The following is a 57,671-nucleotide window of genomic DNA, read 5'->3' as shown; positions in this document are numbered from 1 at the left end:
GGCTGTCTCTGCTTGCCCAAGAAATTGTGCGGAATCTGGTATCAAAGATGTTGGTATCGTTGGTGGAGAAGGTTCGTGGGAGCTATTCGTCGGTGGTAACGGTGGTACACACTTACGTGCAGGTGAATTACTATGTAAAGTCAGCACAGACGAAGAAGTCATGGAAACAATTGCTGCCTACCTTCAGTATTACAGAGAAGATGCGAAATACCTGGAAAGAACTTCTCATTGGTTAGACAGAGTTGGTTTAGCACATGTTCAGTCAGTAATATTAGAAGATACTGCAAAAAGAAAAGAACTTGTTGATCGCATGGAAGTTGCCTTAACTAATCTGAAAGATCCTTGGGCTGAAATCATCAATGATAGTAAAAAGAAGAACGAGCTTTTTGAAAATAAAAAACTAACTGTATCTCAACAGTAATAGGGGGAGCTTTCATTATGAATAAGACACTAAAAACGGATCTAGTTAAGGTTTCTCACATCGATGACCTATCTTCTCAAATAGGAAAAGAAGTAAAAATTGGAGATAATGAAATTGCACTTTTCAAGCTAAGCAGTGGTAAGATTAAAGCAATTGAAAACAGATGTCCGCACAAACAAGGTCCTTTATCTCAAGGAATCATCAGCGGCGAGTATATCTTTTGCCCACTGCATGATTGGAAGATAGATTTAGATAACGGTGAAGTTCAAAAACCAGATGATGGTTGTGTAAAAACCTATCCAGTAGAAGTGATTGACGACTTTATTCACATCCGAGTATGATTACAGAACACCTGTAAATTTCTTAGCGCTATTACTAACAACTCAGACGCAAAACAAAAGGAAAGGGGAACAATAACGTGATAAAAAATGGGAAAGTTTTTCTTGTTGGTGCAGGCCCTGGGGATCCTGATTTAATTACAATGAAAGGATACAAGGCTATTAAAGCAGCGGATGTCATCGTTTTTGATAGGCTGGTGAATAAAGAGTTGCTGGCCTATGCTCCCCCCCTTACCGAATTTGTTTATTGTGGTAAACAACGTGATAATCACTCGATTCCTCAAGAGAGGATCAATGAGATTCTAGTTGAAAAAGCGCTCGAAGGAAAAACCGTAGTCCGATTAAAAGGCGGCGATCCTAGTATTTTCGGTAGGGTCGGCGAGGAAGCTGAGTACTGCAAAGAGAATGGGATTCTTTTTGAAATCGTCCCTGGCATCACTTCGGGTATTGCAGCCACTACTTATGCCGGTATTCCGTTGACCCACCGTGACTTTAGCTCCTCCTGTGCTTTTATCACTGGACATAAGCGTTCAGACAAAGTTAAAAAAGATATTCAGTGGGATAAACTAGCGACATCTGTGGATACTTTGGTGTTTTACATGGGAGTCGGTAATCTGGAAATGATTAAAGATAATCTAGTTCTTCACGGACGCTCTGAAACGACACCTGTTGCCCTCGTTCGTTGGGGAACAACAGATCAACAAGAGACACTTGTCGGAACTTTAGATAACATTGTTGAGAAGGTTGCAGCACGTAACTTTAAATCACCAGCGATTATTGTTGTTGGTGAAGTCGTTAAGTTGCGCGAAAAGCTGGCATGGTTTGAAGAAAAAAAATCTCATGCTTTTGATTTGGTAGAGGCGTAAGGAAAGGTCTTTTGAGACCTCTTCATGAAGAAAAGACCTGTCAGAGTTCACACCAACAGGTCTTTCTTCATGAAAAAACAAGTTTACAAGATTTCTAATTTTACAATTAAAGCTAGTAAAAGTTGAAGTAAGATCTGAATATTAACAGAAACTTGCGTATCTGTAGTTGTTACATCAACGTTCCGGGAGTTTTCAACAACAGTTTTTTGGAATGTTTTTTGCTTTGTCTTGGCAGCCTGAAGTAAGTCCTGTGTTACGCGCTCAGCTGTTTCTCCATCTGCTATCGAGATGTTAATTACTAAAGCAATTGCTGCTTGAAGTGCACCTTGTAAAGACACAGCTGCTTTTGTATCTGTAGTAGAGATCGTAACATCACAAGAATCTTTAATAAATATATACTCCTCAGAAATTTGCAATGTTTTATTTACTTGATTACTTTCCTGCACAACATCATCGTCGTCTGCATCCACATCTGAAGGGTGACACGCATCGGGATCTAATGCAGACCATCTGTTAGTTGGCGCTACTGCGGAATCTTCAATTGTATAATACACTTTATGAGTCATTTAATTTTCCTCCTTTTCGGTTACTACTTTAGCGTATGATTGTCACTTAATCCTGATTGGACAAATACCCCAAGGCAAATTCACTATTTTCTCCACTTTTTTTTACGATAAACAAAGTTTTTAATCGTTTTCACGTCATTATTATTTTGTTTCAATTTCTGATTGTCGACTAATACGGTATCTGCATTTTCGGAAGAGTTATTTACTTGCACATTGTTCTCTGTATGAGCAACTTTTTCATTCTCTACAAACGTATCCACTTCCGATTGCAACTGGTCAACAATTTCTTTCAGCTTTGATTTATCGTCCACTGTCATATCTAATTCTTTTTTCACTCCATGTTTTTTAAAAACCTGATTAACCATTAAATCAATGATTGCTTCTTGGGAGTTAATAATAAACACATCCTTTCCTTCAATTAGTACTAGGATATGTTTCTTCCATTAGACAAGTGTTAAGTCATATGTGGAGATTTGGTTATAATTAATCATTAATTTTCATATGTATTATGGGTGTATGTAATGAAATGGAGGGATACATTTGTTCTATCATATAAAAGATTTGCAATACCATGCGAAACCGAGTAGACCTGATCCAGTTTACGCAAAGAAATTGCAGGAAATTCTTGGAGGACAGTTTGGAGAAATATCTGTAGCCTTGCAATATTTATTTCAAGGGTGGAACAGCAGGGTAAATGCCAAATATCGGGATTTACTAATGGACGTTGGGGCAGAAGAATTAGCTCATGTTGAGATGCTAGCAACGATGATTGCCAGACTACTTAATGGTGCTCCCGTGGCAGACCAGGAAGCTGCAGCCAAAGACCCGGCTGTTGGTGCGATACTTGGCGGGATGAATCCACAACATGCAATCGTGTCTGGACTAGGAGCGCTACCAGCTGATAGTGTAGGTAACCCTTGGACTGCCTCCTATATTAACGCCAGTGGAAATTTACTCGCCGATTTCCGAATGAACTTAACCTATGAATCTCAAGGAAGACTGCAGGCTTGCCGACTATATGAAATGACAACAGACCCCGGGGTTAAAGATATGCTTTCCTTTTTAATAGCCCGGGATACGATGCATCAAAATATGTGGCTTGCAGCAATCGCTGAGCTTGAGTCGCAAGAAAACGTTGTTGTACCAAGTACCTTCCCTAGAGAACTGGAGAAACAAGAAGTTGCCTATGACTTCTATAATCTCTCTGAAGGAGAAGCAAGCAGTAAGGGGCGTTGGGCTCATGGAAAAAGTATGGATGGCCTGAGTGAATTCCGTTATATTTCTCCTGCACCGGCTTTCGGAGATGTACCTAAATTAAAACCTACTCCTCCGGATATTTTTAATACACCACCGAACGTTCGTAATGAAAAAGAAGAATAAACTTCCCCGTAAGACATAAGGGTCTGACAAAGGGTCTTTGACCTGATGGCAGACCTTTTATTTATTCCTTGAAAGATTATTCATGCTTCATGGATTTCCCCTTGTCAGCAAAAACCAGCCACAGCACGAAGAAGAAAAGTATTGCTGTGATTTCCATCCCGATAATATACCACGGGTGGGGTCCTAAAAAATCAAGTAAGCTTCCCCCAGTTGGCTTCCTCATAAGAAACCAATAATTTCCGTCAACTATAACATTTAAAGCATAAATAAAAGGAAATAAGACATTAAGAAAAACTATCGCTTTTACAATACTAACTAGAGTAATATTGAATCCCTTATACCACCTATAATAAAACACAACCCATATCACTAAAATATGACTGTAAAAAAAGTGAAAAAAACGAAAATGAGGAAAATCAAAACTTAATACAGGCGTAAAAACCGCTTGTAAGGCTCCCGCTATTCCTACCAAAAAAACAACCTCAAACACAGAATGACGGCTTGTCAGTAACAAAATAATAACTAACATTACACTAATACTACTTAGATCTAATGGTAATGCAAAACTCACGTCCCACTTGCCCGTTATAATTATCCAAAGTTGAAATGCTATTTCAAAGAAAAGTAACGACAAGGCAAGTCCTATCTCAAACCTTCTATTATCCCTAGTCGATAACTTGTTGCGCAATAAATACATAGCTACTAAAACAAACAAAAAGATACTAATCACGATCCAATGATTTTCCGAAAACATTGTAAAAGGAATTCTCGAGGCATCTCCCCCGAACCACATAGTCTCAACCCTCTTCTTTTTTGAAGTATAAAGTCTTAATTAGATACGCTGAACGCTTAGTTTCTCATTTCTTCCTTTGTTTAAGGTTTACCATATAAAGTGATCATATGACAGCAAATCCCGCCGCAATGAAAAAAACGCCCCATGCTAAAGGGACGCTTTTAGAAATTTATTTCAACTGTTTAAGTGATTCTCGGTTAAACACATCTAAATCATCAGGACTCCTGCTTGTCACTAAATTACCACATACGACAACTTCTTCATCAAAAACATTGGCTCCTGCATGTTCCAAGTCGACTAAGATTGATTTAAATCCAGTCATTTTTCTTCCTTTTAAAACATCTGCCGTAATTAAAAGCTGGGGTCCATGACATATTGCAAAAATTGGTTTGTCATGCAAAATGTAATGTTTCACAAACTCAACAAATCGATCATCAGCACGAAGAATATCCGGCGAGAAACCACCTGGTATAAATAATGCATCATAATCAGCTGGTTTAGCATCCTTAATACCAAGATCTACCTTCACTTTCGCTTCTCCATTTTTTCCCTCTTCTTCTTTACCTGCCTCTTGTCCGATAACAATAACCTCATGTCCTTTATCGCTAAGAGCTTTGAAAGGGGACGTATACTCCACATCCTCAAACATACTCGTCATTACACATGCTACCTTACTCAAAATTATCATCCTTTCTTCTATATTCTTGTATTTTTTATACCCACCTTCATTTTAATCAAAACATATCAATTAACTTCTATTTATCTCCTGGACTTTGATTCTCTATATTACAAATAAAAAAGCTGTTTCATTAGGTTTACATAACCTGACGAAACAGCCTTTTAAATGTTTAAAACTATCTTGTTATAATACCTATCTAAATCTTTCCATAAGATTTCTTAATAAGGATCCCACTTAAGTTTTCTTGCCTGCTCGAATCTTTCATTTACATTCGACCAATTTACAATGCTCCAGAAATTATCAACATATTCTCCTCGGCCATTCTTATACTGAAGATAATAAGCATGCTCCCAGACGTCTAGACCGAGCAAAGGAATCGCATCCCATTGACTTAACAAATGATGAAATTCAGCTTGTAATATTTCTAATCTCCTTGAACGCGGCGACCATATTAAAATAGCCCATCCAACACCTTGAACCTGTTTGGCTGCCTCAGAGAAGTGAGCTTTGAAGGCGTCAAAGCTTCCAAAATCACGATCAATGTAGGATCTTAATTTTCCGGTTGGTTCACCGCCGCCATCCGGACTCATATTACTCCAAAACATCGTGTGCAAGTAGTGACCTGCCCCGTTAAATGCCGCCTCTTTTTCCCAATGTTTCAATAAGTCGAAATCATCCGTCTCTCTAGCTGTTTGCATTTTTTTCTCAGCTTTATTCAAACCGTCTACATAGGATTGGTGGTGTTCCTGATGATGAAGCCTCATTATCTCTTCATTAATAGCTGGCTCCAACGCACCATACTCATATGGCAATGGTGGCAGTTTATGTTCCCCAATCGGAACATAGTCATTACCTGAAAAAAGGTTCGCGTACATTTCTCCTAATCGATCGACTTGCTCCGTGACACTCAACTGCTGACTCTCGTCAGGAAAAGAGTTCTCTGATAAAATCTGTTTCAGTACTTCAATTTCCTTGTAAATACTTTCTTCGGCATCTGGATTTGAACGATTCTGTAAATCAGCTTCTATGCTGGCAACCCACTGTCTGACATCTTGTAAATAGACATCGAAAGTACCCGGTGAAATCATCTATCCCACTCCTTTTTGCAGAGAAAACGAATGCAGGAGGACCTGCTAGGACTTCCCTTTTCACTCCTTTTTACTCCACATTAGTCTATGAAAGGAGATAGGAATAGATGACACTTTCATTTCAGTACTTCTTAATACACCGTTTGTTTTAGTATGGATCTGCGTCATGCCCTTCTCTTTTAGCAGTGTCCACGGCCTGATCAGCATTGGTAGACCCAGTATGGTGACTACCTGCAGCTTTCATTACCTCTGCCAATCTCTCCGAAACCCGTTTCCCGTAATCCGCATCTGCTTCCGTAAAATATTCGATCATCTTTTTTTGAATGTGCTCTTCACATACCATTAAAGCACCGGCAAGATTGATGATTAACTCGTCTTTTTCCCAATCTTCAAAATTACGGTATGTTTCTCCAGCTTGTTGGAAGTCATTCGGTCTGTCTATCTTCTGTCGGACTAACTTATCTTCATAGAACGGCTCATGTATTTCCCCTTCTTGTTTTGCTTCTGTTAATCCACCTAGGCTCGAAGGTTCATAGTTAATATGAGGGTTTAGATCTGGATCTTTATCCACTCGATATTGCATTTGCCCGCCCTCTTGATTGGTAGCCACCCGTTTTTTTGGCGAATTGATAGGAAGCTGTAAGTAATTCGATCCCACACGGTATCTTTGCGTATCAGAATATGAGAAAGTTCGGCCTTGCAAAAGCTTATCATCGGAAAAATCAAGCCCGTCCACTAAAACCCCAGTACCGAAAGCGACTTGCTCAACCTCAGCATAAAAGTTTTCCGGATTTTTATTTAGGACCATCTTGCCAACAGGAAGAAAAGGGAACTGATCAGTCGGCCACAGTTTCGTAGGATCCAATGGGTCAAAGTCTAGTTCAGGATGTTTTTCATCACTCATTATTTGTACACTAAACTCCCACTCAGGATAATCTTTCTTTTCAATCGCTTCATATAAATCCTGTGTAGCATGGTTTGTTGACTGTGATTGAATGTCATCTGCTTCTTTTTGAGTCAAGTTTTTAATTCCTTGATTTATCGGCTCCCAGTGATACTTAACAATCACGGATTCTCCATCCTTATTCACCCATTTATATGTGTTTACACCAGACCCTTGCATTTGTCTGTAATTAGCCGGAATACCCCAGGGTGAGAAAAGAAACGTGGCCATGTGCGTTGTTTCAGGCGACTGAGAAAAAAAGTCAAACATTCTTTCAGGATCTTGAACATTCGTGACAGGATCTGGTTTGAAGGCATGAACCATATCCGGAAATTTTAAAGGATCGCGGATAAAAAATATCTTTAGATTGTTCCCAACTAAATCCCAATTTCCGTCCTCTGTGTAAAATTTAACGGAAAAACCTCTTGGATCCCGGGCAACTTCCGATGACTCCTTGGCTCCGATTACTGTTGAAAAGCGAACAAAAACGGGTGTTTGTTTCCCAACACCCTCAAATACTTTTGCCCGAGTATACTTTGATACATCTTCATTCCCAGCTTTTCCATATGTTTCAAAGTAGCCATGAGCTCCCGCTCCTCTAGCATGAACGACCCGTTCAGGTATGCGCTCTCTATCAAAATGTGAAATCTTCTCAAGAAAATCATAGTTCTCCAGAGTAGTTGGTCCTCGGTTACCAACAGTTCTTACATTTTGGTTATCTGTGACAGGATGCCCTTGTCGATTTGTTAGCGAGTCATCTGATTCTCCTGTCCCGGTTCGTCGATCTGCGGAGCTTCCCATTCCCTCCACAGAGGAATTACTGATTTCTTCTGAATTATTTTCCAATCGAGACCCTCCTCTAAAAATTTGTTCCATTTATTTATGCCCAATACGGAATGGAATAACCACCCTCAACAGGAATATATAGGGCATTTTTTAGAAAGGGTATAATACCATTGGCTGATCTCTTTTATTTCTAATTAATTGTAGAGAAATTAAACAAGGCCTTTACGAGTAAACTCTACGCAAAGGCCTTGTTTTAACGGGTGTTTTCTAAAACTTTATTGTTTTACTTCAAACAGAAACTTAGAATACTAACTTTTTAATACAGTTATTTAATTAGTCCATCCAACGCAAGTTCTTGAAATTACTCTCTCTCATATATTACGTACTCCGAATCATCTGCACTGAGCTGCCTCATTACATATGGGCTAAGCTTTACAGTGATGTCTTGTAAATTATCTTTATACATATCAAATATAATAAGCTCACGATTATAAAATAAGGTCCCAGGATCAACGACGATATTTTCATTTTCATCGGGTAACAGAATTATCTTATTTTCATACGTCCCTTCCCCTAATTCAAATTCAACCATCTCCGTCTGCTTTTCAAAAGGGAAATCAGTTTTATTTAGGTATGTAGTGTCCACTAAGAGTGCTACTTTGCCATCACTACTGCCAAATTCCTCGTTTTCAGATGTATCTACTTCCATCACCTCTACACGATTTACCCGAATCGCTATTCCATTGTCTTCATCAAATAAAAGAGGCTCTGCATGCTGAAAAATTGTTTCACCAAAGTTTAACTCATAGTCTTCTTCTAAAGATCCCAGCATATTGTGATACCCATCTTTAAATTTAGTTGCTAAGTTAGTTTCCATTACTTTATTGTAGTCAACTCTTTCTTGAGAATCTCCGTAGATTGTCACACGTGGCGTCTGACCTACAATGTTTTCCGCACTAAATTCATAACCAAGACCTACATCAATACTTTCAGAATTCTCTAACGGGTAAGCAACCATGATATGATTTCTAATCACTTTTGCCTGTTCTGGTCTGAGTTCGGTGTAAAGAATACTCGGACCAATAATTCCCTCATTCGTAAAAGTATGACCATTAATTTTCACATCTAAATGCGGCAAAAATACTCTTTCACGCTGTTCCTTTTGATTGTATGCAATCACATCATAGCTGATTAGAAAATTCCCAGCAGCGTTTGTAGAATATTCATTTCGCGCTTCCTCAGTAACTTCTATTTCATGTAAAGAGATATTTGCAATATTATAAACAATCCCATCAAAATCAAATGTGCCAAGCTTTTCTTCCTCCGATAAATTAACGTCACTTACGATGACATCCGGTTGGTCAAACTTTTCAGTATACTCTGAGTCATCCACTTCCAGTTCGGGATTCAAAGAGGTGACTACCAACCTTTTAATTTCTTCTACCGAAGCTATGTTTTCATTGTTTTCTGCTTCAGGTTCTTCCACATTTACATTTTTGTTTTCCATAGGAGTTTCTGCCTCATTATCTGTGCATGCAGAGGATATAATCATGACTATAAATAAAAATGATAAGAGCATTTGTTTAAACAATCCGTTCACCCCCACCTCTATAGTAAACAATTTTATTTGAAAAGCGCAAGCACCTTTAACACTGGTTATCACTCATGCTTAGTGTCTAGGTTATATAACTTAATATGCCCTGTGCTTTCTTACTTTTCAAGAAAATCGCATAGCGTAAAGGTAGCTGTCAAGTCAGCATATAAATAGGTCAAAGCTGGCAATCAGCTTTGACCTATTTATCCGTGGATGATTTATTTTTTGAGCTTCTCTTATTACGCTCCTCCTCTTCTTCCCGTTTAATTTCTTCTAATGGAAGTTCATCAACAGGCATGGTTGATTGATCACGTTTCTTTTGATCTTCTTTATCTTTTTTGAAGGTGTTTTCTTTATTATCAGATCTTTTAGTCATTAAAATCCCTCCTGAAAAGTTATTTTCCCTTTTAAAACAACTATTTAAACATTATCCGTTTAGTACTACAAAACCCCAGGACTTTTCATCCTAGGGCATATTATAAAAATTGATCTTATCATTGCATTTTAGAGTAGCGTTAACAAAAAGCTAATTACTACAATTGCTCCAATAACCATTAGAATCGTACGTAACATGTGTGTATCATCCTTTCACTTAATGTATTATTCTTTATCTTCCCGCTCTTTTAGATTTGTAAACCAAAGCCTATTGATCACTTTAAATTATTTATTAAGTGGGTACGAATAGTATTCAAAACCACCCTTATGTATCTTTTCCAAGACTTCGGACATCCTATTCATAAGAGATTCATAACAGAAAGGAACGATATAATTGGAAAACGAAATGTCCTATGGGAAAGATTATAAATATGTTCCCTCAACCTCCGTTGCAAGCGGTAATGGAATAGAATTATTACCAGACATATATACACACACTATTCAAATAGTGAATATTTGTTTGGTCGGGGATCCTAAAACGGAAGATTTCGTGCTCATTGATGCAGGTATGCCTCTTTCTGCTGATAAAATCATCTCTGTTGTAGAAAAGCGTTTTGGCCCTAATAGTCGGCCAAAAGCAATCATTTTAACACACGGACACTTTGATCACGTTGGTGCAATTATTGAATTAATTGAGCATTGGAAAATACCTGTTTACGCTCACGAATTAGAAATTCCTTATCTTACAGGTGAAATGAAATACCCAGAACCGGACCCCAGTGTAGAAGGAGGATTAATAGCAAAAATGTCTGCCCTTTTCCCAAATGAACCAATCAACTTAGGTGGTCAAGTAGAAAAACTACCGGAAAATGGTGAGGTTCCCTTTATGGCAGACTTTAAATGGCTGCACACTCCTGGACATACTCCTGGGCACGTCTCTTTATTCAGGGAATCTGATCGAAGCTTGATCGTTGGTGATGCCTTTGTCACAGTGAAACAAGAATCCCTTTACAGCGTCTTGACGCAAGAGCAGGAGATAAGTGGCCCACCGAGATACCTCACTCCTGACTGGGAAACCTCATGGGAATCGGTGAAACTTCTGGAAGAACTCCACCCTTCTATTGCGGTAACCGGCCACGGACTACCGATGAGTGGAGAAGAATTGTCAAATAATTTAAAAAATCTCGTTGCCAATTTTGATCAAATTGCCATTCCAGATCACGGTAAATATATATCAGAAAAACCAAAACATTAGATAAGAAAAACGCGTGGCGTAAAGATAGATTGACAACTTATACGCTTATCTTTTAGTAAAATGAAAAGGAACCCTTGAATGACTTTTCGAGAGTTCCTTTTTCAATAGTAGCGCAATTCTTCTATCAAGAGGCTCATAATTTCTTAATTCCACTATTCACGCGCATATCCGAACAAGGCTAGCTCATTCCCGCCGTTCGGCTGCACATAACAAAGCAAAAGTACTACCCTAGCCTCTAAACTTGTAAGAAGGGGCTCCTTTAACATCCAGTTTAATGCGGAATAAACCACCTGCATGAGGTTGCTCTTTCAATTCCTCAGAAGTTAAACCGTTTCTAGCTGTCGTTATATATAATTCATCCATGTTTTCTCCTCCAAATGCACAAGAGGTTACTTGACTAGCTGGCACAGGAATTTCAGCAAGCTGCACTCCTGTCTCTGGATTAAACCTTGCAACTCTCGAACCTCTGAAAAAAGCCACCCATAACATTCCTTCTTCATCAATAGTCATTCCATCAGGACTACCAACGTTTTTCGCAAAGGTGACGGCTGTTTGTTCATTTGTTAATTCTCCAGTTTCCGAATGGAAATCAAACGATTGGATTTTCTTAGTCGGTGTATCAATATAATACATTTTTCCTTTTTCTGTATCCCACGCCAGACCGTTAGAGATCGTTACCCCTGATATAATTTTTTCTACTGAAAAATCCGTATCCATTTTGAACAAATTTGCTTGTCCAGAATCCCCTTCTAAAACCATCGTTCCTGCCCAAAACCTTCCTTGCGGATCGCATTTCCCATCATTAAATCGATTACCTGTTTTATTAGGTTCAGGATCATGAACAGCAATTAACTTTTTGCTTTTAATATCATACGTATAAAAACCTTGTCTCATTGCCAGCAACAGGTCGCCACTTTCCCTTACCACCGCTGCTCCCACATGCTGACCAACATCATGACTAACATTCTCTCTCGTAAAAGGATCATAGAAGTTTACACTGTACCCATTAATATTGACCCAGATGAGTTGATTAGTGCGCTCATCCCAAAAAGGACCTTCTCCTAGTTCCGCCTTTGCATCGACTACCAATTCCAATGAATCCATCGTATCCCATCCTTCTCAAAAGTATCGTTAACACAGCTACACACTTTCTAATCGTTTCTACCCACTATCTTACACTGATTAATAAAAAAATGGAGCTTCCATTCATAATAATTTCAAATGCGGTCTTGAAAAACCAACGAATCTTTACATGTTTTAGCTTCGCAGTAACGGGAACGGATTATTATTACTTTGAAAGGGGCTTTACTATGTTATCCGGTATATTAATAGGAATAACAATTATATTTATGATTGTAAATTTATATTATTTTTTCAATAACAAATCCTTTAAAAATAGCTATTTCAGTTCAATTCTTTTCTATAAGCTATTCTTTGTACTTTTAGGATTCACAATAGGTTTTGCTTGTCTTTATTACTTACTGTCTTTAAATGGAGTTGTATTAAAAGTTAACGACCCTACCGGTGATGTTGCGGATGTCACATTTTTAGACTCCCTTTATTTTAGTGGGGTTACTATTTTATCTGTTGGTTACGGGGATTTAGTTCCTGTTGGAAGTGCCAGGTTCTTTTCATTAATTGAAGCAAGTATCGGGCTTCTGCTTCCGACCGCATATTTCATGAAAGCACTAACCAGCTCAGGAGAAAAAGACGAATAACCCTAATAAGAAAACGCGTAGCGTCTTTTATTAAATACAGCGTAAGCTTTCGTCTCCTTGATGCTTGTGGCGTAAAAATAGCTTTCATCTTTATTATAAAAAAAGTGTCTCAACAGGTCTTTTTGACCTATTGAGACACCTAATAATGCTTAGTTTTCCTCTACTGGGAACCAACCTGGACTATTCATAATAGCATTCCATAAATAATCAGGAACAACTAGCTCTTTTTGATCATTTTTCGTTAATGTTTGACGAATTGAAGCTTCCTTCTCTTCCTGAACTTTTTTCACCCAATTAGGTTCCATGATTAACTCACGACCTAGTGCAACAAAAGGGATTCCTGTGTCAAAAGCTTTCATCACTTCGTCTGGCGTATGAAGCGATCCCACTCCAATGACAGGAACTCGAGCACCTACTTTATTTTGAATTAGTACGATTCGTGACTCTTTATCTTCCTTATCTCTCATTGACCCACTCCAGAAATCTTGAACAGATATATGAAGATAGTCTAGATCTGCCTCTGCTAACTGATCCACGAATGCTAATGTATCTTCCATTTTAATTCCCGGGTTCTCCATTTCTTCGGGAGAAATTCGATAGCCGATAACAAATGGATTTTTGGCATGCTGATCAACTGCTTTTTTCACGCTATCAATCACAGCGAAAGGAAATCGCATACGTTTTTCTAATGAACCACCCCACTCATCCCCACGTCTGTTTGAATGAGGAGAGAAAAACTGTTGGATTAAGTACGTATTAGCTCCGTGTATTTCTACACCGTCAAAACCAGCCTCAATTGCACGTCTAGTGGCTTCGCCGAAATCGGAAATAATTCCTTCTATTTCAAGATGATCCAGTTCTCGAGGAGTAACGGCACCCTCTCTTAATGGAGCAACTGCACTTGCGCTAATCGGTTGTCCGTCTAATAACTCCTCTGGAGGACACATTCTTCCTCCGTGAAAAATTTGTAAAATTACTTTTGCTCCTTGATCTTTAATCGTTGACGCAAGCCGTGCCAACCCAGGAATTAGTTGATCGTTATCCGCACCTATTTCATGAGAGAAACCTTTTCCACCTCTAGTAACATAGGCAACTGCGGTAATCACCGTTCCGGGTCCATTGGAACGAACTCGGTAATACTCTAGTTCCTCTTCCGATACTTCCCCATTTTCCTTGGAAGCAAAGTTCGTCATTGGCGCCATCATAATACGGTTCGGCACCGTAACTCCTCGTTTGAATGTAAATGTATCAAACATTGGTTCATATTGTTTCTTCATCCTTAACTCCTCCTGCTGTCTTTATGCTTTAGTGTTACTTTTATACGGTTATCATTCATCTTCGACCGTAACAATAAACTATCTCATAGAGGATAACAAGTCCATTTATTTGCTTATAGCATATGTACAACGCTCAATAAAAAAACACATTTTAGATTTTCACTTTATTTGGTTTAAATTATAATTCCCTCATTATTAAATCATGGATATAAATAGCTTGGGCCCCTAATATTCTCATCAATCACAATATCTCTATAGTATTACGGACTCTGATTTAGCTTATTCTAAGCATACAAGAGGAGGTGTTTTTTGATGGCTGTAGATGTACTTTGCGAAGTAAGTAACTGTGTTCATTGGGCAAACGGAAATCATTGTGCTGCTGACAGAATATATGTAGTCAGCCACACCGGGAAAGAAGCAGAACATCAAGAAGAAACAGATTGTAAAACCTTTGAGAATCAACACTAATAAACAAAAATAACGGTTTTTTACAAAATTGGAGAGAATTCAAAATACTTTCTCTCCTTTTTATGTAAAGAAGAACTTAAAATGAGACCAGAAGCGGCATTATATACTTTCTTCAGTACTTACTCTTTTAATAATATAAGATACTGCATTTTCCACATCTTTCATACATTCAGTCATCCCTTGTTCAATATCTTGGATATGAAAAGCTTTTGTTTCTCTGTCTAAAAATACAGAAACAACTGGTTTCTTATCTTCGTCCTTAGCAAAAGTGTATGTCATTTTACATGAACTGTAAGGCTCAACCGTTAATTCTTTTAACATCTTTTTTAATTGATTTTGATTCATATTCCCTCCAGGTATTTTATATGTTTGTCACTAAAAAGGATCAGTTATAAAAACAATGATACTTTTATCAGACTCGAAATCCCAATGCACAAAAATATCCTGTACCGAAACCCCAAGTATTTTGTTAAACTCTCCTTCATTAAGTAACCTTTTTTCTAATCTTCTTTTCGCAATTTGCAGTGTTTCACCAGAACCTAAACTAATAAGCTCTTTTTCAATACGAATCAAAATTCCTTCTCTGCCTGAAATAATCGTTCTGGGATTTACTTGATAAGTAAACACATGCTCCGGTTGTTTTTCAGCAGTTTCACTTATTTTTCGAATCTCTTGATTCATTGCACCATAAAAGGATTTCTCAATCTCTTGCCTATCTATTTTATCCCAGTGAATTCCAATAATCATTCCTGACTTTTGATCGATATTCCAATCATAAAAGAATTCAAAATCCTTGATATCGAAAGAAGCTGATATTTTGGTTTTTATTTCAGGAAGAACACTTTTCATTAGAATCTCACGTAAAGATTCCACTCCTTTAAGACCCTCTTGTTTCATAAGAACACTTTCTATTGGGGATAAAAAATTTCTGATATGGATCACAACTACACAGGGTGTTAAACTTACAAAAACAGACTCAGGACCCCTTCCAAAATGATCACGTAATTCCTTACTTACAGAACTGGAAACTTCTTTTTGTTTGTTTTTAACCTCTAGTTCTTCATTTTTTTCAACCATTGGAAACCTCCAAAAGATATCATTTAATCCCACGTGCCTGACAATATCCTACAGTACTAAATAGTCTTCAAATTTGCAGCCCATCACTACTGCCTCCTAATAGAAAACTTTTTAAAAAGTAAGTTTTGAATAAAAGCTACTTCCCTCATTCTTCACGAGTTAGATAACAATTTATTCATACCCATTATTCAAGGGAATTTAATCCTACCCTTGTGGAAATAATTGGATTTTACTTCAGGAGAAATATTTCGTTAGCTATGTGAATTAAGAGTAAAAAAAGATTTTATATCCTAATGCTAATTAGGCATGCGCCTCCCTATTAAAGTTAAATAACGTAAAAAAGAGCTGGAAAGGGTAAGCACCCTTCCCAGCTCATCTGTTAGCTCTATTGTCTACATCATTACTGCTGGAACTTTTTATTCTTTTTTAATCATTACATTTGTTAACTTACTTTACGATATTCAACTTTTCTGAAAATATAAATCTCTCATCAAGGTCAGGCTTTAAATACTCGTCCTCATATAGGTGCTTCCCTATATCTATATATATTAAACATGAATTAAGGTTTTTCATAAAAATTTCACTAGCTTCCATTAAATAATCTTTTTCTTACTAAAAACCACACGTTATATCTTATTCTTTTTAATTTTGCATAAATCTCTTGCTTCACCAAATAATACAGAGGAACCTTTGTTACCATAGTATTTAGCAAGGAAAATAAATTCACAGAATACTCACAATAAACAGAAGGTTGTTCATTCTATTGTTTCTCCGTATTGGGTTGTGGTAGAGTAAATAAGCTTTAAATTACTTATAAGAAAAACGGCAGAGCCGTCTTTTATTAAATACAGCATCCGCTTCCGCCGCCCCGAGTAGGGTGGGTTTCCCTTGATACTTGCGGCGTGAAGGTAGCTGCTAATTTTATAAATTCTTATCTTGTTAAAAAACATACATACCTTTAGGAGGCTTTATATTGAAACAACGACAAATTGAATGGCCGGTTTTTCTTATCAGCGGGGGTTCACTCGTTTTATTTGTGATCGCTTCTTTTATTTCAGTCGAGTGGATAGCTAATTTCGTTGAGTCAACATTCGCCTGGTCCGCAACTTATTTTGGTGCTTTTTGGCAAGTATTTATGCTACTTAATTTAATCGTTGCTGCCGTTATGATGGTATCCAAATATGGAAATGTGCGCCTTGGAGAGCCTGGAAAACCTGAAACGAGTACATTTAAGTGGATAGCCATGATCATGACCACTCTTCTTGGAGGCGGTGGTGTCTTTTGGGCAGCAGCAGAACCGATGTACCACTTTCTAGAGACTCCGCCAATGTATGGGGATATTGCTCCAGGTCAAGAAGCTACTATTTCACCCGCCTTGGCACAATCCTTCTTAGATTGGGGATTCTCCGGTTGGGCAATATTAGGTACATTAGGTGTTGTCGTTTTGATGTATGGCTACTCAAAAGGGTTGCCAATGAAACCTCGTACGCTTCTTTATCCCCTTTTCGGTGACAGCATTATGAAAAAAAACAGCATTCTAGGTATAATAGTAGACGCTTTTTCTATCATAGCAGTTGCTGCAGGAACGATAGGACCTATTGGCTTTTTAGGACTTCAAGCAGCCTATGGCCTTGAGTCATTGTTTGGTATCCCAAATACATTCTTAACGCAAGTAGTGATTATATTTTCTCTTGTCACCATTGCCGCCATATCTGCACTAACCGGCATTCATAAAGGAATCGAATGGCTAAGTCGTTTTAATATCATATTAACAATAACTTTGATGATCCTTATTTTAATCATAGGGCCAGCAGGTTTTATCTTCGACTCTTTCATTGGTACTTTTGGACTCTATCTTGGAGATTATTTTGAACTAAGTTTATACAGAGGGGATCGAGATTGGCTCGGCTACTGGACCATTTTCTTTTGGGCCTGGTTTATTGGTTTTGGTCCTGCCATGGCGCTTTTCATTAGCCGTATCTCTCACGGACGGACTGTTCGAGAGTTATTCCTTGCTGTCATTATTATTGCACCTCTCGTGACCAATTTTTGGTTTACCGTTGTTGGTGGATCAGGGATATTTTTCGAGCTTCAAAACCCTGGCTCTATCGGAGATGCACTCTATGAAGGCGGAATGCCGGCTACAATGATTGCGATCGCAACTCAACTACCATTCGGCACATGGGTAGCAAGTGCTTTCTTATTTGTTAGTATTGTATTTGTTGCTACGACAACTGATTCCATGGCGTACAGTATCTCTATGACAGTAACCGGAAATGATACTCCTGCTAGAAGTATTCGTGTGTTTTGGGCAATAACTATGGGAGCCGTAGCAGCAGTATTGCTATTCATAGGCGAAGGCAGTATTAATGCCCTACAGTCATTTATTGTTTTTACCGCTGTTCCTGTTTCGCTTATTCTCCTTCCTACGCTTTGGTTAGCACCTAAGGTAGTAAAAAAGATGGCTAAATCTCAAGGTATAATAAAATAGACAAAATCAAAGATTCTCAAAAGGGCATCATGGCCTTATGAGAATCTTTTTTTACGAAGTTTTCTCTTGTGAGACTTTAGTTTAGTACTTCAAGCCTAGGGTAAAATCCTTCTATTAATGGTGCTCTTCTTCAATTGCATAAGAATTACTAGTCCATACGAAATGTGTACAATGAAATAAAGTTTTGTCGAAATAGGTTGATATATGAGATAAATCATTGTAATATTATAAAAGACAGGTGATAAAGGTCCTACTAACATTATAATATTAGTATTGATATAGGCAAACTATTCGAAAGGGTAGGACGCAAAGCATAGGGTCTAAAGTATGGGAATTATTTCTTTTACCAGGATAGCCTAGCCGCCACGGTTTTCAGATGGCTGCCACAGTTATACTAGGTAGCTATTTTTCATTTTTTATAAACGAAATACTTAACTTTACATGCGTCATTATACTTAATTGTAAAAAGACCGTACAACCATAGCTTTAAAAGGGGAGCAGTGATTATATGACAAACTTAACAACGGAAAAAAATCAAAATATTACTAATTTATTGAATGGAACAGTTAATGCGATCAAGAGCGTAGTCCCGTTAAATTTGGAACTCCACAAGGCAAAGTTATCTGAACAAGTTCTAACTTTGAATTATGGTGTCTTCATAGGAATTACAGGTGACCTTAAAGGGAAAATGATATTAACAGGAGATCCTGAAGTCTTTGGTGGAATCGGGCAAACAATGTTCGGCATGCCTCTTGAGGGAGAAATGCTACTTTCTTTTAGCGGGGAGTTAGGAAATATGATAGCCGGGAGATTGTCTACTAATATCACCGAACAAGGAGTTAATACAGATATCACTTCACCAACTATATTTCAAGGGAATACTACACTTACAGGATACAAAAAAGCACTTCACGTACCTGTTTCCTTTGAAAGCGTTGGACCAATGAGTATTTACTTTTTACTAGATTAATCTATTGAAATGACTATGATGCAATTCCAACAATGAAACCGTAAATAAAGATAGGGATAAACTTAGGAGGCGAAAAAGATGGCAAGTGTTTTATTTACAGATGATGCAGCTTTTATGAGAATGCAATTGAAAGATATTTTGACTAAACTTGGTCACGAAGTAATAGGTGAAGCAGAGAATGGTCAGGTTTCCATAGAAAAGTATCAAGAATTAAAACCCGATGTTGTCACAATGGATATAACTATGCCTGAGTTAAATGGTGTAGATACACTAAAAGAAATTAAAAAACTGGATGGTAATGCACTAGTTATAATGTGTTCAGCGATGGGTCAGCAAGGCATGGTTGTTGAAGCCATTCAAGCGGGTGCGAAAGACTAAATCGTTAAGCCATTTTCTTCAGAAAGAATTCAGGAAGCTTTAGGTTTTATAAAGATACAAAGCATTCAGATATAAAACTACAGGATAGACAGTTATGATCCATTCAACTGTCTATCCTTTTTTGCTGATTTTTTTAACGTACATCTCCTTAGACGTTTATCAAGATTGACTCTATGCAGTTTCATTAGAGATCTTAATCGAACTAGAATTATGAAAACTTAATCACATACTTAGTAAAATTTTAAAAGGAATATAGTAGAAATAATTCTGGCAAAGTTGGGGATAATACTTAGAAGATTATTGTTTTCGAAAGAGAGCATCAGAGTCTCAAAATTATTTACGATAAAGGGAGTTTTCCACTAATGAATGTAAAGACCCCGATTCCTAAAGCACAAGGCATTGATAATACACTGGCTCTCATCAAAGAAGGATTTCACTTTCTTCCTGGGCTCCGCAAAGAGTTAGAATCCGATATCTTTGAAACACGTCTTATGGGACAAAAAGTAATTTGTATGGGCGGTAAAGAAGCAGCGGAAATGTTTTATAACAACAACCTATTTAAGCGAAAAGATGCTGTCCCCACGCCTATTAAAAAGTCCCTGCTAGGTGAAGGTGGAGTTCATGGACTAGATGATGAAGCTCATAAACAACGAAAAAGAATGTTTCTATCTATGATGACTCCGGAAAGACTAGAGGATGTCAGAAAGATAGCGGTAAATGAACTCGATTCAAAGGTAGCTGAGTGGGAAACCAAGGAGAACGTAGTATTCTTTGAAGAAATAAAAGAAGTTTTAACCCGAACAGGCTGCAAGTGGGCCGGAATTCCACTGCGTGATCAAGATGTAAAACAACGCGCATGGGAGCTTGGCGAAATGGTTGATTCCTTCGGCGGCTCGGTTGCACGATTCAGAAGTGGTAAAAAAGCTAGGGAAAGTCAAGAAAAGTGGTTAAAAGGAATCGTCAAAAACGTCCGTTCTGGTAAAATTCCAGCTCCGGCAAATACAGCTGCATATATTATATCCCATCACCGTGAACCTAATGGGAAACAATTGGATGCACAAATCGCTGCTGTAGAATTGAATAATATCATTCGTCCGATTGTTGCAACAGCCTATTACCTAACTTTTGGTGCAATGGCGCTACATGAACATCCGGAAACCATTTCTAGTCTTAAGGAAAACAAAAGTAATTACAGCCTCATGTTTGCTCAGGAAGTCCGTCGCTTCTATCCATTTGCTCCAGCTATGGGAGCAAAAGTAAAAAAGAGTTTCTATTGGCACAACTATCATTTTAAAAAGAACATGCTAGTTATTTTAGATATTTTTGGCACGAATCATCATCCTGACATTTGGGACCATCCAGATGAATTCAAACCAGAGCGATTTAAGGACTGGAAAGGCAGTCCCTTTTCCTTCATTCCTCAAGGTGGTGGTGATCATATTGGCCATCGATGTGCCGGTGAATGGGTTACTGTCATGATCATGCGTTCATTTTTTCAATATCTCACCGAAAATATAACATACACAGTTCCCGACCAAAATTTAAACTATAGTATGACTCGAATGCCCACTGTACCGAAAAGTCGTTTTGTCATAACCCGTGTTAAAAAACTTAAAAAGTCATTGGATGATTTAGAGGATAATGAACAAACACACACAGTCATATAACAATTCTTATCGGCACTTAATTTATGGTAATAACAAAAGTAGCTGATGTCCGAGCATCAGCTACTTCTCTTAATTGCATATTTTATTTACATAAGTCACAGGTTATTGACTAGGAGGTTGTTGACTTTGACCACTCTGCTGTTGCCCTTGCTGTGATTGTTGCTGACCTTGTTGCTGACCTTGTTGCTGTAACTGGTTTTCGGTTTGGTGCAATTGACCATTAACTTGATTCAATACACTAAAAGACTGTAGTGATTGTTCAGCATCACCTAACGTTTGCGTTACTTGCTGTAATGATTGTTGAAGCTGTTGTAACGTTTGTTGCTGCTGTTGCTCTGTTTGAGAAGTGAATTGCTGTACTTGTTGCCTGAGTGCTTGAGCTTGTTGGTTTTGTCCCGACGAATTTTGTCCCGACGAGCCTCCACCCTGTTGCTGCTGCTGTTGGCCGTTGGATTGAAGCTGTGTTAACGCTTGTTGAACAGAATCTAACTGGCTTTTTAGTGGAGTAAGTTCATTTCCTACTTCTGCACTTACTACCTTTTCAATTTGTGCTAATTCGGCAGCTTTTGCTTTTGCTCTTGCCTTTACTTGTTCTGTTTCTTTTTCCATGGCAAATTCCTCCTTGTAGTTATAATTACTACTCTTATTTGATGATACTTTTGCCGTCTGATATGCTGGAGTTGGCTTATTAATAAGCTTCAATCCAACAAATATCACGCCGACCAATACAATAAGAGCTAGGAAGAGTATCATTTCATTCATCCCATACCTCCCCTGGAACAACTAAAAAAAGCTGTTGCACAACTCATATAATTAGCAAATATAAGTGAGGTTATGCACTTCTTACGTCCCCAATTATTACAAGTAAAGAATAGCCCCATGGATAATTATAATGATATAAATCCGGGGATAATTAATCATATAAAACAAACTGATAAATAATTTAAACGACATTTCCCGGGAAATTCTGACCTTTTTTACCAATTCCCTTAAAAATCAGTGTCTTTTTTCTAAATTATTGTTTTTGTTATAATGGAAGGTTGTTTGGAAGAATAACCGCTCGCTTTCCGTGGATGATCCGCGAGCAATCGAACGCTCTGCCGGATCTCGTTTATGTAATCATAATTTTTTCTAATAAGTTGAATAAAAGAGCAAATAGACACCAACATGTAGAAATGCAGTCTACATTGACTTTCTTATTTTTGAACAAACAACTAGAAGAAGCGAAGGCTGCGACTACCACGGAAAGCGTCAGCCTATACCTAAAGCATTCGAGCCTCTAGGTTAAATAAACGTTTGTTTAAGTAACAATTCATTATCCTTTTCTAGGTGTGTCTAAATAATTGATGTTACAATAACATTAATCTTTTATCTAGGAAAGGAATGATTGTAAATGAAAGACTACCACTGCTGTGCAACTTGTATTCATTTGACTATAACAAAAACAACCAACGGTACTAAGTACTTTTGCTCTCGCTTAGGATTTGAAACGAAAACTTCTTACCAATTTAATTGTTGGGAACCAAAAGATCATATTAAAAAATTGATGGAAAAAGAACGACCGGTTTAATCATCTATCGAATGTGATTTATATTTCAGCGATATATTATATATCCATAATAAAACTAAACCTATCTAAAAAAGGAACACAAGGAAAAATCCTCGTGCTCCCAACTATCTATGATACTATTTCAACTAAATTATCTTACTTAAAAACTCTTTCGTCCTTGGATGTTGCGGATCATCAAATATTTGACTAGGGGGACCTTCTTCCATGATTATGCCTTCATCCATGAAGATAACACGATCGCCCATTTCACGAGCAAATCCCATTTCGTGAGTAACCACGACCATCGTCATCCCCTCAATAGCCAAATCCTTCATAGCCTGTAAAACATCACCAACTAATTCCGGATCAAGTGCAGACGTCGGTTCATCAAATAACATGACCTTTGGATTCATTGCCAATGCGCGGGCAATTGCTACTCTTTGCTTTTGACCACCCGATAAACTTTTCGGATAAACGTCTGCCTTATCCGATAGCCCAACTTTAGCAAGTAATTCGAGTGCAGCCTTTTCTGCTTCTTCTTTAGAAATCCCTTTAACTTTAATAGGACCTAATGTGACATTTTCTAATACAGACTTGTGCGGAAATAAATTGAAATGCTGAAAAACCATACCTACTTGAGACCTTAGTTTGTTAATATTAACCTTTGGGTCTCGTAAACTTTCTCCATCTATAACTACATCTCCTGAAGTAATTTCCTCGAGATGGTTCATACAACGTAAAAATGTACTTTTTCCTGATCCTGATGGTCCAATGACACAGACAACTTCTTTCTCTTTAACCTCAGCATCTATACCTTTAAGTACTTCTAAGTCCCCAAATGATTTGTGAAGATCGTTAACTTTAATCATTATACATCTAACCTCCGTTCAACACGCCGAAGAATAAGCATTGCTGGGATCGTGATTACTAAATAAGCCAGACAAAGCATAATATAAGGAACGAAAGTCTCTCCCGTTGTACTTACATACTGTCTCAGTAAGAATGTTACTTCCCCTACTGATATAACTGCAAAAATCGATGTATCTTTTAAACTAATAATAAACTGATTCCCTAACGGCGGAATCATCCGTCTAAATGCTTGCGGCCAAATAATGTACCGCATCGTTTGGGTTGAACTCAATCCAATAGAACGCCCTGCTTCCATCTGTCCTTTGTCTACAGATTCCACGCCTCCACGAACGATCTCTGCTATGTATGCACCTGCATTAATCGCAATTGCAATAATACCAGCTGTGACAGCATCAAAGTTAATACCAAAAAAGTCTGATACAGCAAAATACAGAAATAATGCTTGAACTAATATAGGTGTTCCGCGAACTAATTCGATATAAACGGTAGCTAAACCATAAATTATTTTGCTTTTCGATAAACGAGCAAGCCCAAAAATAGTACCTAAAATAAATCCAATGATAACACCAACGAAGGTAATAAAAAGCGTTACCTGTAATCCACGGTATATATAGGGGAGTGTTGTTCTAAAATGTGTACTTGTGAAAATTTCGGTTAATTGTTCTATCATCTTATGAAGGGCCTCCTTCTTCTTATGAAACATCTAAAGCGCAACAAGACATTCTCGTCGCGCCTTAGATATACAATTGGTGTGTTATTAAAGGTGACTATCACTCTGGAGGGAGTTCGCCAAACCATTCTTCATAAATATCATCATATGTTCCATCTTCCATCAGTTCTGCGAGTGCTTCATTCACAGGTTCTCTTAACTCAGAATCCTGAGGGAAAGCAATTCCATATTGTTCACCTGTTAACGTACCACCAACAGTTTTCATTTCACCTAATGCCTCTGTCTCGATGTAATATGCAACGTTAGGAACATCATAAACAACTGCATCCACTCGACCAGCAACTAGATCTTGATACGCATTAACGATATCAGGGAACGTTTTGACCTCGGCATCTGTATTTTCAAGTAAATAATCTTCACTTGTAGTAGATGCACGGGTTGCAACAGTTGCACCACCTAGGTCATCTTCCGACTGGATCTCCTCTTCATCAGCACTTACCGCTATGATTAAACCTGCATCATAATAAGGATCAGAGAAGTCAAAGTTTTCTGCTCTTTCTTCTGTTATTGTCATTCCGGCAATGCCGATATCATAACGACCTGTTTCCATCCCTGCTAGGATTCCGTCAAACTCAACGACTTCCACTTCAAGTTCAAAACCAGCTTTGTCCGCAACTGCATGAATGAGATCGATATCAAATCCAACCATTTCATTCGTTTCAATATCTAAAAACCCAAAAGGTACGTAGTTTGTATCAACTGCTACAGTATACGTTTCTCCCTCTGCACCTGCATTTGCATCTGTATTCTCTTCTGCATTTGCATTCTCTTCTGTATTCATGTTTTCTGCTGCATTCGTATTTTCGTTAGCACCAGCATCTTCATTTGAATTTCCGCATGCTACCATGCTTGTTGTCGCTAATGCCGTTACTAAAAACAATAAAGCTTTTTTCACAATATTTCCCCCTTTTTTATTTTGTACAGAAACTAATAATGCTAATATTCGCATTATTCTAAACAAATGAATTACTCTTGTTAACTCTCTTTGTTGAAAATATCTTAGCATAGTTATTCAATAAATACTAGACTAAATTTTCGATTGAAACTAGACATTATCTTGCTCAAATCCTGATAATAAACACTTTTACGTCTATTTCAAAATAATATTATTTTTCAAAAAAAATAATCTATTCATGAAAATGAATACGGATTTTTGCTAGTTTAATAAGTACTACTTCTATTTATAATGCAAGGAACAAAATTAGGCAATCCATCCGGAAGTTTTTCTCACATAATTGTGTAGTGGTTTTGCATATTTTTCCAATGAATACTCTAAAGTCATTTGAAGAACATTAGAGATACCCTCTTCTTAACAAAAATAAGTTTAAAACTATTTTAATTGATACACTACATCCACCCGTTGAGTAATCTTCACTTCTCCTGACTCGACGTTAGTGCGACTATCTTCTTCAGACATCTCGGCGCTACTTTGCATCGGGAAATCTACTTGTGATTGCTGGTCAGCTATTTGTAAAACTTCGCCACGTTCTCTATTGGCGCTCTCAGCCATAGCATCTGCCTTCCCAACCGTTTTCTCAATAGCTTGCTGTAATGCTTTGTTTTCTGCTGCCTCAGAATCCCGTAATACAAACCTTGTCTGTTGAATTCTGTTTGCCCCAGCTTCTGATACGTCATCAATAAATTCACCTAAACGATCAATATCTCTGTATTCAATTTCAAGGATATGTTGGGCAAGATACTGTGCATCTTCATTTCCATTCGCTTGAGAATCAAACTGTTGATGCGGGTAGACATCTAACTGTGCCGTTTTAATATGCGCATCTTCCACTCCATGTTCCTCTAGAACTAGTCGTATAGCTTCTATTTTTTGATTCACCTCGGTTTGTGCATCATCCGCTGAAGTATCCACTGCCTCAGCACCAAGATGAATATATGCCATATCCGGTTCCGCACTGACTTCACCAACCGCGCTTACCACCAAAGTTCCTTCTTGAATTCCATCGCTTACATTTGCTGTTGCAGGTTGATCATAAAACGGACTGAATAAGATTTGCAGTAATAAAATCACACTAATTGTACCTACAATAGACCCTGAAGCAATTAACCAGTTTTTTTTAGACATTCTTAAACCTCCATCCACTTATTTCTATCTTAACTAAATAGACGAAAGATTTTCTAATTGGTTACACCCTGAAGCCACTTCAAGCAAAAAAATACCCCGGGAAGTGATTTCCCGAGGAAAAGTTATCATTATCAGCTTTCTTTTTTCGAAATCGTTAAGGCTTGTTTAAGTCCATTCTTCAATGAGAATTTCCCGTACATTAAAACGCCCCCTCTGTACACACGAGCTGCCAATACATTAATTAAAACAGCACTAATGGCGAGTATACTTACGATTACTGCTATTTCCCAAACTGGTACAGTTCCCATTCCAATTCTTAGGAACAAAAGCTGAGGCGTAAAAAATGGTACATACGATAACACTTGAATAAATGTTGAATCAGGTGTGTTGAGACCAACTAACGAGATGAAGAAAGCCATCATCGCTACTATAATAAGCGGCTGAATGGCCTGATTAGCTTCTTCCGCCCTGCTCACGAGAGCACCTAACATAGCCGCAACGCCTCCATACACAAAATATCCTAAAAAGATGAATAATAAAGCGTATAGTAATAAAGAAACTTCAATACCATCGTTGAAAATCATTTGTATGAAATTTTCTTCTCCACTAATCATGAACCCGATATACGCAGCTATTGCCAACCCACCCAGATTGACCACACCAACAAACGCAATACCAGTAATTTTCCCCAGCATTTGCGTAACTGGGTTAACGCTGGAAACGATAAGTTCCATAACACGGGATGACTTCTCCGTTGCTACTTCCGTTGCAATCATTGTACCTAAAGTTAACACAATAATATAAATAGCAAACACAAGTGCATACACCAACCAGTATGCCTGCATATGCTCCGCTTCCGTTCGCACATCTCCACCTTCCGTCAACGATTGTTCGTTAAAGGTTATTGGCGAGTAAATTAATGCCAGCTCTTCTTCATTCAAATCTAGCTCATTTGTTGCAACTGCCTCTTTCACACGTTGCACATCTTGATTGACTTGTTGAGACGTCGTAAAATCATTTCCTTCACTTAAAAATTCAGCCTCGAGGGTTGTTGTGGAACCTTGTAATGATAATACAAAATCATAATCCTTATTCTCAGCAGCTTCTACAGCGTCTTCCAATGATCCGTCTGTATAATGTATATACTCGAAAGCCCCCTCTTCATAGGAATCAAGCAATTCTCCAAAGGATGCCTCTCCCTCTGTCTCATCAATGACAGCTACAGTCTCTAAACTATCATCTGAATCAGAGAATCCATTTAAAATTGTATTTAAATTTATAAGGCCAATGATTAATATCATGACGATCACTGTGGACCATATAAATGTCTTTGATTTCAATCTTCTTCCTGCCGTATGGCTGACCGTAGTCCAAAAATTATTCATTGTCGTTTTCACCTGCCTTATCAATAAAAATGTCATGCAAAGAGGGTTCTTCTATTTCAAACTTTCGAACAAAACCTTTATCAGCAACTCTTTTAAAGATAGTTTCTGCTACTTTTTCATTTGCCACCTTGATAATTCCACCGTCTTTCGTAACTTCTAAATCAAGGATGCCTTCAAGATTTTTTAAAAAGTCCAACTCGTAATCCGCCCTTATATGAATTCTTTTCATATTGTAAGATCTTTTAATATTACGTAAATTACCCTGAAGCACGGCTTTTCCTTTTTTCAACATGATTAAATCTTCACATAACTTTTCTACATTAGCCATTTGATGACTGGAAAAAACAATGGTTGTTCCTTCCTCCTGTAATCGTAATACTGCATTTTTAAGCATGTCGGAGTTTACCGGGTCTAATCCACTAAAAGGTTCATCTAATATGAGTAATTCAGGCTTATGTAAAACTGCTGCAATAAATTGAATTTTTTGTTGATTCCCCTTGGAAAGCTCCTCGATTTTTTTATTCTCATACTCCGGTACTTGAAACCGTTCCAACCAATCTCGTAAATCCTTAATAATGTCCGCCTTTTTCATTCCCTTTAATCTCATTAAATAAATAATTTGTTCTTTCACACTAAGCTTCGGATAAAGCCCTCTTTCCTCTGGTAAATACCCTATTAAATTTGTTCGTTTGTAAGATAATGGTTTCCCTTCCCATGTGACCAAGCCTTCTGAAGGATCAATGAGTCCAAGGATCATTCGAAATGTTGTTGTTTTCCCTGCACCATTCGAACCAAGCATGCCAAACATATCTCCTTTTTCAACTTGAACAGAAATACCGTCAACTGCTATCTGGTCGCCAAATCTTTTTTTCACATTTTCTATCACCAACGTCATACTGTCTCCACTCCCTCTTTATCGTACAAATAGCAACTGTAAAGCCTTCAAAAAGCGAAGTTGTTCATCCATCTTCACTCATTTCTCATTTGAGGCCTATTAATGTATCATATTGATAGTCTTCTCTATTACGTCTAGAACTCTTGTCAGGTTTCATATTTTGGTAAGATCCATTTTCTAAAAATTTTATTTCTTGCTTTGAAATTACTATCTACCCCTCATTTTCCGTATAGAGTTTAGACTTCCTTTGTATCTCTTAACATTATCACTCTATTCAGTCTAAAAAATTTTTACTCATTTAAAAATAACAAAAAACCCCACTTTTGTAAGTAAGGTTTCGATATAAATATACTACTACAATCAAATAATTCCAAACCTTTTACTTTTCTAATTCTAGTATTCAGTAGATTTAGCTCTTTTTATAACTATATTTATTTTCGAAAATCATTTTTTTCAAAAATAAAGGATAAACTGATGCCAAACACCATCCCCCAAAAGGGTGAACCTATATTTAACAGCGTAAAGTCAGATAAGGTTATCATAAACGTAAAAAGAGCACCCATTTGAAACTTAGAAGCAAAGCTAGCAACAAGACAGTTTTTTAAAACCATTAACAATGCCAAACCTGCCAATAGTTGTATTAAAGAAATAGGGATTCCACGAATCACCTCAATAACGAAACCTGCAAAAAGTCCAAATAGAATCCAAAGAACCCCCATAAACACAGCCGACTTATATCGATATTGTTTTATACCAGAAGTTTTATCTGCTATTATTCCGGTCATTGGTCCTGCAATACATGCTGAGTGTGCTCCGAAAAAACTATTTACTAAAGAACCAATTCCTGACCATGTTGTTAGCGCATTTATGGGTGCTTTGTAACCAAGACTATCTAATATCGCAATTCCTTGGGCATTTTGAATAGCGATAACCGTCACTAATAGTGGAATCGTCAATTCACTAATGGTACTGAGGTTAAATGTAGGTAAAAATATTCCGGGTACCGTCATCTCGAATGAATTAGAGTTAAAAGAAATTGGCTGTTCTAAACATAGTAAAACAAACCCAATTACAATTGCTCCTAAAATGGGAGGAATAAAAGCACCAATACGTTTATACAATGTAAGCAACAGAAAAACAAGAAGAGTGGCACCATTAATTAGTGGCAGTTCCAAAACGGACATAAAGATGTTTAACCCAAATGGTAATAATACACCTGATACCATCCCCATCATTATAGGTAAAGGGATTAGGCTCATAAATACGCTAGTAGATTTAGTGACAGCAATTACGAGTAACAGTAGACTAGTAAAAACGTAAGCTCCTAAAACATCTGTAAAAGAATGGTTTACTAATGTCGTTCCAACTAAGACTGCCCCAGGTATCGTGAATGCCACTGCTATCGGTTGTTTATAGTACATCGACAACCCAATTGTAGAAAAACCTCCAACAATATAAATGGCAAATATCCATGACGTTGTAATTGAATCACTTAATCCGCCTATTTCGGCTGAATTAAGAACAATTAATAATGGTCCTGTTACACCAAAAAGCCAAGCAATAAATCCGTTCACAACACCTTGAATAGTCCAGTTTGAGAAGAAACTCTCCGAAGTAAGGATGACGTTTTTCATGTTCCTCCCCCTCAATTAAGGGTATAATCTTTTATTAATATTGAAAAATCAAAGATCCCCAAATTAGTCCTCCTCCAAAAGCTGTTAACACGATTCGATCCCCTTTTTTAATCTTTCCTTCTCTTCTTGCAACCGCAAATGCTAAAGGAATTGTCGCTGCTGAGTTATTTCCATAATATTTAATATTACTAATAACCTTTTTAGAAGGAAATTCTAAATTTCTTGCTATAGCATCAATAATTCTTTGATTAGCCTGATGTGGAATTAACCAATCAATCTCGTCGTAATGAAGCTTATTTTTCTTAAGGAGTCCCTTTACACTTGTTGACATTGAATTTACGGCTAACTTAAATATTTTATTTCCATTCATTTTGATTTTCGGTTTGCTATTATCACTGCCATTCGGGTCTCCAATAACGTATAAGTCTTTGTAATATTGTCCATCGGAGTGAATCGTAGAATCTATAATCCCTTCACTTTTACTGTCCATGATATTTGATACCACAAAAGCACCTGCACCATCTGCAAACAAAATAGCAGTTGAACGCTCTGTATAATCAACAATTTTAGATAGAGCGTCTGCCCCAACTACTAATACATGATTAACCTTATCAGTATTTATATATAGCTCAGCTATTTGAAGTGCTGAAATAAATCCCACACATGTGCTATGTACATCATAAGCACCGATTGTTCTACACCCTAATAATGTTTGAAGTCTTGTTGCAACAGGTGGAAACATGTGGTCTGGAGTCTCAGTCGCAACTACAATCAAATCAATATCCTCAGGGGTTAAGCCTGAATCCTCTAATGCTAAAAGACTTGCTTTATAAGCTAAATCGGATGTATTCTCTGTTGAACCAATGACTCTTCTTTCATGTATGCCTGTTCGAGTGGATATCCATTCATGTGAAGTATCCATTAGCTTTTCTAAATCATTATTTGTTATGACCGTTGATGGTACATAAGAACCAACCCCATTTACAATAGCTTTACCCAAGTTTCCTTCCTCCTTATGTAAAATAACTATAATAAAAATAGCCAGTTAGACTGGCTATTTTTAAAACTATTATAATCGCAATTTAAAACGTTGGACTTTACCTGTTGCGGTTTTCGGTAACTCATCCATAAACTCAATTTCTCTTGGGTATTTATAAGGAGCTAGGTGACTTTTTACATACAGTTTTAATTCATCACTTAGGTGTTCCGAAGGCGTCACACCTTCTCTTAATGAAATATATGCTATTGGATAGACAAGATTATTTTCCGTTTTCTTTCCTATAACAGCAACCTCTAAAACTTTCTCATGTTGAAATAACACAGATTCAATTTCAATAGGAGACACCCAAATGCCTCCAACCTTTAACATATCATCCGATCGTCCGGCGTACCAAAAATATCCATCCTCATCCTTATAATACTTATCTCCAGTGTGCATCCATTCCCCGTAGAACCTACGTTGATTTTCCACTATATTACACCAATAACCACTAGTTACACTTTCTCCTTTAATAACTAAATCACCAGTTTCATTAGATTCTACCTCAATCGATTGATCATTAAGTATTCTTGCCTCATATCCAGGTACAATCTTCCCTGTACTGCCTGCTTTAATGTCGCCAACACGATTAGATAAGAATATGTGTAAGGCTTCTGTGGAACCAATACCATCTATGATATCCAGTCCAAAAATTTCTTGCCATTTTTTAATAAAACTTGCTGGAAGTGGTTCACCAGCAGACACACAAATTCTTACAGAAGATAGATCTGGAATTGTACCAGTTTTCTCAACATAGTTTATCATTGCTCCATAAAGAGTAGGAACTCCAAAAAAAATTGTAGCTTTGGACTCCACTAATTGTTCAAATACTTTGTCTGGAGTAGGTCTATCCTTTAATAGAACCGTTGTTCCTCCTGCACCTAAAGGAAAATACATCCCGTTCCCTAATCCATAGGCAAAGAAAAGCTTTGATGCTGAGAAAGTAATGTCATTTTCGTTAATCTGCAATACTTTTTTAGCATAGTTGTCGAAACTAGCTTCCATACCTTTTTGAAGGTGGATAACGCCTTTGGGTTCACCTGTACTTCCAGAACTATATAGCCAAAAGGCCATATCTTCAGATGAACTATGGTAAGTCTCTAAATATTTGGGAGCGCTATCAATTAATTCTGTAAAGTCGATCACTTCTCTTCTATCTGAAGCTTTATCAGAGATCAATATAACTTTCTTTAAATAAATATAACGCTCCCTATTCTCTTTAATTTTATCCCAAAAATCTTCATGTATTACGAGCACTTTCGCTCGACTATTATTTAAGAGGTATTCATAATCAAAGGGCTGTAACATCGTATTCACTGGAATAGGGATAGCACCAATTTTCATTGCACCAAAAAAGACAGTGACAAACTCTGGAGAGTCATAGGTTAACAATAGGATTCTATTCTCATTTTCTACACCTAATTCTTTTAGAGCATTACCGCATTGGTTCACCCTATTAAGAAGGCCTTGGTAAGTTAACTGTTCATCTCCACAAATAATAGCTACTTTATGGCCTTTTCCATTATCTACGTTTTCTTCGATAAATCGATTAGTTGCATTATACTGATCTTTTATTCCTCTTAATTCCATTTCTGATTCAATCATTTATTTCCCCCCATTGAAAATTGAATGACAAGAGACTGTCAGAAAAATACTTAAACAGTCAAAAGGTAAAGACTTTGCTTTACCTTTTGATAGATTAATTTTAAAGTTTCATAAACTATATTTATGGTAGTTTTACTTTCCAGACCAATTCGCTGGACGCTTTTCAATGAAAGATTGAAGCCCTTCTTGCGCATCCTCTGAACGGAACAATAGATTTTGCAGTTCCCCTTCGTAACGAATCGCTGCATTTAATGGCATTTCTTTTCCATTCATAATGGATAGTTTAATGTTTTGTGCTGCATACGTTGCACTTTTAACCACCTTTTCAGCATATTCGAATGTCTTTTCTCTCATTTCCTCTTGTAGGAAAACACGATCAACTAATTTAATTTCCAATGCTTCCTGTGGCGAAAGCGTATCTCCCGTTAGATTCAAATCAAGTGCTTTCGAATGTCCAACTTGACGCAATAGACGTTGTGTTCCACCAGTACCTGCTAATACACCAAGTGTAATTTCTGGAAGACCAATCTTACCCGCTGCATCTCCCATGAAACGCAAGTCACATGCAAGGGCCATTTCGAGTCCACCGCCCACTGTATGCCCTTCTAAACAAGCAATCCAGATTTGCGGAGATCGAGCAATTTTATCAAGGGTTTCATTACAGAATAGGCAAAACTGCGTTTTAAAGCGTGGCTCTGCTGCTTTAAGGAAATTAATGTTTGCACCAGCTGAGAAAAATTTCGGCATATCACTCATTAAAATCGCTACTTTTATCTCCGTATCGAAACGAATATCATCAATTGCTGCATTTAACTCTCTGTAATAGTCCAGATCATAGGAGTTTGTTTTGTTCACATGAATGTGTACTTCCGCAATTCCATTTGCTTTCTTTACCGTAAGGTTTTTTGTTTCTGTTTCAACTGTCATTATAAATTCCTCCTGTTTTTTCTATTTTTATTTTTTATTGATTTAGTTATCTTTTTTAGATACCAAATAGATTTATTGGACGCTCACCAATGTAAGAAACGACACTCTTAGTTTCCGTGTATAAATCTAACGTCTCAGCACTTAACTCTCTACCGAAGCCAGATTGCTTGTAGCCGCCAAACGGAGTACCTGGGAATGCTGAAATCGGGTTGTTAATCATTACAACTCCTGCGCGGAGTCCCGCAGCAACACGATGTGCTTTTCCAAAATCCTTTGTCCAAATGGCAGACCCAAGACCAAAGATAGAATCATTCGCTTGCTTAAGAACCTCTTTTTCATCACTAAACTTCATAACAACAACTACTGGACCAAAAACTTCTTCTTGAGCTATTTTCATGTCATTCGTGACATTACCGATTATCGTAGGCATGTACCAATGGCCATTTTCAAACTCTTGACCCAGATCCTCTGGACGTTTTCCCCCATATAGGATTTCTCCACCTTCTTCAACGGCAAGCTTTACATAGCTATCAACAACTTTTTCGTGATCTTTAGAGATTAAAGCCCCCATATGTGTTTCTTTATTGAAAGGGTCTCCCACCTTTAATTTTTTCGCCTTTTCTATAAACTTTTCTAAAAACTCATCGTATATATTTTCATGGACAAAAAGTCTTGAACGGGCTTCACAAGATTGTCCTGTGTTATAGAAGATTCCATAGAGAGAACCGACTACCGCACCTTCAATATCACAATCATCAAAAACTAGATTCGGCGATTTTCCACCTAATTCAAGTGTCAAACGTTTTAACGTTTGAGATGCTCGCGCCATAATGTCTTTTCCTGTTTCCGTTTCACCTGTGAATGCAACTTTATCAACGCCTGCGTGTTCTGTTAAGTAAGGCCCAATTTTCGCTCCACTACCTGTGATAACGTTTACAACTCCTGGCGGAACACCAGCGTCCAGACATATATCTGCAAGTATATACGCTGTAAGTGGAGTATTAGATGCTGGCTTTAATATCACAGTACATCCAGCAGCTAAGGCAGGCGCCACCTTCCATGCAGCCATCATTAAAGGATAATTCCAAGGTATGATTTGTGCACATACTCCAACTGGTTCTTTTAATGTATAGTTGAAAAATTTATTTGGCATTGGATTCGTATCACCACCAAAAGTAGCAATCGTTCCAGCATAAAACTCAAAGTCTTCAATCGCTTGATTAATTTGACCTTGCGCTGCCGCTACAGTTTTACCTGTATCCAACACTTCTACTTCAACTAACTCATCAAATCGATCTCTCATAATTGCTGCAATTTTATTCAATATTCTAGCCCGCTTAGTATGAGCAGTCTTTGCCCACTTCCCGGTTTCAAATGCTGCTCTAGCGGCTTCAACCGCACGATTGACATCTTCTTTAGTTGCTTTAGCTACCTTGGCTAACAATTCACCGGTAGCAGGATTATGTGTTTCGAAAAATTCATTATTACTACTGTTTGAATAATCACCATTAATCATTAATTGATAAGTATCTTTTATCACGTATAATTCACTCCTTAGACTTTCTCAATAATAGTCGAAATTCCTTGACCTACACCGATACACATTGTTGCCAGCCCATACCTTACATCACGCTTTTGCATCTCATGGACAAGCGTCGTTAAAATTCTTGAACCGCTGCATCCTAATGGATGACCTAATGCGATCGCTCCTCCATTCACGTTAACTTTATCCATATTTAGACCGAGTTCATTAATACATGCAACCGATTGTGCTGCGAAAGCCTCATTGATTTCAATTAAACCAAGATCATCGACCGATAGCCCGGCTCTTTGAAGTGCTTTTTGAGTTGCCGGAACTGGCCCTATCCCCATATAAGATGGATCAACGCCACTTACAGCAGATGTAACAATTCGAGCAATTGGTTTTAAGTTAAGTTTATCAGCCAACTCTTTCTCCATAATGAGTACTGCGCTAGCACCATCATTAATGCCCGAAGAATTTCCTGCCGTGACTGTCCCTCCTTCTCGAAAAACGGGTTTAAGTTTCGAGAGCGCTTCCATACTAGCCCCCGGTCTTACATGTTCATCTGTATCAAAGGTTAGTGAGTTTCCCTTTTTTTGAGGAATTTCAACGGGTACAATTTCATCCTTGAATTTCCCACTTTCAATAGCCGTTGTTGCCTTTTCTTGACTTTGCAAGGCTAATTCATCTTGCTCTTCCCTTGAAACACCGTACTTATTTGCAACATTTTCAGCTGTCTCTCCAAGACTGATCGGCGGATATATCTCTGCTAGCCTCGGGTTAACAAGACGCCAGCCGATAGTCGTGTCGTGTAACGTTTGGTTCCCACGTGGATTTGATAATTGTGGTTTCATCATGACGTATGGCGCTCGGGTCATACTTTCTGTTCCACCCGCAAGAAATACATCTCCTAATTCGGCCTTAATGCCAGCGGCGGCTTGATTAATAGCATCTAACCCAGATCCACATAATCTATTAACTGTAACACCAGGAACCACTTCCGGAATGCCAGCAAGAAGCAATCCCATTCTTGCGACATTTCGATTGTCCTCGCCTCCTTGGTTCGCGCAACCGAAGTAGACATCCTCTATAAGTGACTTCTCAATATTTACTCGCGCTAATAACTGTTTCATGACATGGGCTGCTAAATCATCTGGCCGAACGTTTGTTAACGCTCCATTTACTTTTCCGATCGGTGTACGAACAGCATCAATAATGACCGCTTCCCTCATATTGAAAACTCCTTCGTTTTACGGTTTTGGTAGTGATAGAAACACCGATCTGTTTCTCCACCAACCCATCCTGCTTGTACGAGTTTTTTAATAAGAGGTGCTGGTCTATAGCGTTCTTCACCAAATTGCCTATGCAATCCTTGTAAAACTGCATAAATATCTTCTAATCCAATTTCTTCGGCCCACTCCAATGGACCTAAAGGATAATTTGTCCCTTGTTTCATTGCTGTATCAATCGCCTCTACATCAGCCGTTCCCTCCGTTAACGCGAAAGCTGCCTCATTAACAATTAAAGATAGAATTCTTGGGAAGACCAAACCTACTTCGTCTCCTACAACTTCGTTTTCTAATTTCAGTACCTGAAACGTTTCTTTGGCAACTTGTAAAAATTTAGGTTCCGCTTGAAAAGGTGAAGCAATTTCAACCAATTTCCCTTTATTAAAATTTGAGAAAGTCCCAAAGCCTATTAGCCTTTCAGGATGAATTAACCATGATGCTGCTTCTGTTGCGGTTACTTGCAATGTCGTAGTTAAAATTAAAGTATTTGAAGATACTAATGATTCGATTTCTTGGAGATTTTTTCTCTTTTGCTCTAAATTAAGATTGGTAGTTTCAATAACAACATCAATATGACTTTCAGAAAACTCATTGTAGAAGACTTCAGTATTCTCATTTTTAAGGAAACCTGAGAGAAGTTCTTTGGCTAGTAAATTTTCACCTACAATGATTATGGATTTACTAGTCATAATTATAGAATCCTCCTTTCGTTTTCCTACCTAAGCTACCTGACTGAACCATGCGTTCTTGGTAATAATGAGGTCTAAACCGGCTTTCACCATAAAAACTGGCATGTACTGATTGGGTAGTGGCAAAATTAACATCAATTCCAATTAAATCTTGAAGTTCAAACGGTCCCATCTTAAAATTACCTGCGCTTTTCATAATCCGATCAACTTGTTCCACACTTGCAACCTGATCATTCATGATTCGTAACGCTTCGTTATAAAAAGGACGAGCAACACGATTCACAATAAACCCTGGAGTGTCTTTACAAACGACAGGCTTTTTGTTCAATCCTTCTGCAAACTGAACAAGTACTTCAATCGTTTCCGGTGCTGTTTGCAGCCCCTGTACAACTTCAACCAAAGGCATAATTGGTGCAGGATTAAAGAAGTGGTACCCTGCAACTCTCCTTGGGTTTTCAATCTGCCCAGAAATTTCTGTAATAGATAGTGAGGACGTATTTGTCGTTAAGACTGTATCTTTTGCACAAATTTTTTCTAACTGTTGAAAGATGGAACGTTTTATTTCGATTTTTTCGGGTGCAGCTTCAATCACTAACTGACAATCTTTAAACATATTCATGTCGGTTGTTGTTTGCAATAGTTCTTTTGCAAGAATCATTTCTTCAGTGCTAATTTTTTTCTTCTCAACTAGCCGTTCCAACCTTGACCCTATGCTTTCTTTTGCTTTATCTACTGTTTCTTTGTCGATATCGAACAAAACCGTAGCACAACCGTTCTGAACCATTAACTGGGTAATGCCTGCCCCCATCGTACCAGAACCGATTACTCCCACTTTTTTAATATGATCCATGAGCATTCGACACCTTTCATTTATTCAGTAGGTTGCTCCTCCTGCCAACGAATATATTCGAAGACACTGTGGCAATGATTACAATAATATTGTCTAACTAACTGTGCTGTACCGAATGAAGAGATTTTTTCGACTTCCTCTGATGAACAGAATGAACACTCTACTTTTTTATCCGACATTGGTGACGGCTCCATCAGTTAGTAGCTCATTCACTTGTTTCTTATAATCTGACACCAGATTTGTATTTTCAGCAATCATTTTTTCAGAGGTTAATAGATCGTCTTTTTCTACTTTATTTAACCACTCTATTGTTTCATTAGTGGCATTCTCCAGTGCATATCTGAATTTTTTTGGAATAGACCCTTTATCATTCAAAAGCTGATTACACCAAGTCTCTGAGTAAATAAGGTGCTCCTGTTGTTCTTTTAACATTTTACTAAATGGCGGGTTTACTTCTTCGTTCTTTGCATCAATAATTGCACGCATTACTAAGTCAATTGCAACATTAGTTGTATATAGACCCGCAATCAGTTCAATCCAGTTAGTAATGTCAACATTTGTTGTAAACGCTTTACCCGTCTGATCCTTTATTTCGACTTTACTACCATTTAATCCTTTTAAATCATAAGCCCATCTATAAATTAATCTAGAATGCCCTAGTTCCTGTTGAGCCATGGCGACCGATGAAAGTGTTGATTCAAGAGTTGGTCCACTGATTCCAATCTCCACTAACCTGTCACCTAATATATATTTGTTATCAGCAATCGTTTCAGCCAGTTCAACTAAGGAGATGTTTTTATTGGTAGACATTCAATTCACCCCTTCCTTAGTAAATAATGGTTCCGGACTACGCACGTTAATAAATGCATCTTTCCGTACCACTTGCATTTCAACCCAATCTTCCTCATCATAAATGTGTTGAGCATAAACTTTTGCTAAATCATCACTAACGGCTTTAAACGAGCCAATTTGGATTAGATCATCTCCTCTTTTAATACGAGTGAAAAGATGATATTCAACTGGTTTATCCATCACGAGCTTACCCCCACACTTTTTAATATTTTTTTACCTTCCTCAGTTAGATTGTCAACTGTCCATGGCGGGTCCCAGACAACGTTGATATCAACATCATAGATTTCATCTTCCTTTAGCAATCTCTCTTTAATGTCGCTTTCAATCCACTGCATACACGCACATCCAGTTGACGTGTATGTCATTCGCACTTCCAAGCTATTATTATTTTTAGTAATCTCATAGATTAATCCCATATCAACAACACTAATCGGAAATTCTGGGTCCATTACTTCTTTTAATGCATCCCAATACTTTTCCGTTGGTACTTCTTTCATGATTACTTCACTCATCGATTAAGCCCCCTCTACTCTCATAGATTCTAACTCTTTCGCTCCCTTTTGAATTCTCTCAACAAATGCAACATTTTCTGGACCACGCTTTTTAAATCGTTGAATTACACCATCCCAAGTCTCAGGCTCATCGTACAACCACTTTCTATTTTCAAGATCAAATTTACAAGGAAAGGGTACATCCAATACATACGTTTCTTGGTTTTCATCATAATGAGCTGGAACATTAATCCCGATTGATTCGCAGAAAGGAACTGCAGTCGATAACCACTTTTGTCTTAGCTCATCATTTGTACTACCTTTTAATCTATAATCTAATTGTGCAGATCGACTTTTGAGATTATCTGCTACGCCGAAAAATTCAAGTGCCATCAAGAACATCCAATCTACAGCTTCTTGCACTTGTTTTGCTGTTTCAGGCTTTTTCATTCCGGCTTTCATAATAATTTCTCCATTTCTCAGATGAAACAGTTCCTCTTTATCTACTTTTACTAGAGCACGTTTCCAAGGTCCATATGATGTATGTTTGTGAGCATCTCCAAGTAACGTGTACCCAGCACGATCAAACAATCCATTGAATACTCCTAATTCAACCCAGTTATTTAACTTAAAATCAAAAGCGTATGGGTTTTTCCAACGGTTTGGATCCCGATCATAAAGAAGTTCTTCGACATTCTCTCCTAGATCTTCTAGTAAGCGGTAAGCAATGTGTGCGTGACCAATCTCATCTTGCATAACAGCTAAAGCTGTAATCTTATAATTCAAATTTGGCGCTTGCTCGTAAACCGTTAAAAGAGGTGGCACACTCAATAATTCCGTATCTCCTACAATCATTAATGTTTGCTTTAGTGCCTTTAAGTACTCATCGTTCATATCCTCTGTACGCTCAACCATAAAACCTTTTTTAACTTTCTCTTGTAAAACTTCAGCTTGATTTACGCTCACTAATAACACCTCGTTTTATATTATTATGTTTTTTGAATGATCGTCTATATTAAGTAATATAAAATATTTTAAATTATCTGTCAAGTGTCTACAAACGTTTTTTTGACGAACAAATACAAAAACATAATAAATAACCTTTACTTAAGCACACCCTTTAGATAAAAAATTATTTTCATCTTTCCTATTTTCTTATAAAAAAACGATGAACTTCGAGTAGAAGTTCATCGTTTTTTAAATTATACAGTGACGTTCTTTGTATAGATAATCTGTCCAGATTCTGATCGACTAATTCTATTTTCTTGCTCTAGATAATTTAAATGTGCTAGTGTCTCTGCGATTGCAAAACGCCATTGGTGCGGTGATAACTCTTTATGAGTAAAAACTAATTCTGCAATTTCAAATGCGGTTTTGGAGTTCGCAAGCTCTTCCATTTGAATTAATCGTTCCTTGTGGTGCGAAATAAGCTCATCAATACGCAAATTTAAGTTATCTATTAATTCACCATGTGCTGAATACACTTTTTTTACAGGGAGCTTTTTTATCTTTAAGAGTGAGTCTATATATTCGTGTAAAGGTTCTTGGCTAGATCCTGGCCACACACTTATATTAGGAGTTATTTTATCAAGTATGTGGTCTCCGGAAATAAGAATCTGTTCATCTTCTTGATAAAAACAAATATGACCAGCACTATGTCCAGGAGTATGAATAACCTTCCATATTTTCTCTCCAAATTCAACTTGTTCTCCTATTGGAGAAATAGTCGGTAATGGTAGTACATGGTTTGTTATATTTTCCATATGTTCTATAATCTTTTCACTTAATTGTTCTGGGACACCATAATCCAGTATCATTTTTTTCATATTGACTGTGTGCGAACTATTTTCTCCCCATACTCGCTGCATCATGTTCATATCAATTTCATGCATTGAAACCTGGGCACCAGTGAGTTGCTGCATCCAACCACAAAGCCCAGAATGATCTGGATGAAAATGCGTTAAATATATCGTCTTGATTTTACTCGGAGAGATACCTAGATGATCGAATACTTCTTCCCACGCTTCTCTCGCCGCCTGATAATTAAAGCCAACGTCGATTAATACATAGTTATTATTTTGCTCAAATAGATAACAGTAAACATATTTCATAGGGAAAGGTACTGGAATCCCAATGCGATAACCTCTATTTTCAATCTGTTCAATATTCATTATGACCCCTCCTATGAGTGCTTCCATTCTGGCTTACGCTTATCAAGGAAAGAATGTAGACCTTCTTGTGCATCGTTAGTTTTCATCAAATCATTCATGTAGATTTGTTCTACTTTACCAATTGTTTGGGCAAACGTAGTTGCCAGCGATTCACGGATCGCTTTTCTCGTAATATCGAGCGCGACTCTACTTTTTGACCTGAATGAACCTAGCAAACCCTCTAAGTAGTATTCTAGCTCACCTTCAGTGACCACCTCATTAATTAGGCCATATTCCTTCGCTTTTGCAGCTGATATCGTTTTTCCTGTAAGCAATAATTCCATTGTTTTATTTAACCCCATTAACAAAGGGAATATAGCGACAGATACGGGTGGGAATAATCCTAAATTTATCTCAGGTTGGCCAAACTTCGCCTTTTCTGTTGCAACTGAAATATCACAAAAACTAGCAATTTCACAGCCACCTCCAATTGCAGCACCTTCTACAACGGAAATTGTCGGACATGGTACTTTCGCTAATAGATGAAAGATTTTATGGAAAACATGAATCATCGGTTCAGCTTTCTCTCCAATATGATCTTCAATCTCTACGCCTGCTGAGAAAGCCTTTCCATCTGCTTTGATAACTAGGGCATGAGTCTCCTCTTTTGCAATAAGATGTTCTAATGCATCTACAATCTCTGTCATCATTTCAATATTTAACACATTTACCGGCTCTCTTTTTAATGTTAACCAAGCAACTTTATTCTCAATTTGAAAGTCAATCGCTTCATAATTTTTCATAGAAAATCACCCCTTAGAATTTCTTAAATTAATTGTTCTACATTCTGAGAAAGAGATTGATAAGATTGCTTCAACTCATTCATAAGTTGTATAAATAAATTCTCTACACTTACAATCGAATCAATTAAACCTACAGATTGACCTGCATGAACCCAACCCTCTTCTAAATTACCTAGTTTTGCACCTAGTTTATTCTTATAACCGTTAATGAACGGGAAGAGTTCTTCAAAAGTAAGCGCTCTCTTTTCTAATTGTAAAACATGATCAACATAGTTACTTCTAACAACACGATTTACCCCACCTATGCTTCGCTCCATAATAATCGTGTCTGAGTCCTTCGAGTTAACTAGCAACTGCTTGTAACTCTCGTGAGCGGAGCATTCTTTGGTCGCAATAAAACGAGTACCAATTTGAACGCCATCTGCCCCTAATACAAGAGCAGCTAGCATTCCAGAGCCACTAGAAATTCCCCCTGCCGCTACAACTGGTATAGAAACAGCTTTACTAATTTGCGGAATTAAACAAAATAATGTCAACTCATACGGGCTATTACGTCCCCCTGCTTCAAAGCCTTCACAAATAACCAGGTCTGCTCCTGCTATTTCAGCATTTTTAGCATGCTTAACAGTACCTACAACAACCATCACCTTCATTCCTAATTCTTTGAAAAAAGGAATATATGAACGTGGATCTCCAGAAGATAAACTAACAGCAGATATTTGACCTTTATTTTCTTTTATCACATCAAAGTATTCATTGTATGAAAAATGACCACTAATTGGAATGTTAACCCCAATAGGGAAAGGTGTTTTTGAAACAGCTAATTCTATTTCTTGCCGAAGCTGCTTTGGGCTCAACCCAGAAATAGCTATTTGGCCAAGCCCTCCTTCATTTGAAATAGCAGCAGCTAAATTCCCATCGCCAATTTGTGCCATTCCTCCTTCAATAATTGGATAACGTATATCGAGAAGCTTCGTAACGCGATTTCTTTTTAGAAGAACGTCCATTTTAAACACCCCTAAATTTAGCTGGACGTTTTTCACTAAAAGCTTCTAATGCTTCAACACGGTCTTCTGTAGGAATAATCACTTCGTACGCCTTTGCTTCAATCGCAAGTCCCGTTTTCACGTCAACATTACTACCATAATTAATTGCATACTTTGCTTGGGTGACTGCTAATGGTCCATTTTTCATGATCTCTTCAGCGAGTGCTACCGAACTGCTTTTTAACTCGTAATCATCCACCACTTTATTCAATATCCCAAAACTATAAGCTTGCTCCGCGTTTATTTTTCGTGCTGTTAAGATAAGCTCTTTCGCCCGCGAAGTTCCGACTAAACGGCTTAATCTCTGAGTACCTCCTGCACCAGGAATAATTGCCCAACTTACTTCAGTTAAGCCCATAGTCGCTTTTTTAACTGCATACCGGAAATCACAGACAAGAGCAAGTTCGAATCCGCCACCTAGTGCATATCCGTTAATTGCTGCAATCGTCGGTTGTGGTAGATCTTCAATCATCGTAAATACATCACGAATTTTATTTACATTTCTCCGTACTTCTTTTTCACTTAACGTACGTCTTTCTTTTAAATCAGCCCCCGCACTGAATGCTTTGGTGCCAGCACCAGTAAAAATCACCGCTCTCACTTCTTTATCTAACTTTATTTCTTCTACGATATTTTCAAGGTCTACCAGTGTTTCAAAATCAAAGCTATTTAATTTGTCAGGTCGATTGATTGTGACATACGCTAAATGATTGCTTATTTCTAATAAAACTTTTTTCATGGTATCCCTCAATTTACTTGAAATTTTAAAAACTAGTAGTAGGTACCCTAAGTGTAACTAAGGATTGTTACATATAAAGTTCTCTAAAAGGGTTAATGGCCTTATCTCGCTTGGCTTCTATTTCTTGATCAGGAGCAGGCTCGTAAAGTGATTCAAAGTATCTAACCGCAGGAATTGATATTAGTTGATGTATATTCCAAAATAATTCTCTTGCTTTTGCCCCAGACCACTGAGTTGGTAGTAAATCACGCGGAAAACCTGGGTCTTGAAATAGGAATTTCCTGTATTGATGGACGAGCGTTGTTCTTTCAATAAAACATTCAGTATCTGTTAGCGTGTTATCCATAGCTTTTTCACGTAACTCTTCAAATTTCCGAGTGAATTCCGCAATAAAAATATCGTATTCATTTGAAATAACTTGTAGATTCCATCCTTTGTTAATAATGCTTTCATTATCATGAGAGACGATGGAAGACGAACTAAACAAAAAAACATGATCTTCAATTTTATACGTATTGACCATCTCTAGTACTTGTTCTTCTAATGGATTGGGACTCACCCACGTACTATTAGAAATGGCACCAAATCCGGTCCAGTTTAATTCTTTGCGTATGACATTGCGGAGCTCTCGCTTTTCCTCTGGAAACGAATATGTAAGGATTCGCCACATCCCATCCCACGTTTGGCTTTGAGTCGTATAAACCCTCTTGATCCCATCCTCAATTCTTCGCTTTCCTAGTTCAGTTAAAGAATAATAGCTTTTATTTCTTATTTTTCTTACTTGCAATAAATTTTTCTGAACCATGCGAAAAATAGCTCCCCTTGAGGAAGATTCAGAAACCCCAAATTTATTCATTAACTGAATTAAACTACCAACCCAGACTTCTCCTCCATAATATTGGATGTACTCCCCGTATAACGTAAACATTAAAGATCTTGGTTTCAAAATAATTCACCATCCGTTTATAGATTGTTATTTTTTTCATAACGAAAGACTCCTTTCATTATAGAGGATAGTTATGAATTATGCATTAAACCAAGTCTTAGGGCTCTTATCAGTTGGTGGAACGTTTTCTGTTAAAATAGTTATAACGTCTTTTGGAATGGGTTCAGCTTTAATCTCTTCTGATGTTTGTTTAACCCAGCCCCTAAGTTCATATCCATGCGCCGTTCGAGTTTCTTCTTTGAATACTTCATGCTTTAATTTAATCGTTTTATTGTTAACCTCTTCCACCGTGCTACGTATCGTAATGACATCATCATATAATAACGGTTTTTCAAAGTTGCACCTTGCATCTAATAATGGAACGATGATCTGTCTTTCTTCTTCTAATTTGCTCGGTGATAAGTTACAGCTACGAAAGAATTGATGACCTGCAATATCAAACCATTTAAAATAGTTAGGATAATAAACAATTCCTGCTTTATCCGTATCACCCCAGTTAACAAGCACTTCAATCTCGTTAGTCCTCAAATTAACTCACCCCTTTTTTCCCTGTCCAAAATCCTTCTGGATCAATATCACGAATCACTTCAAGTTCTTCTTTCGAAGGGGCACCTGTTTCTTTTAAATTACTTGAAATTTTTACATTCCATCCTGTATTTTCTTTTACATGATCCACACTAACACTGGGATGAATAGAAATTAGTTCTAATTCTTTGCTTGTAGGAATTGGTCTCATTACTCCTAAAGTTGTAATTAATGCACCGATTCCGCCACGAGGAAGACCTTGTTCCTCACGCCAAGCTCCTCCACTCCCGTATCCAGGAGAAGTGATGTAATCCACTTTCTCTTTAAACCGACGTTTTTCATGATTCATAATGACAAGTAACCTTTTAGAAAGGGAAGCAATATCAGCAGCTCCACCGCTACCTGGTAGTTTAATTGTCGGATTTTCATGGTTTCCGATATAAGAAGTGTTGACATTCCCATATTTATCAATTTCTGCTCCGCCAATAAAGCCGCAATCTACATTTCCCTGTTGCATGAGGTACATCAAATGATTCGTCGTTGTACACCATTGAGCACCGCGAACATTTGGAGTGTCACCCATCGTGTAAAGTAACGTTTCAGATGGAAAATCTCGTACAATTCCACATTCATAAAACCCTACTGCGTTGGGAGCATGTGTTTTTTTAGCTACGGCAAATGCTAACATTGGTAAACGCATACCTACAAAAACAACCTCATGATCTTGAATCTCTCTTGCAGCTGATACAACCATTAACTCTTCTGTTGTATAGTTCAATTTTTTCACTCCTTTCTTTTATTCGGAGGCGTAATTTACCGGTGAAGCTAAATGTTCACCTTTTACTTTTAATTTTTCCATTCTCGTTTGACCGACTAAATCCAAATATTCTTGATGGGACCCTACACTCGTAACCCATTTATTGATCCAATCCGTAAAACCTTCTCTTGTTTTTGTTTCCACATGATATTCATGGAAAAATTCATGATCTCTACCATAATGCCCTTGTATTGGTGAAGGGTGAGAAAAGCCCGGGCAATGAACTACAGATGTCACTTTAAATCCGGGAACCAACACCCGATTGGGATCACTTTCAATTGTTTCCTTATCAACAATTTCCTCCGCTAAGAGAATTACTTTCTTACTGGCGAGTGCTGCGTCTTGCGCAACACCAATATTCCCCCATAAATGCGCATTCCCTTCTTTATCAGCTCTTTGCACGCCAAGTACTGCAACATCAGGGGTTAGAGCATGTACATATACAAGTTTTTCTCCCTCATACTCGTGAATTTTAAAATTTGGATTACTGGATAAAATACCTGTTCCCAAAAGGGATTTTGTTGGTAAGTAAGGTACCCCCATTGCTCCTCCAAGTAAAGCTAAACCTAATGAGAAGTTACTATGGTCTTCAATTTCAATTCTATGAGGTATCTCTTTTTCAATCGAGCGTCGATAATTATGACCTAACCCCGCACTAACATTTCCCGCCCAGGCAGCAGTGATCTTTCTTACACTCCCAGCTCCGATCAACATATCAAATAAGATGTCAGAGATAGGGGCTATTAAAGATAAATTCCTTTTTTCTTGTCTAATGATCTCATGAGCTACTGCAAAAGGAATCATTGGTTCTAAGCAAGCTCCTAAAACAACCGACTCACCGTTGTGAATATGAGTTTCCACTGCTTCTGTCAGAGTTTGTATTTTATCTCTCATGTAACATCACTTCCAATTCTTAAGAAATTGTCACACTGTTTAAAATGACGGTACCGGATTACCGATACCGCCATTTGTTCGCTCAATTACTGACCAGACCAATCCGCTCCACGCTTTTCAATGAAGGCTTGAAGTCCTTCTTGTGCATCTTGCGAACGGAATAATAGATTTTGCAGTTCCCCTTCGTAGCGGATTGCTGCATTTAATGGCATTTCTTTTCCATTCATGATCGATAGTTTAATATTTTGTGCAGCATACGTGGCACTAGATACTACCTTTTCAGCGTATGCTAATGTCTTTTCTTTAATCTCCTCTTGTGGGAAGACACGATCAACCAGTTTAATATCTAATGCTTCCTGTGGAGATAGCGTGTCACCTGTTAGGTTCAAATCAAGGGCTTTTGAATGACCGACTTGACGCAATAGGCGTTGTGTTCCACCTGTGCCTGCTAAAACGCCAAGTGTAATTTCCGGAAGTCCAATTTTCCCAGCTGCATCCCCCATGAAACGAAGGTCACAAGCAAGAGCCATTTCAAGTCCTCCACCTACGGTATGTCCTTCTAAACAAGCAATCCAGACTTGCGGAGAGCGAGCAATTTTATCAAGCGTTTCATTACAGAATAAACAAAATTGCGTTTTAAAGCGTGGTTCTGCTGCTTTTAGGAAATTAATATTTGCACCAGCGGAGAAGAATTTCGGCATGTCACTCATTAACACCGCTACTTTAATTTCTGTATCGAAGCGAATATCATCAATCGCTGCGTTTAACTCTTTGTAATAATCAAGATCATAGGAGTTTGTTTTATTCACATGAATGTGTACTTCCGCGATCCCATTTGCCTTCTTTACCGTAAGGTTCTTTGTACCAGTTTCAATTGTCATTATAAATTCCTCCTAAGTTTTTCGTTATGTTTTTGTTTCTTTCGTAACTAACTCATAATATACATAATGTTTGCACAATTATCAAACTATTAATTCTCTATTTTGAGAGATCACCGCTAACATTACCCAATATATCTCTACTATTCTCTTTTATACTTAGTTTTTTAACGAACGTAAAAAATACATAATTAATATATATAACGGATTCACTTTCTACAACGTCGCTGCATTTCTAAGAATATAAAATCACATTATACCCTGTCTTCTTATTGAAAATGACTTGACAGACTTTTAATAATATTTTATATTACTTATTATTGACGTTAGTTATATAAACGTAATACAATTAGACTGAAGAATTAGGAGGTTTTTAAATGGAGAGTAACAATATACATGACATTACAATTATTGGAGGTGGACCGACCGGTTTATTCGCGGCATTTTATGCAGGCATGCGCAACTCCTCTGTGAAAATTATTGAGAGTTTACCCCATTTGGGTGGACAGTTATCTGCTTTATATCCTGAAAAGTACATTTATGATGTAGCAGGGTTCCCAAAGGTTAGGGCACAGCAACTGGTAGACAACTTATCTGAGCAAGCATTACATTTCAATCCCACTGTTTGCCTTGATCAAATGGTTGAGAATTTAGAGGTATTGGAAGATGGCACTATTCGCCTCACAACAAACAAAGAAGAACATCTTACAAAAACAGTAATATTAACAGCGGGAAATGGGGCGTTTAAACCTCGTAAGATCGAGTTAGAACAAGCTGTAAAGTATGAGACTAGCAATCTTCATTATTTTATAGATGATCTTGAAAAATTCAGAAATAAAAAAGTACTCATTTCTGGGGGAGGGGACTCTGCCGTTGATTGGTCATTAATGTTAGAACCAATTGCCAGTAACGTAACACTTGTTCACCGGCGCGATAAATTCCGAGCACATGAATCAAGCGTAACCGATTTAAGGGAAAGTAATGTTGTAGTTAAAACCCCTTTTGTACCTATTAGCTTAAATGGTGATAACAATCAAATTCACTCAGTCAGCTTAGAGCACAAAAAAGATAGTACGATTGAAATAATAGAAGTGGATGACGTAATCGTAAACTATGGTTTCCTTTCTTCTCTCGGTCCAATGAAAAACTGGGGGTTAAACATTGAAAAAAATTCAATTGTAGTAAATTCTAAAATGGAAACAAATATTCCTGGTGTTTATGCTGCAGGTGATGTATGTACCTATGAAGGAAAAGTAAAGCTTATTGCTACTGGATTTGGAGAAGCACCAACAGCTATAAACAATGCAAAATCATTTATTGATCCAACTGCAAAAGTGCAACCGCTTCATAGTACGAGTGTGTTTGCTTAAAAATATGAATGGAGGCGAATATTTGTGGCAAATTTTACAATGGTTGATAAAGATACGTGTATAGCATGTGGCGCATGTGGGGCTGCAGCCCCAGACATTTTTGATTATGATGATGAAGGCATTGCAGAAGCCATTCTCGATAATAATCAAGGAGTTACAGAGGTTGACAGTGACTTAGAGGATGATTTGATGGATGCTTTGGATGGCTGCCCTACTGAATCAATCCAAGTGTCAGATCAGCCTTTTCGTTCTCATGCAAATATGAAGTAATTTTATTACTTCATTCCTATTAAAAAATCATGTATATTGCTTAGTTTTTTCCGTAAAAAATTTTCACACAAACAAAGGGTGACGGGGTATGTCCCAGTCACCCTTTGTCATTGTCATTATAATTATACTTAAAACTCAGAACACCTCTAAAAATGATACATTACGCCCCCCCTTGATTCTTTATTTTCCTCCTCTTCATCTTCTTCCTCTAGTTCTACGCCTGGCTAAACCAGCACTTATCCGATTATATATCTTCGCATTATCTCAAACAAATTCACCAATCTACCATAAAACTATGCATTGGCAACAAAACTGATACCCACGACAACGGCCGCACCCATTTTCCATCCTTCTTTCTTCCCTGACTCAGGTGATGACCATATAGCTGTCATCGTTCCCGCTATATAAGTACTGTGGAGATAGAACCAGGAAAATACCATTGTTCCCAGGCCAAAGCTGGAAATGCTGCTATTGTAAATTCACGCATTGTTAATATCTCTTACGTAGTCATAGACACGTTCGTAAACCCAACGCCTATTTTTACCTCCATTTTCATTATCCACACCACTTTTTAATATTATTTTATGTGCTATACACACCATCATAATTGCTCACAATTAATCAATGTCGTCAGAGTTAAATTATTTATTAACATAATCTATGAACTTAGAGATAAATACTTGTCTCTAACCTCTATATCAAATTCCTCCGATGCCCCATCAAAAACAACAGTTCCTTTATTTAAAATATAGACGTGGTCAGCTAGATCTGAAGCCATTGCCAAATTTTGTTCAACAAGGAGCATTGACAAGCCATCTTCTTTAAGTTGCTTAATGATTTTAATAACTTCGCTGACCATTAACGGGGATAAACCCTCAGATGGCTCATCAAGTAAGAGTAAATCTGGATTGGTCATAAGTGCTCTACCAATGGACAGCATTTGTTGCTCCCCCCCACTGAGTGTACCACCCATTGATGTTTCTCGTTCTTTTAATCTAGGAAACATGTCAAATATTTTCTTCATGTCCCATCCATCCCTAACAGGTCTGCTCGTCGTCAATAAATTCTCCTTCACTGATAAATTTGGGAAAATCCTTCTACCTTGAGGGACTAATCCAATACCTGCTTTGGAGACTTGGTAACTAGGTAAGGCTTGCATTTCTTTACCATTCAATACAACCGAGCCAGTTTTAGGAGGAACTATCCCCATAATTGAGTGAAGGGTTGTTGTTTTTCCCATCCCATTACGCCCAAGTAATACAGAAACTGAACCTTTCTTCACATGTAATGAAACATCATGTAATATATGACTTTCTCCATAATATGTTTGGAGATGTTGAACATCTAGCATTAGACTTCATCCCCGCTTCCAATATAAATTTTATTCACTTTTTCATCCGCTCTTACTTCTTCTGGGGTTCCTTCTACTAAAACACCGCCATCAAACAAAACGACCATACGATCTGCCAAACCAAAGACCACATCAAGATCATGCTCAATTATCATCAGGGTCAAATCTTTTGGAAGCTTATAAAGCAAGTCAACGATGTAGTCCGTTTCGGATTGTGACATTCCTGCAGTTGGTTCATCTAATAATAAAATAGATGGCTCTGTAGCAACGCCTAGTAAAATTTCAATTTGCCTTTGCTCACCATACGATAGATTCTTAACGATCGCATCCTGCTGATGAGCTAACCCCCATTTCTCAAGAAGTTCATAAGCTTGCTGATATAATTTTGGATATTCCTCAGTTCCGCGCGACTTAAACCAAACAAGTCCAAACCCTTCTTTTCTTTGTAGAACTAAAAGGAGGTTATCTAAAACTGATAACTCGTTCAGTAAATTATTCTTTTGAAATGTTCGAGCCATCCCATTGCGAACTCTTTTATAATTAGGTTGTTTTGTAATGTTTGTGCCGTAGTGGTAAATTTTACCCCGCGTCGGTTCTAAATCACCTGTTAATAGGTTGAAAAAGGTGGTTTTCCCCGCTCCATTTGGTCCAATAATTCCAATTCGCTCTCCTTTATTTACTTCAAGCGAGATGTCCCTTAAAATATGCAATCCACCAAAACTTTTACCAACTCCACTAATCGTCAAAATCTTTTTCTTTTCCTGGTCCAAGTAAAACACCCCTTATCCATTATCACATTCAGGCTACACGTGTTTTCTTTCTTTGTTCGGACTGTTGCTTATTTCCCTTTAACTTCCGGAAAATACTTTCACCTATTCCAACAATCCCTTTCGGAAAGTAAATAACAAAGATAATAAATACAGAACCGACAATTAACATCCATAAATCTGTGTAAGAACTAACAATCGTCTCAAGGGAAACGATTAATGCTGCACCTAGTACAGGACCAAGCATCGTTCCAGCCCCTCCAATTATTACCATTATTAATACAGCACCTGACATTGTCCAATAGACATCACTTGGCGCAATAAAACCATTAAAATATGTGTACAATGCTCCTGCTAATCCTCCTATCCCTCCCGCTATAACAAATGCTAAATATTTATAAAGATTTGTGTGATATCCCATTGATTTCACTCTCATTTCATTTTCTCTTATACCAATTAACACTTGACCAATTGGTGATTTCACAAAAATCCTTAGACATGCATAAGCGATGAAGAAAACAAATAATACTAAATAGAATATAAAAACAGTATTAGAAAATTGGAAATCTCCTAAAGTAGCTCTCGGTATACCGGATAATCCATTAGAACCACCGGTTATAGAAGTTGATTGATAGATGAAAGAGTAAATCATTTGTGAAAAAGCTAAGGTTAGCATTAAGAAATAAAAACCGCTTACTTTCATACAGAATAAACCAATTACTGCAGCCAAAATTGCTGATAATGCAACTGCTAATGCCATCGAGACGATTACATTACTCGAAATATGTTGAGCTACAAGTCCAGCAGTATAAGCACCTACTCCAAAAAATGCTGCGTGACCAAGTGAAACAAGTCCAGTAAAACCAACTAAAATATTTAAACTAAGCGCAAATATTGCTAGAATCAAAATTTCAGTTAATAGGTTCATATGAAAGAGTGAAAGAATAAAAGGGGCTAAACCTAAAGCAACAATAGCTATAAGAAATTTCGATAAAGTATTTTTCATGTTTAAGCCACCTTCTTTCCTAATAAGCCATTCGGTCTAAACACCAGGACAATTGCCATTAACCCAAATATAAGAAACATACTAAACTCTGGAAAAATAAATCGACTAAACGTTTCTACAGTTCCAACAAGCACGCTCGCAACTAATGTACCTGTAATTGACCCAAGTCCTCCAATAACTAATACTACCAAAGCAAGAATTAACGTTTGAAACTCCATACCTGGATAAATCCCTAGAATTGGGGCTGCAACAACTCCTCCAAAACCTGCTAATAGTCCTCCAAAAACAAATACAATTGTAAAAACTAATTTTATATTAATGCCAAGTGCTCCAATCATCTCTTTGTCGCTCAAACCTGCTCGTATAATCGCTCCCCACCGTGTTTTGTCTTGAATCAACCATAGTGAAAGGGCTAATGCTGACCCCACAAAGATGATAACTAAGCGGTATACAGGAAACGTTTGTCCAAAAATTGAGACGGAACCAGTTAAGATAGTTGGCACTGTAATTGATAGAACGTTCGACCCCCATATAAGTTTTGCAATATCATGTAATACATAGGCTAAACCAAACGTTAATAACACTTGTGATAAGTGCCCCAGATGATAGGTAGGGCGGAGCAACGTTCGCTCCACCACTAATGCTAATAATGCAACTACAACCGGGGCAATAAATAAGGCAAGCCAGAAACTTTGTGTATATGTTACTGTTAGTGAATAGCCAATATACGCTCCAAACATATATAGAGAACCATGAGCTAAGTTCAAAACTCCTAAAATGCCGAATACAAGTGAGAGACCACAAGTAACGATAAACAAGAGTAGACCATACGATACACCATTAACTAATTGTGCGCCGATTATATCCACGATAAAACTCCTTCTTTAATTTTCTATTATTCTCCTTGATCTTGAACTGCATCAATACTTTGAACAACGTTATTTTCTGTTCTTTCACCTTCTATAACCGTTTCAGTAATGTACATATTTTGGATGATATGATGCGTTTCTTTATCAAATTCAATTGGTCCACGTGGACTTGTAAATGAAACATTTGAAATTGCTTCTACTATCGCTTCTGGATTAGATGCATCCCCTTCTAAACTTTTAGTAGCTTCAACGATTATTCGCGCAGCATCATATCCTTCTAAAGACTCAATTGTCGGACGTCTGTCATAAGCTTCTTCGTACGCTTCCACAAACGCTTGATTTTCTTCTGTTTCTATACTGTAGTCCCAAAAGGTTGATGCAAAGACACCTTCGGCTGCATTTCCAATTGTTTCACGTAAGTCTTCAGCGACTAACCAACCTGAGCCTATTAGTGGCATTGTGTCTTTCAATCCATACTCCTCATATTGCTGAACAAAACGAACTGCATCACTTCCAGCAAAAAATGCATACACTCCGTCTGCATCTTCTCCACCAATCGTCGTTAAGTAAGACGCATAGTCATTGTTACCTAAAGGTGGATATACTTCACCGACAACTTCACCACCGGCTGCAGTATACGCTTCAATAAATGCAGATGAAACTTCGCGTCCAAAAGCGTAATCTGCTGCGGCAATATATATTTTTCCCCCGATGTTTTCATACGCCCACTCACCCATTGAGTGACCAATTTGCCAAGATGAGAATGAAGATCTCCAAATATAATCACTGCGTTGTTCTCTCGTTAAATCATTTCCTCCCGCGTGTGAGGCCAAATATGGCAGTTGATTAGAATCTACTTCATCACGAATCGCGTATGCAACAGCAGTACTTACTGCACCAGTTAAGATATCAATATTATCCTGATCCATTAATTTTCGAATTCTTCGTAAACCAACTTGCGGATCTGCTTCTGTGTCCTCCTCTATTAACTCGATCGTTTTCCCTGAAACTTCCCATTCAATGCTATCAAAATAAAGTTTCATTCCATCCGACAAATCATTTCCCAATGATGCATAAACGCCTGAGAATGGAAGAATTGAGCCAATTTTAATTGTCTCTCCCTGTTCATCATTAGCTTGTTGTTCTGTTTCATTACCAGCATTATTTAAATTAGATTCATTAGAACTAGACTCTATAGCACTGTCTCCACAAGCTGAAAGAAATAGTAACGCAAAAGTAAAACTAAAAACTAATAATATTCCCCTTCTCATATCCAACACCCCTTTAGCTTTTTTTGCAATCGCTTTCAAAAAACTACTGTAGCCCCCTTTTTTTGTATTCTTAATATTATGATATATCTGATATTGTTTTATTTCAATACTTTTTTTAAACTACCGTCTATAAAAACAAATAAAAAGTTATTCTCTCATTTAATAATATACTGTATAATAGGTTTTACATCACTTTTAGTTTCTATATTTAATACGTTCGTTATTATAACGTTATATGACTTGTTAAGTTCTTATTCTAATATTCTCTCAAGAAAGGGTGAACTAATTGATAAAAGTAAAGAAGGAAAACCATGAAATTTACCCAATTATTGTATCCAATAGCTCTAGTTTAAAAAGTATAAACTTCTTTTTGATTAAATCTAATCAGTCACTAACTTTAATTGATGCTGGTTTAGAAACATCCGATTGCCTCGATGCACTAGTAGATACTCTGAATCGTAACGGACTTACCATAAAAGATTTAACAGAGATCATACTAACCCATCATCATATTGATCATGTAGGTTTAGTCGATCAAGTGGTTTCCCTCCATCCAATTCCTGTGTATGTTCATCCTGTGTCAATTCCCCGTTTAAAAAGGGATAATGACTTTCTTGAAATGAGAATTGACTTCTTTGCCAATTTATATGAACAAATGGGTTGTGACGAGTCTGGTTGGAAACAAATCAACTATTTAAAACAATCGTTAGAGAACAATAAACATAACTTTATCCAAGCAAATCTTACACCCTTAAAAAATAATCGTATAAATGACTTTGACATTATTCATGTTCCCGGACATGCCCCTGACCAAATCGCACTCTATGATAAAACAAGAAACTGGTTGATCTCAGGTGATCTATTAATTAATCACATTTCAAGCAACGCTCTGGTTGAACCCGATCACCATGGAAAACGTATGTTTACACTAATTGACCATATGAATTCTTTAAAAAAGTGCCAGTCTTTACCTATCGAAACTGTTTTCCCTGGGCACGGTATATTGATAGAAAACCCCATCGAAATAATACAAAAAAGATTAGATAGTGTTGTTGGAAAAGCAGTTAAGCTAAAAACTCTCATTCAGCAAGGTCACTCCACAGCAGATGACCTCGCTCAAGCCTTTTACAAAAAAAGCTATGAAAAACAATTTTCTCTTGTTATGTCTGAAATTATTGGTCATTTAGATTATTTAGAGGTAGAAGGAGAAATTGAGAAGACTTTTGCGGGAGGCGTTTGGCAATATTCGATATCATAGAAAAAGGTTAGAGATTATCTACTATTAGGTGGTTCATGGTCTTGTATTAATATTACCTATAGTTAATATGAGCTTACCCCTCTGGATAAGATATAACAAAATTACCACTTATATCTTAAATAAACTTAGTGTCTTTTTATCTATTTTATTGCTTTATTATCATCGAAGTTGTTTGGAAGAATGACCGCTCGCTTTCCGTTGGATGACCCGCTAGACTCCTTGAGCAAACGAACGCTCAGTGGAGTCTCAATTCTTCCACAGGAGTCTCGCCGATTCTTCCCAAACAACAATTTTTTATAAAGTCAGTTTACATAACCGTTATTGTTTCTGATAAAAGGCTTGAAGAAGCAAATAAACACCAACCATGTAGAAAGACTTTCTATGTTGACTTTCTCTTTTGAAAAAAGAGGAAGAGACACGATCTTTTTCCCGCGGAAGCTGAGAAGTTGCCCGTGGAAAACGTCCGCTTAAAGCGGATTCAAGCCCTTCTATTCGAAGGTAAACAATTATCTCTATAAAAGACCACATTCCCCTTAAGAAAACATCGTCCTAATCTATGCTTTCTTAACGTATAAAATAAGACAACATATAAATTTTGATACTATTAAAAAGACTGATAAGATTATTTCCTCATCAGCCCTTGAAAGCGAACCTACTTTTTCACTTAAAAATACGATCACCTAAAAAGGAAACGGTCGTGGTTTTTTTTGAACCGAAATCCAACGTACTGTTGTAAATTCTTCCAATGACCAATCCCCTCCATAACGACCTAGCCCTGAAGACTTCTCTCCTCCAAAAGGAGTATTTGGTTCACAATTTACACTCTGGTCATTTACGTGAATCATCCCAGTATGGATTTGCAATGCAACATCTACACCATTTTCAAGATTACTAGTAAAAATTGAACCACTAAGACCAAAATCACTGTCATTAGCTATGCTAATGGCCTCCTCTTCACTATCTGCAGGTAAAATAGCTGCAACAGGACCGAACAATTCATCTTTTGCTACAGCCAATTTGTTTGTAACATCCTTTAATATTACAGGCTCCATAAGATTACCGGTTATTTTCCCTCGCTGCACACATGTTGCTCCCTCCTTAATAGATTCTTCGATCCATGATTGAATTTTGTCTACTTGATTTGAATTAATAAGGGGACCAATAAATACAT

61 protein-coding genes, 1 pseudogene and 1 riboswitch (2 of these 63 only partly in view) are annotated in these 57,671 nt (G+C 37.5%); of the genes and pseudogenes, 14 read left to right on the top strand and 48 right to left on the bottom strand.

All coding sequences use genetic code 11. From position 1 onward, the window contains the following. The 3 genes from nirB to cobA all read left to right on the top strand — a co-directional run. On the top strand, positions 1-421 hold the final stretch of the coding sequence (gene nirB, locus ACHABW_RS09810) for a nitrite reductase large subunit NirB (RefSeq protein WP_435755135.1). It extends 2,009 nt beyond the left edge of the window; the window shows 421 of its 2,430 coding nt (coding positions 2,010-2,430); its start codon lies off the left edge, out of view; its stop codon occupies positions 419-421. A 17-nt stretch (positions 422-438) separates the two neighbouring features. Next, positions 439-762, top strand: coding sequence for a nitrite reductase small subunit NirD (nirD, locus tag ACHABW_RS09805; RefSeq protein WP_110939114.1), 324 nt, complete (start codon positions 439-441; stop codon positions 760-762). Positions 763-839: 77 nt separating this feature from the next. Next, on the top strand, positions 840-1,625 hold the full coding sequence (gene cobA, locus ACHABW_RS09800) for a uroporphyrinogen-III C-methyltransferase (RefSeq protein WP_435755134.1): 786 nt from the start codon (positions 840-842) through the stop codon (positions 1,623-1,625). Positions 1,626-1,708: 83 nt separating this feature from the next. Here the strand turns inward: cobA and ACHABW_RS09795 are convergent, their stop codons facing one another. Together ACHABW_RS09795 and ACHABW_RS09790 are read right to left on the bottom strand one after the other, a co-directional pair. Continuing rightward, on the bottom strand, positions 1,709-2,191 hold the full coding sequence (locus ACHABW_RS09795) for a spore coat protein (RefSeq protein WP_435755133.1): 483 nt from the start codon (positions 2,189-2,191) through the stop codon (positions 1,709-1,711). A gap of 83 nt (positions 2,192-2,274) precedes the next feature. Continuing rightward, positions 2,275-2,595 carry a hypothetical protein gene (locus ACHABW_RS09790; protein WP_435755132.1) on the bottom strand — a complete coding sequence of 107 codons (321 nt, stop codon included), beginning with the start codon at positions 2,593-2,595 and terminating at the stop codon, positions 2,275-2,277. A 136-nt stretch (positions 2,596-2,731) separates the two neighbouring features. On the opposite strand from ACHABW_RS09790, the gene ACHABW_RS09785 reads away from it, so the two are divergent. Then, entirely contained in the window at positions 2,732-3,571 is an 840-nt protein-coding gene (locus ACHABW_RS09785; RefSeq protein WP_435755131.1) for a manganese catalase family protein, read from the top strand. Positions 3,572-3,647: 76 nt separating this feature from the next. On the opposite strand, the gene ACHABW_RS09780 is transcribed toward ACHABW_RS09785, so the two are convergent. The 6 genes from ACHABW_RS09780 to ACHABW_RS09755 form a co-directional block, all read right to left on the bottom strand. Then, on the bottom strand, positions 3,648-4,364 hold the full coding sequence (locus ACHABW_RS09780; protein ID WP_435755130.1) for a YwaF family protein: 717 nt from the start codon (positions 4,362-4,364) through the stop codon (positions 3,648-3,650). A gap of 169 nt (positions 4,365-4,533) precedes the next feature. Further along, entirely contained in the window at positions 4,534-5,043 is a 510-nt protein-coding gene (locus tag ACHABW_RS09775) for a type 1 glutamine amidotransferase domain-containing protein (protein WP_435755129.1), read from the bottom strand. 218 nt (positions 5,044-5,261) lie between these two features. Continuing rightward, a complete protein-coding gene (locus ACHABW_RS09770) occupies positions 5,262-6,131 on the bottom strand; it encodes a superoxide dismutase (protein ID WP_435755128.1) in 870 nt (289 codons plus the stop codon). Between the two features lie 148 nt (positions 6,132-6,279). Beyond that, a complete protein-coding gene (locus ACHABW_RS09765) occupies positions 6,280-7,920 on the bottom strand; it encodes a catalase (RefSeq protein ID WP_435755127.1) in 1,641 nt (546 codons plus the stop codon). 301 nt (positions 7,921-8,221) lie between these two features. Continuing rightward, complete coding sequence (locus tag ACHABW_RS09760; RefSeq protein WP_435755126.1) at positions 8,222-9,451, bottom strand: hypothetical protein; 1,230 nt, start codon at positions 9,449-9,451, stop codon at positions 8,222-8,224. 202 nt (positions 9,452-9,653) lie between these two features. Further along, entirely contained in the window at positions 9,654-9,830 is a 177-nt protein-coding gene (locus ACHABW_RS09755; RefSeq protein ID WP_435755125.1) for a hypothetical protein, read from the bottom strand. 393 nt (positions 9,831-10,223) lie between these two features. Between ACHABW_RS09755 and ACHABW_RS09750 the strand changes: the two genes are divergently transcribed. Continuing rightward, positions 10,224-11,084, top strand: a complete 861-nt coding sequence (locus ACHABW_RS09750) for an MBL fold metallo-hydrolase (protein ID WP_435755124.1) — start codon at positions 10,224-10,226, stop codon at positions 11,082-11,084. Between the two features lie 228 nt (positions 11,085-11,312). On the opposite strand, the gene ACHABW_RS09745 is transcribed toward ACHABW_RS09750, so the two are convergent. Beyond that, positions 11,313-12,188: an SMP-30/gluconolactonase/LRE family protein gene (locus ACHABW_RS09745; RefSeq protein ID WP_435755123.1), complete on the bottom strand. Its 876-nt coding sequence runs from the start codon at positions 12,186-12,188 to the stop codon at positions 11,313-11,315. Positions 12,189-12,394: 206 nt separating this feature from the next. Between ACHABW_RS09745 and ACHABW_RS09740 the strand changes: the two genes are divergently transcribed. After that, positions 12,395-12,802, top strand: coding sequence for an ion channel (locus ACHABW_RS09740; protein WP_435755122.1), 408 nt, complete (start codon positions 12,395-12,397; stop codon positions 12,800-12,802). Between the two features lie 149 nt (positions 12,803-12,951). On the opposite strand, the gene ACHABW_RS09735 is transcribed toward ACHABW_RS09740, so the two are convergent. After that, positions 12,952-14,079 carry an NADH-dependent flavin oxidoreductase gene (locus tag ACHABW_RS09735; RefSeq protein ID WP_435755121.1) on the bottom strand — a complete coding sequence of 376 codons (1,128 nt, stop codon included), beginning with the start codon at positions 14,077-14,079 and terminating at the stop codon, positions 12,952-12,954. 312 nt (positions 14,080-14,391) lie between these two features. Here ACHABW_RS09735 and ACHABW_RS09730 point away from each other — a divergent pair, with 312 nt between their 5' ends. Next, a complete protein-coding gene (locus tag ACHABW_RS09730; RefSeq protein WP_435755120.1) occupies positions 14,392-14,547 on the top strand; it encodes a DUF1540 domain-containing protein in 156 nt (51 codons plus the stop codon). 99 nt (positions 14,548-14,646) lie between these two features. On the opposite strand, the gene ACHABW_RS09725 is transcribed toward ACHABW_RS09730, so the two are convergent. Together ACHABW_RS09725 and ACHABW_RS09720 are read right to left on the bottom strand one after the other, a co-directional pair. Beyond that, on the bottom strand, positions 14,647-14,892 hold the full coding sequence (locus tag ACHABW_RS09725; RefSeq protein WP_435755119.1) for a hypothetical protein: 246 nt from the start codon (positions 14,890-14,892) through the stop codon (positions 14,647-14,649). A gap of 30 nt (positions 14,893-14,922) precedes the next feature. After that, positions 14,923-15,624: a Na-translocating system protein MpsC family protein gene (locus ACHABW_RS09720; protein ID WP_435755118.1), complete on the bottom strand. Its 702-nt coding sequence runs from the start codon at positions 15,622-15,624 to the stop codon at positions 14,923-14,925. 973 nt (positions 15,625-16,597) lie between these two features. Between ACHABW_RS09720 and ACHABW_RS09715 the strand changes: the two genes are divergently transcribed. The 4 genes from ACHABW_RS09715 to ACHABW_RS09700 all read left to right on the top strand — a co-directional run bounded on the left by ACHABW_RS09715 (position 16,598) and on the right by ACHABW_RS09700 (position 21,130). Further along, positions 16,598-18,115, top strand: a complete 1,518-nt coding sequence (locus tag ACHABW_RS09715) for a BCCT family transporter (RefSeq protein ID WP_435755117.1) — start codon at positions 16,598-16,600, stop codon at positions 18,113-18,115. Between the two features lie 271 nt (positions 18,116-18,386). Further along, a riboswitch (cyclic di-GMP riboswitch) is annotated at positions 18,387-18,483 on the top strand. Between the two features lie 140 nt (positions 18,484-18,623). Next, the gene (locus ACHABW_RS09710) at positions 18,624-19,085 is read left to right on the top strand and encodes a chemotaxis protein CheX (RefSeq protein WP_435755116.1); all 462 of its coding nucleotides are present in this window, start codon (positions 18,624-18,626) and stop codon (positions 19,083-19,085) included. Positions 19,086-19,163: 78 nt separating this feature from the next. Next, a complete protein-coding gene (locus ACHABW_RS09705; RefSeq protein WP_435755115.1) occupies positions 19,164-19,463 on the top strand; it encodes a response regulator in 300 nt (99 codons plus the stop codon). A gap of 362 nt (positions 19,464-19,825) precedes the next feature. After that, positions 19,826-21,130, top strand: coding sequence for a cytochrome P450 (locus ACHABW_RS09700; RefSeq protein ID WP_435755114.1), 1,305 nt, complete (start codon positions 19,826-19,828; stop codon positions 21,128-21,130). Between the two features lie 102 nt (positions 21,131-21,232). Here the strand turns inward: ACHABW_RS09700 and ACHABW_RS09695 are convergent, their stop codons facing one another. From ACHABW_RS09695 to ACHABW_RS09555, 29 genes are all read right to left on the bottom strand, one after another. Further along, a complete protein-coding gene (locus ACHABW_RS09695; protein ID WP_435755113.1) occupies positions 21,233-21,892 on the bottom strand; it encodes a hypothetical protein in 660 nt (219 codons plus the stop codon). 933 nt (positions 21,893-22,825) lie between these two features. Beyond that, complete coding sequence (locus ACHABW_RS09690) at positions 22,826-23,548, bottom strand: amino acid ABC transporter ATP-binding protein (protein WP_435755112.1); 723 nt, start codon at positions 23,546-23,548, stop codon at positions 22,826-22,828. Next, on the bottom strand, positions 23,548-24,219 hold the full coding sequence (locus ACHABW_RS09685) for an amino acid ABC transporter permease (protein WP_110939094.1): 672 nt from the start codon (positions 24,217-24,219) through the stop codon (positions 23,548-23,550). Before ACHABW_RS09685 ends, ACHABW_RS09690 begins: the two co-directional genes overlap by 1 nt. 100 nt (positions 24,220-24,319) lie before the next feature. Continuing rightward, entirely contained in the window at positions 24,320-25,060 is a 741-nt protein-coding gene (locus tag ACHABW_RS09680; RefSeq protein ID WP_435755153.1) for a transporter substrate-binding domain-containing protein, read from the bottom strand. 549 nt (positions 25,061-25,609) lie between these two features. Then, positions 25,610-26,362, bottom strand: coding sequence for an SIMPL domain-containing protein (locus ACHABW_RS09675; RefSeq protein ID WP_435755111.1), 753 nt, complete (start codon positions 26,360-26,362; stop codon positions 25,610-25,612). Between the two features lie 131 nt (positions 26,363-26,493). Continuing rightward, on the bottom strand, positions 26,494-27,747 hold the full coding sequence (locus tag ACHABW_RS09670; protein WP_435755110.1) for an ABC transporter permease: 1,254 nt from the start codon (positions 27,745-27,747) through the stop codon (positions 26,494-26,496). Next, entirely contained in the window at positions 27,740-28,642 is a 903-nt protein-coding gene (locus ACHABW_RS09665; protein ID WP_435755109.1) for an ABC transporter ATP-binding protein, read from the bottom strand. The genes ACHABW_RS09670 and ACHABW_RS09665 overlap by 8 nt, the downstream gene beginning before the upstream one ends. A gap of 431 nt (positions 28,643-29,073) precedes the next feature. After that, on the bottom strand, positions 29,074-30,276 hold the full coding sequence (locus ACHABW_RS09660; protein ID WP_435755108.1) for a benzoate/H(+) symporter BenE family transporter: 1,203 nt from the start codon (positions 30,274-30,276) through the stop codon (positions 29,074-29,076). 34 nt (positions 30,277-30,310) lie between these two features. Then, positions 30,311-31,276 (bottom strand): beta-ketoacyl-ACP synthase III, encoded by a 966-nt coding sequence (locus ACHABW_RS09655; RefSeq protein ID WP_435755107.1) that lies wholly within the window; start codon positions 31,274-31,276, stop codon positions 30,311-30,313. A gap of 69 nt (positions 31,277-31,345) precedes the next feature. Then, the gene (locus tag ACHABW_RS09650) at positions 31,346-32,920 is read right to left on the bottom strand and encodes a benzoate-CoA ligase family protein (protein WP_435755106.1); all 1,575 of its coding nucleotides are present in this window, start codon (positions 32,918-32,920) and stop codon (positions 31,346-31,348) included. 132 nt (positions 32,921-33,052) lie between these two features. Beyond that, on the bottom strand, positions 33,053-33,847 hold the full coding sequence (locus tag ACHABW_RS09645; RefSeq protein WP_435755105.1) for an enoyl-CoA hydratase/isomerase family protein: 795 nt from the start codon (positions 33,845-33,847) through the stop codon (positions 33,053-33,055). 55 nt (positions 33,848-33,902) lie between these two features. Next, the gene (locus ACHABW_RS09640; protein WP_435755152.1) at positions 33,903-35,363 is read right to left on the bottom strand and encodes an aldehyde dehydrogenase family protein; all 1,461 of its coding nucleotides are present in this window, start codon (positions 35,361-35,363) and stop codon (positions 33,903-33,905) included. 38 nt (positions 35,364-35,401) lie between these two features. Then, positions 35,402-36,601, bottom strand: coding sequence for a thiolase family protein (locus ACHABW_RS09635; protein WP_435755104.1), 1,200 nt, complete (start codon positions 36,599-36,601; stop codon positions 35,402-35,404). After that, positions 36,598-37,347, bottom strand: a complete 750-nt coding sequence (locus tag ACHABW_RS09630) for a 3-hydroxyacyl-CoA dehydrogenase family protein (RefSeq protein ID WP_435755103.1) — start codon at positions 37,345-37,347, stop codon at positions 36,598-36,600. The genes ACHABW_RS09635 and ACHABW_RS09630 overlap by 4 nt, the downstream gene beginning before the upstream one ends. Continuing rightward, entirely contained in the window at positions 37,340-38,197 is an 858-nt protein-coding gene (locus ACHABW_RS09625; protein ID WP_435755102.1) for a 3-hydroxyacyl-CoA dehydrogenase NAD-binding domain-containing protein, read from the bottom strand. Before ACHABW_RS09625 ends, ACHABW_RS09630 begins: the two co-directional genes overlap by 8 nt. A 20-nt stretch (positions 38,198-38,217) precedes the next feature. Beyond that, positions 38,218-38,376 (bottom strand): PaaD-like zinc ribbon domain-containing protein, encoded by a 159-nt coding sequence (locus tag ACHABW_RS09620; RefSeq protein WP_435755101.1) that lies wholly within the window; start codon positions 38,374-38,376, stop codon positions 38,218-38,220. Continuing rightward, the gene (locus tag ACHABW_RS09615) at positions 38,366-39,007 is read right to left on the bottom strand and encodes a Phenylacetic acid catabolic protein (protein WP_435755100.1); all 642 of its coding nucleotides are present in this window, start codon (positions 39,005-39,007) and stop codon (positions 38,366-38,368) included. The genes ACHABW_RS09620 and ACHABW_RS09615 overlap by 11 nt, the downstream gene beginning before the upstream one ends. After that, the gene (locus ACHABW_RS09610; protein WP_435755151.1) at positions 39,008-39,229 is read right to left on the bottom strand and encodes a hypothetical protein; all 222 of its coding nucleotides are present in this window, start codon (positions 39,227-39,229) and stop codon (positions 39,008-39,010) included. Continuing rightward, positions 39,229-39,561, bottom strand: a complete 333-nt coding sequence (locus tag ACHABW_RS09605; protein ID WP_435755099.1) for a metal-sulfur cluster assembly factor — start codon at positions 39,559-39,561, stop codon at positions 39,229-39,231. The genes ACHABW_RS09610 and ACHABW_RS09605 overlap by 1 nt, the downstream gene beginning before the upstream one ends. Before the next feature lie 3 nt (positions 39,562-39,564). Continuing rightward, a complete protein-coding gene (locus tag ACHABW_RS09600) occupies positions 39,565-40,455 on the bottom strand; it encodes a Phenylacetic acid catabolic protein (RefSeq protein WP_435755150.1) in 891 nt (296 codons plus the stop codon). Between the two features lie 287 nt (positions 40,456-40,742). Further along, on the bottom strand, positions 40,743-41,711 hold the full coding sequence (locus tag ACHABW_RS09595) for an MBL fold metallo-hydrolase (RefSeq protein ID WP_435755098.1): 969 nt from the start codon (positions 41,709-41,711) through the stop codon (positions 40,743-40,745). An 11-nt stretch (positions 41,712-41,722) separates the two neighbouring features. Then, positions 41,723-42,493: an enoyl-CoA hydratase/isomerase family protein gene (locus tag ACHABW_RS09590; RefSeq protein ID WP_435755097.1), complete on the bottom strand. Its 771-nt coding sequence runs from the start codon at positions 42,491-42,493 to the stop codon at positions 41,723-41,725. A gap of 23 nt (positions 42,494-42,516) precedes the next feature. Next, entirely contained in the window at positions 42,517-43,500 is a 984-nt protein-coding gene (locus ACHABW_RS09585) for an NAD(P)H-dependent flavin oxidoreductase (RefSeq protein ID WP_435755096.1), read from the bottom strand. Between the two features lies 1 nt (position 43,501). Next, a complete protein-coding gene (locus ACHABW_RS09580; RefSeq protein ID WP_435755095.1) occupies positions 43,502-44,278 on the bottom strand; it encodes an enoyl-CoA hydratase-related protein in 777 nt (258 codons plus the stop codon). Positions 44,279-44,345: 67 nt separating this feature from the next. Beyond that, positions 44,346-45,224: a PaaX family transcriptional regulator gene (locus tag ACHABW_RS09575; protein WP_435755094.1), complete on the bottom strand. Its 879-nt coding sequence runs from the start codon at positions 45,222-45,224 to the stop codon at positions 44,346-44,348. A gap of 78 nt (positions 45,225-45,302) precedes the next feature. Next, positions 45,303-45,752, bottom strand: coding sequence for an acyl-CoA thioesterase (locus tag ACHABW_RS09570; protein WP_435755093.1), 450 nt, complete (start codon positions 45,750-45,752; stop codon positions 45,303-45,305). A gap of 1 nt (position 45,753) precedes the next feature. Then, a complete protein-coding gene (locus ACHABW_RS09565) occupies positions 45,754-46,527 on the bottom strand; it encodes a CoA-transferase subunit beta (protein WP_435755092.1) in 774 nt (257 codons plus the stop codon). An 18-nt stretch (positions 46,528-46,545) separates the two neighbouring features. Continuing rightward, positions 46,546-47,460 carry a CoA transferase subunit A gene (locus tag ACHABW_RS09560; RefSeq protein ID WP_435755091.1) on the bottom strand — a complete coding sequence of 305 codons (915 nt, stop codon included), beginning with the start codon at positions 47,458-47,460 and terminating at the stop codon, positions 46,546-46,548. Between the two features lie 86 nt (positions 47,461-47,546). Beyond that, a complete protein-coding gene (locus ACHABW_RS09555; protein WP_435755090.1) occupies positions 47,547-48,341 on the bottom strand; it encodes an enoyl-CoA hydratase/isomerase family protein in 795 nt (264 codons plus the stop codon). 374 nt (positions 48,342-48,715) lie between these two features. On the opposite strand from ACHABW_RS09555, the gene ACHABW_RS09550 reads away from it, so the two are divergent. Together ACHABW_RS09550 and ACHABW_RS09545 are read left to right on the top strand one after the other, a co-directional pair. Further along, on the top strand, positions 48,716-49,708 hold the full coding sequence (locus ACHABW_RS09550; RefSeq protein WP_435755089.1) for an NAD(P)/FAD-dependent oxidoreductase: 993 nt from the start codon (positions 48,716-48,718) through the stop codon (positions 49,706-49,708). A 24-nt stretch (positions 49,709-49,732) separates the two neighbouring features. After that, positions 49,733-49,978 carry a ferredoxin gene (locus ACHABW_RS09545; protein ID WP_435755088.1) on the top strand — a complete coding sequence of 82 codons (246 nt, stop codon included), beginning with the start codon at positions 49,733-49,735 and terminating at the stop codon, positions 49,976-49,978. A gap of 658 nt (positions 49,979-50,636) precedes the next feature. On the opposite strand, the gene ACHABW_RS09540 is transcribed toward ACHABW_RS09545, so the two are convergent. The 5 genes from ACHABW_RS09540 to ACHABW_RS09520 are packed head-to-tail and all read right to left on the bottom strand — an operon-like array spanning position 50,637 to position 55,242. Beyond that, positions 50,637-51,329, bottom strand: a complete 693-nt coding sequence (locus ACHABW_RS09540; protein ID WP_435755087.1) for an ABC transporter ATP-binding protein — start codon at positions 51,327-51,329, stop codon at positions 50,637-50,639. Then, positions 51,329-52,099: an ABC transporter ATP-binding protein gene (locus ACHABW_RS09535; protein WP_435755086.1), complete on the bottom strand. Its 771-nt coding sequence runs from the start codon at positions 52,097-52,099 to the stop codon at positions 51,329-51,331. Before ACHABW_RS09535 ends, ACHABW_RS09540 begins: the two co-directional genes overlap by 1 nt. Before the next feature lie 28 nt (positions 52,100-52,127). Beyond that, on the bottom strand, positions 52,128-53,102 hold the full coding sequence (locus tag ACHABW_RS09530; RefSeq protein ID WP_435755085.1) for a branched-chain amino acid ABC transporter permease: 975 nt from the start codon (positions 53,100-53,102) through the stop codon (positions 52,128-52,130). A 2-nt stretch (positions 53,103-53,104) separates the two neighbouring features. Beyond that, complete coding sequence (locus tag ACHABW_RS09525; protein WP_435755084.1) at positions 53,105-53,971, bottom strand: branched-chain amino acid ABC transporter permease; 867 nt, start codon at positions 53,969-53,971, stop codon at positions 53,105-53,107. A gap of 26 nt (positions 53,972-53,997) precedes the next feature. After that, complete coding sequence (locus ACHABW_RS09520) at positions 53,998-55,242, bottom strand: ABC transporter substrate-binding protein (protein ID WP_435755149.1); 1,245 nt, start codon at positions 55,240-55,242, stop codon at positions 53,998-54,000. Positions 55,243-55,528: 286 nt separating this feature from the next. Here ACHABW_RS09520 and ACHABW_RS09515 point away from each other — a divergent pair, with 286 nt between their 5' ends. Next, positions 55,529-56,500: an MBL fold metallo-hydrolase gene (locus ACHABW_RS09515; RefSeq protein WP_435755083.1), complete on the top strand. Its 972-nt coding sequence runs from the start codon at positions 55,529-55,531 to the stop codon at positions 56,498-56,500. A 318-nt stretch (positions 56,501-56,818) separates the two neighbouring features. On the opposite strand, the gene ACHABW_RS09510 is transcribed toward ACHABW_RS09515, so the two are convergent. Both ACHABW_RS09510 and ACHABW_RS09505 read right to left on the bottom strand, forming a co-directional pair. Then, positions 56,819-57,028 carry a hypothetical protein gene (locus ACHABW_RS09510; RefSeq protein WP_435755082.1) on the bottom strand — a complete coding sequence of 70 codons (210 nt, stop codon included), beginning with the start codon at positions 57,026-57,028 and terminating at the stop codon, positions 56,819-56,821. Positions 57,029-57,180: 152 nt separating this feature from the next. After that, positions 57,181-57,671 (bottom strand): annotated as a pseudogene (locus ACHABW_RS09505) (aldehyde dehydrogenase family protein); it runs 930 nt beyond the window's last position.

It is taken from the genome of Salipaludibacillus sp. CF4.18 (genome assembly GCF_051262595.1).
Lineage (GTDB): Bacteria > Bacillota > Bacilli > Bacillales > Salisediminibacteriaceae > Salipaludibacillus > Salipaludibacillus neizhouensis.
The sequence above is the reverse complement of the archived record's forward strand: the minus strand, read 5'-3'. Positions and strand labels throughout refer to the sequence as shown.

What these genes read in the sequence shown, in the direction of transcription:
- ACHABW_RS09770 (WP_435755128.1), bottom strand. Translation starts at nt 6,131, where the DNA reads ATGATTTCACCGGGTACTTTCGATGTCTATTTACAAGATGTCAGACAG.
- ACHABW_RS09530 (WP_435755085.1), bottom strand. Translation starts at nt 53,102, where the DNA reads ATGAAAAATACTTTATCGAAATTTCTTATAGCTATTGTTGCTTTAGGT.
- ACHABW_RS09630 (WP_435755103.1), bottom strand. Translation starts at nt 37,347, where the DNA reads ATGACTAGTAAATCCATAATCATTGTAGGTGAAAATTTACTAGCCAAA.
- ACHABW_RS09660 (WP_435755108.1), bottom strand. Translation starts at nt 30,276, where the DNA reads ATGAAAAACGTCATCCTTACTTCGGAGAGTTTCTTCTCAAACTGGACT.
- ACHABW_RS09740 (WP_435755122.1), top strand. Translation starts at nt 12,395, where the DNA reads ATGTTATCCGGTATATTAATAGGAATAACAATTATATTTATGATTGTA.
- ACHABW_RS09745 (WP_435755123.1), bottom strand. Translation starts at nt 12,188, where the DNA reads ATGGATTCATTGGAATTGGTAGTCGATGCAAAGGCGGAACTAGGAGAA.
- ACHABW_RS09540 (WP_435755087.1), bottom strand. Translation starts at nt 51,329, where the DNA reads ATGCTAGATGTTCAACATCTCCAAACATATTATGGAGAAAGTCATATA.
- ACHABW_RS09610 (WP_435755151.1), bottom strand. Translation starts at nt 39,229, where the DNA reads ATGGATAAACCAGTTGAATATCATCTTTTCACTCGTATTAAAAGAGGA.
- ACHABW_RS09585 (WP_435755096.1), bottom strand. Translation starts at nt 43,500, where the DNA reads ATGGACGTTCTTCTAAAAAGAAATCGCGTTACGAAGCTTCTCGATATA.
- ACHABW_RS09590 (WP_435755097.1), bottom strand. Translation starts at nt 42,493, where the DNA reads ATGAAAAATTATGAAGCGATTGACTTTCAAATTGAGAATAAAGTTGCT.
- ACHABW_RS09725 (WP_435755119.1), bottom strand. Translation starts at nt 14,892, where the DNA reads ATGAATCAAAATCAATTAAAAAAGATGTTAAAAGAATTAACGGTTGAG.
- ACHABW_RS09700 (WP_435755114.1), top strand. Translation starts at nt 19,826, where the DNA reads ATGAATGTAAAGACCCCGATTCCTAAAGCACAAGGCATTGATAATACA.
- ACHABW_RS09635 (WP_435755104.1), bottom strand. Translation starts at nt 36,601, where the DNA reads ATGAGGGAAGCGGTCATTATTGATGCTGTTCGTACACCGATCGGAAAA.
- ACHABW_RS09510 (WP_435755082.1), bottom strand. Translation starts at nt 57,028, where the DNA reads ATGTGGTCTTTTATAGAGATAATTGTTTACCTTCGAATAGAAGGGCTT.
- ACHABW_RS09675 (WP_435755111.1), bottom strand. Translation starts at nt 26,362, where the DNA reads ATGTCTAAAAAAAACTGGTTAATTGCTTCAGGGTCTATTGTAGGTACA.
- ACHABW_RS09555 (WP_435755090.1), bottom strand. Translation starts at nt 48,341, where the DNA reads ATGACAATTGAAACTGGTACAAAGAACCTTACGGTAAAGAAGGCAAAT.
- ACHABW_RS09735 (WP_435755121.1), bottom strand. Translation starts at nt 14,079, where the DNA reads ATGAAGAAACAATATGAACCAATGTTTGATACATTTACATTCAAACGA.
- nirD (WP_110939114.1), top strand. Translation starts at nt 439, where the DNA reads ATGAATAAGACACTAAAAACGGATCTAGTTAAGGTTTCTCACATCGAT.
- ACHABW_RS09625 (WP_435755102.1), bottom strand. Translation starts at nt 38,197, where the DNA reads ATGGATCATATTAAAAAAGTGGGAGTAATCGGTTCTGGTACGATGGGG.
- ACHABW_RS09665 (WP_435755109.1), bottom strand. Translation starts at nt 28,642, where the DNA reads ATGACGTTGGTGATAGAAAATGTGAAAAAAAGATTTGGCGACCAGATA.
- ACHABW_RS09580 (WP_435755095.1), bottom strand. Translation starts at nt 44,278, where the DNA reads ATGAAAAAAGTTTTATTAGAAATAAGCAATCATTTAGCGTATGTCACA.
- ACHABW_RS09710 (WP_435755116.1), top strand. Translation starts at nt 18,624, where the DNA reads ATGACAAACTTAACAACGGAAAAAAATCAAAATATTACTAATTTATTG.
- ACHABW_RS09650 (WP_435755106.1), bottom strand. Translation starts at nt 32,920, where the DNA reads ATGATTGAATCAGAAATGGAATTAAGAGGAATAAAAGATCAGTATAAT.
- ACHABW_RS09620 (WP_435755101.1), bottom strand. Translation starts at nt 38,376, where the DNA reads ATGTCGGATAAAAAAGTAGAGTGTTCATTCTGTTCATCAGAGGAAGTC.
- ACHABW_RS09695 (WP_435755113.1), bottom strand. Translation starts at nt 21,892, where the DNA reads ATGAATGAAATGATACTCTTCCTAGCTCTTATTGTATTGGTCGGCGTG.
- ACHABW_RS09680 (WP_435755153.1), bottom strand. Translation starts at nt 25,060, where the DNA reads ATGAATACAGAAGAGAATGCAAATGCAGAAGAGAATACAGATGCAAAT.
- ACHABW_RS09520 (WP_435755149.1), bottom strand. Translation starts at nt 55,242, where the DNA reads ATGAGAAGGGGAATATTATTAGTTTTTAGTTTTACTTTTGCGTTACTA.
- ACHABW_RS09705 (WP_435755115.1), top strand. Translation starts at nt 19,164, where the DNA reads ATGGCAAGTGTTTTATTTACAGATGATGCAGCTTTTATGAGAATGCAA.
- ACHABW_RS09560 (WP_435755091.1), bottom strand. Translation starts at nt 47,460, where the DNA reads ATGAGAGATAAAATACAAACTCTGACAGAAGCAGTGGAAACTCATATT.
- ACHABW_RS09720 (WP_435755118.1), bottom strand. Translation starts at nt 15,624, where the DNA reads ATGGTTGAAAAAAATGAAGAACTAGAGGTTAAAAACAAACAAAAAGAA.
- ACHABW_RS09670 (WP_435755110.1), bottom strand. Translation starts at nt 27,747, where the DNA reads ATGAATAATTTTTGGACTACGGTCAGCCATACGGCAGGAAGAAGATTG.
- ACHABW_RS09685 (WP_110939094.1), bottom strand. Translation starts at nt 24,219, where the DNA reads ATGATAGAACAATTAACCGAAATTTTCACAAGTACACATTTTAGAACA.
- ACHABW_RS09730 (WP_435755120.1), top strand. Translation starts at nt 14,392, where the DNA reads ATGGCTGTAGATGTACTTTGCGAAGTAAGTAACTGTGTTCATTGGGCA.
- ACHABW_RS09690 (WP_435755112.1), bottom strand. Translation starts at nt 23,548, where the DNA reads ATGATTAAAGTTAACGATCTTCACAAATCATTTGGGGACTTAGAAGTA.
- ACHABW_RS09600 (WP_435755150.1), bottom strand. Translation starts at nt 40,455, where the DNA reads ATGGTTGAGCGTACAGAGGATATGAACGATGAGTACTTAAAGGCACTA.
- ACHABW_RS09645 (WP_435755105.1), bottom strand. Translation starts at nt 33,847, where the DNA reads ATGACAGTTGAAACAGAAACAAAAAACCTTACGGTAAAGAAAGCAAAT.
- ACHABW_RS09595 (WP_435755098.1), bottom strand. Translation starts at nt 41,711, where the DNA reads ATGAATATTGAACAGATTGAAAATAGAGGTTATCGCATTGGGATTCCA.
- ACHABW_RS09615 (WP_435755100.1), bottom strand. Translation starts at nt 39,007, where the DNA reads ATGTCTACCAATAAAAACATCTCCTTAGTTGAACTGGCTGAAACGATT.
- ACHABW_RS09755 (WP_435755125.1), bottom strand. Translation starts at nt 9,830, where the DNA reads ATGACTAAAAGATCTGATAATAAAGAAAACACCTTCAAAAAAGATAAA.
- ACHABW_RS09605 (WP_435755099.1), bottom strand. Translation starts at nt 39,561, where the DNA reads ATGAGTGAAGTAATCATGAAAGAAGTACCAACGGAAAAGTATTGGGAT.
- ACHABW_RS09795 (WP_435755133.1), bottom strand. Translation starts at nt 2,191, where the DNA reads ATGACTCATAAAGTGTATTATACAATTGAAGATTCCGCAGTAGCGCCA.
- ACHABW_RS09780 (WP_435755130.1), bottom strand. Translation starts at nt 4,364, where the DNA reads ATGTGGTTCGGGGGAGATGCCTCGAGAATTCCTTTTACAATGTTTTCG.
- ACHABW_RS09550 (WP_435755089.1), top strand. Translation starts at nt 48,716, where the DNA reads ATGGAGAGTAACAATATACATGACATTACAATTATTGGAGGTGGACCG.
- ACHABW_RS09640 (WP_435755152.1), bottom strand. Translation starts at nt 35,363, where the DNA reads ATGATTAATGGTGATTATTCAAACAGTAGTAATAATGAATTTTTCGAA.